This window comes from Desulfoprunum benzoelyticum (assembly GCF_014201505.1).
Classification (GTDB): Bacteria; Desulfobacterota; Desulfobulbia; order Desulfobulbales; family Desulfocapsaceae; genus Desulfoprunum; species Desulfoprunum benzoelyticum.
Genome location: NZ_JACHEO010000005.1, coordinates 56,323 through 113,993, shown reverse-complemented (window position 1 = coordinate 113,993; position 57,671 = coordinate 56,323). Strand labels below are relative to the sequence as shown.

The following is a 57,671-nucleotide window of genomic DNA, read 5'->3' as shown; positions in this document are numbered from 1 at the left end:
GAATCCGCGATTTTCCGTCACCGGCAGGGGGTTGCATCCTCGCCGATCCGATTCTCAGCCGGCGGCTCGAACGGCTCTATGGCGGGCAGCTGGCGCTGCCGATCGCCGACATCACCGTCGCCGATGTCCGTCTGCTGCTGGTCGGCCGGCAGTTTGTCCTGCCCGGCGGCGGCTGGCTGGTCGTTGGCCGGGTTGAGGCCGAGAACGACCGTCTGCTGGGGCTGGCGGCGGCGGACGATGCGGTGCTGCGGATACAGGAGCGACCGGGACCGATCGCGATCATCAGGCGGGCCGCCCGCTGTTACCCCGATCCGGCCGCCCTGACGGCGGATCTCGACCTCGCCGCTTCTCTCGTCGCCCGTTATGCCCGCAAGATCGACGGCAGGCCCCGGGCCGGCGAGATCATCATCACCCTGGCCGGCAGCGAGCGCCATGTTGCCGCCGCCCCGGCGGTCGACGAAGACTTTGCCGGCTGGATGCTCTGACGGCAGTCGAGTCCTACCCCGTTTCGCCTTCATCCCACAGCTGCTCGACGATCCGCCGGTACTGGTCCTCGCTCATCGCCTTGGTGATCTTCTTCAGCAGCTTCTCCCGGCCCGGAAAGGAGCTGATGAGGTAGGCCCAGAGCTGCTTCATCCGCCCCAGCAGGTGGCTCGGTCCGGCCAGCCGCTCGCGGTAGGCGGCGTACAGCTCATCGTGAAAGTTCCGGATCCGTCTGGTCTTTTCCGCTCTGCCGGGTGCTGCCATGCCCTTTATCACCCCCGGCAGGAAGGGGTCGGCGAGGGCGCCGCGGCCGATCATCCAGTGGTCGACCTGCGGGAACCGGTGCTGCAGGGCGACGAATCCGGCGACATCAACGATGTCGCCGTTGTAAGCCACTGGGTGCCGGGTCAAGGGCAGGCAGGCGGCAAAACCGTCGAGATCGGGCCGGCCTTCGTACAGCTGTTTTCCCAGGCGGGGGTGGATGATGATCCCGGTCAGCGGGTACTGATCGAGCCGGGGCAGCAGGGCCGCCAGTTCGCCTTTATCGTGGAGGCCCAGCCGGGTCTTGATCGACAGGCCGAGCCGCAGGCGGGGGATGACCTGGTCGAGCAGGGCGAGGATCGATTCGGGGTGGGGCAGCAGGCCGGAACCCCGCCGCTTGCGGACGATCATCGGCGCCGGGCAGCCGAGGTTCCAGTTGATCTCGCGGTAGCCGAGGTCGGCGATGCGGTTGGCCATGGCCAGGAAATTGGCGGCATCGTTGTGCAGCAGCTGCGGGGTCAACGGCAGGCCGCCATTCAGTTCGGGAAGGATGTCGCGCAGCAGCCTGTCCGGGAAGCGGGCCTGCCCCTGGGGTTTGACGAAGGGGGCCATCGCCGCGTCGAAGCCGGGGAAGTGGCGGGCGAAGAGGTTGCGGAACAGGACCTCGGTGATCCCCTGCAGCGGGGCGAGGGTCAGGTATGGCGGCGGTCCGGCGCTGACGGGGCTATGGTTGTCCGGCATCGGTTCGGATCATCCGGTCGGCCGGGAGCTGTCCATCGCTTTCCGGGTATGGTACACTGGTCGTATGGTGGTGTTGAAATACATGTGGTGGGAGTATAGTCAAAGACAATGCAAAAGGAAAGGACAGCGTATCGGCAGGTGCTGACGGACCTGCTCGACCCGTGGCCGCCGGAGATCGGCCATGCCTTGCGACGGCTGGACGCCGAGATCGGCGGGATCTACCTCTCCGGCGGCACGGTCCGCGACCGTCTGCTCGGCCGTGCCGCCGGCGATCTCGATCTGACCGTGGCCCGGGATGCCGCCGGCTGCTGCCGGGCACTGATCGGTCTTCTCGGTGGCGGCGCCTTTGTCGAGCTCGGCCGGTCCGGCGAGGATGTCGCCCGGGTTGTGTGGCGGGGGCTGACCGTCGATTTTGCCGGTTTTCGCGGCCGGGCGGAAACGATCGCCGAAGATCTGTGCCGCCGCGACTATACCGTCAACGCCATGGCGGTGCCGTTCGACTCGCTCGGTGGCGGCAAGGAGGCGGAGCTGATCGACCCGTTGCACGGTTGCGACGATCTGCGGCAGGGTATCCTGCGGGCCTGTCCCGGAGCCTATGATGACGACCCGCTGCGGATGCTGCGCGGCTTCCGCTTTATGGCGAGCCTGGACTTTGCCTTCGATGCCGCCTCTCTCGCCGAGATCGGCCGTTGCGCCGACCTGATCGCCCGGCCGGCGGTCGAGCGGATCAGTTATGAACTCGGGTTGATCATGGACTCGCCGCGGGCTTGTCCGACCTTTCGGGCTATGGACGGTGCTGGGCTGCTGCGGCACATCGCTCCTGAGCTCTACGCCGGGGTGGGGGTGGAGCAGCCGGAGTTCCATCATCTCGATGTCTTTCACCATTCCTTTGCCGCCTTTGAGCAGATGGAGGCGATCATCGCCCAACCGGGGCGGCACTATCCGCAGGCGGCGGGGCGGCTGGATGCCTATCTCGCCGCTGGGCCTTCGCGCCGCTGTCTGAAGTGGGCGGCGTTGTGCCACGATATCGGCAAGCCCGCAGCCCAGGCGGTCGCATTCGAGAATGGCCGCATCACTTTCCATAACCACGACGAGATCGGCCGCCGCATCTTTCGCCTCTTTGCAGAGCGGTTGAAATGGAGTAAGGAGGAGCGGGAGCGGACCGGGCAGCTGATCGCCATGCACATGCACCCCTTCCACCTGTGCAATGTCCGCCGCTCCGAGCCGCTCAGCAAACGGGCGGTGCTGAAACTGAGCCAGAGGGCCGGCGCCGACCTCGACGGCCTCTTCCTGCTGGCGATGGCCGACAGCCTTGCCAGCCGCGGCGAAAAGAAACCGCCGCGGATGGAGGCGGAACTGGTCGAGCTGTTCGGCCAGGTGCTGCAGATCATTGCAGAAGATATACGGCCGGTGGCGGTCGGTCCGCCGCTGCTGACCGGCGATGACCTGATCACCGAACTTGGTCTGTCGCCCGGTCCCATCTTCCGCACCATCCTGCAGGAGCTCGAGGCCCTGCGGGTCGAAGGCCGGATCACCGCCAGGGAGGAAGCGATCGCGTGGGTCACGGCGTTTATCGCCGATGGTGCCGGTGACGGTGCCGAGCTGCCGTGACAACCGCCGGAATCCGGCTGATTTCGTCTTGTCAAAGAAAACCAAATGGACTAAAACGTGCGTAAAGTTCAGGACTACTATTTCAAAAAGGCCAAAAAGGACCAATATCCGGCCAGATCGGTCTATAAGCTGGAAGAGGTTCAGGCAAAGTACCGGTTCATGCGACGGGGCGACAGCGTGCTCGATCTTGGCTGTTTTCCCGGCAGCTGGTCGCTGTTTGCCGCCGAGGTGGTCGGTCCGAAGGGCGTCGTGGTCGGGGTCGACCTGCAGCAGGCGATCGAGTCTCCCCGGCCTGGAAGCGCCCCGATCCATTGGCTCTGCCAGGATATCATGGAGCCGGAACTGGTTCCTCTGGTACGGCGGATCAGGCCGGCCTTCAAGGTGCTGATCTCCGATCTGGCACCGAAAACCACGGGCAACCGCTGGGCCGATTCCCAGCATTCGATCGATCTGGTGCGCAGGACCCTGGCCCTGGCCGAAATATTGCTGCTCGATCGCGGACACTACATCTGCAAGGTTTTCCAGGGTGAGGACTTTCCGGCCTTTGTCGACGAGGTCAAGCAGCGTTTTGCGATGGTCAAGGTGCTCAAGCCGAGGAGTTCGCGGGTGGAGAGCCGCGAGGTTTTTGTCCTGGCGATGGAATACCGGAGGCCGGAGACGGTCGCAGCCTCTGCCGCCCCGGATCAAAACGGCATGGATGGGATGAATGAAAGCGACTGAGGGGCGACCCCGGTCAGAGGATATCGCTTAACCGATAGGGAATGTATGTCAGGTCATTCGAAATGGTCAACGATCAAGAGGAAGAAAGGGGCGATTGACGCCAAACGGGGCCAGATCTTCACCCGGCTGATCAAGGAGATCACCGTGGCGGCGCGCAGCGGCGGCGGTGATCCCGAGGGCAATGCCCGGCTGCGGGCGGCGATCAACACCGCCAAGGCGGAGAACATGCCGAAGGAGAATATTGCCCGGGCGATCAAGAAGGGGACCGGCGAGATCGCCGGCGAGGTCTATGAGGAGATTCTCTACGAGGGCTATGGTCCCGGCGGGGTCGCCGTGCTGGTCGACTGCATGACCGACAACCGCAACCGTACGGTGGCTGATATCCGCCATTATTTCGCCAAGAGCGGCGGCAATCTCGGCGAGTTCGGCTGCGTGTCGTGGATGTTTGAGAAAAAAGGCCTGATCCAGGTCGACAAATCCCTGATCGCCGAAGAAAAGCTGATGGAAATGGCGCTTGAGGCGGGGGCTGAGGACGTCGTCGAGGAGGAGACCGAATACCAGGTCCTGACGGCACCGGAGGATTTCGATGCGGTCCGGACGGCGTTGGAGGAGGCAGGATTGACCTTTCTCGAGGCCTCGATCACCCGGATACCGAAGAACATGGTCGAGGTCACCGACGAGAAGAATGCCCGCAGCCTCATGAAACTGCTCGAAAATCTCGAAGATCACGATGACGTCCAGAATGTCAACGCCAACTTCGATATCGATGACGACCTCATGGAGCAGATTTCCTAGGGGACGATGGAGCCGCGCCACCTCCCGCCGCCGGCGGTGCCGCCGCGATGACCGGTCTGCCGGCAATGGAACGGATCCTCGGCATCGATCCCGGTTCCCGGATAACCGGTTACGGGGTGATTGAAGTCGATCGCGGGCAGTTGCGCTTCATCACCTGCGGCACGATCGTCACTGATCGGAAACATCCCTTTGCCCACCGACTGAACGAGATATTCGACGGCGTCAACGAGGTCATTCAATTGCACCAGCCGGCGGTGGCGGCAGTCGAGGATGTCTTTCTCGCCACCAACCCCCGTTCGGCCCTGAAACTCGGCCATGCCCGCGGCGCGGCGGTGGTGGCGGCGATGCAGAACGGTCTGGCGGTCCATGATTACAGCCCGCGCCGGGTGAAACAGGCTGTGGCCGGATATGGCCAGGCTGAAAAAAACCAGGTGCAGCACATGGTCAGGGTTCTCCTTGGCCTGTCCGCCTCCCCCAGCGTCGACGCCGCCGATGCCCTGGCCGTCGCCATCTGCCACGCCAACCAGTTCCGGGTGACCAAATGATCGCAGCGCTTTCCGGCAGAATTCTCCAGAAGTACAACGACCGGGTGGTGGTCGATGTGTCGGGTGTCGGCTACGAGGTTTATGTCACCACCGACTGCATCGCCCGTCTGCCCGACAAGGGCGATGATATCTTTCTTTACATCCATACCTATGTTCGCGAGGACACCCTGATCCTGTTCGGTTTCCTCGAAGAACAGGGGAAGGAACTGTTTCTGATGCTGAAGACGGTCGCCGGTGTCGGGCCGAAACTGGCCCTGGCGATGTTGTCCGGGATGCCGGCCGGCGAGTTGTGCCGGGCCATCGCCGAGGGCGACAGCAAGCGTCTGATCGCCCTGCCCGGCATCGGCAAAAAAACTGCGGAACGCATCTGCGTCGAACTCACCGACAAGGTCGGTCGGCTGGTGCCGGAATCGTCTCTGGCCGGCATTGTCGCGACCGCCCCGGCGCGGCCGGGATCGGCAGTCTACGATGTCCTTTCAGCCCTCGGCAATCTCGGCTATGCCGACCCGGTTGCCCGGCAGGCGCTGGCGACGGTCAAAAAACAGGTTGGTGAGGAGACCTTCAGTGAGATGAACTTTGAGGATATGATCAAAGAGGCGTTGAGGGCGCTGGCATGAACAGGGAAGAGGAGATCGCCGTCGATGGTCGCCTGGTCAATCCCCAGCCGCTCAGCCGGGAACCGGTGAACGACCACGCCCTGCGGCCGCAGCGGTTGGCCGACTATATCGGCCAGGAGCAGGTCTGCCGCAGCCTCGATATCTTTATGAAGGCTGCCAGGGGAAGGGGCGAACCCCTTGACCATGTCCTCTTTCACGGATTTCCCGGCCTCGGCAAGACGACCCTGTCGTATATCATCGCCAACGAGATGGGAGCCGGGATCAAGGTCACCTCCGGCCCGGTGATCGAAAAACAGGGCGATCTGGCGGCGATTCTGACCAGCCTGCAGGAAGGGGACATCCTGTTCATCGACGAGATCCACCGTCTCAACCATGTCGTCGAGGAGGTACTCTACCCGGCGATGGAGGATTTTCAGCTCGATCTGATCATCGGCCAGGGGCCGGGGGCCCGGTCGGTGAAGATGAACCTGCCCCGTTTCACCCTGGTCGGCGCCACCACCCGCACTGGGCTGCTGACCCCGCCGCTGCGCGACCGGTTCGGAGTCGTGTTGCGGCTCGAATTCTACTCGCCGGAAGAACTGGTCACCATCGTCCTCCGTTCGGCCGCCCTGCTGGGTATGCACGTCGATCATTCCGGGGCGCTCGAACTGGGGCGGCGGTCGCGCGGCACACCGCGGATCGCCAACCGCCTGCTGCGCCGGGTGCGGGATTTCGCCGAGGTCGGGGGCCATCAGGTGGTCGACGCCAAGGTCGCCGACGAGGCCCTCGACCTGCTCGGGGTTGACCGATTCGGTCTTGATGACATGGATCGTCGCATCCTGCTGACTGTCATCGACAAGTTCCACGGTGGCCCGATCGGCCTGGAGACCCTGGCGACCGTGGTCTGCGAGGAGAAGAACACTCTCGAGGATGTTTATGAGCCCTTTCTGATCCAGTCGGGCTTCATCAAACGGACGCCGCGGGGGCGGGTGGCGACCGTCAAGGCCTATGAGCATTTTCAGCGCAAGTCGCCGTCTCGACTGAAGAATCATCCGTCGCTGTTTGAGGAGAGGGAAGATCAGTAACTGTCGAAGACAAGGCAGCCAATACCTGGACACAGGAGAAATGATGCGCAAAACAATCAGAGATATCAGGGCAATGAAGGCCGGCGGCAGCAAGATCACGGTGCTTACTGCCTACGATGCCGCAATGGCGTCACTGTTCGCATCCTGCGAGGTCGATATCCTCCTGGTCGGGGATTCGCTCGGGATGGTCATGCTGGGATATGACTCGACGGTGCCGGTAACGATGGCGGATATGATCCATCACGCTGCCGCTGTTCGTCGGGGGGCTCCGGATGCCTTTGTGATCTGCGACATGCCCTTCGGGTCTTACCACACCGGGGTGCGGGATGCGGTGATCAACGGCCTGCGGATCATGAAGGAGGCCGGTTCCGATGCCGTCAAACTCGAAGGCGGTCTTGAGATGTGCGTGGTGGTGAAGGGGCTGGTCGAGGCCGGGGTGCCGGTCATGGGCCACATCGGTTTGACCCCCCAGACCGCCAGCCAGCTCGGCGGCTATAAGGTCCAGGGCAAGGACCTGGAGGCGGCGCGGCGGCTGGTCGCCGAGGCGAAGGCCCTGGAAGAGGCCGGGGCCTTCGCCCTGACCATCGAGTGTGTGCCGGCGGGGCTGGCCGAAATCATCACCTCGTCCCTGGCGATCCCGACGATCGGCATCGGCGCCGGGGTCCACTGTGACGGCCAGGTCCTGGTCGGCCAGGACATGCTTGGGATGTTCGAGAAGTTCCAACCGAAATTCGTCAAACAGTATGCCAGCCTCGCGCCGCAGATCAAAGCGGCGGTCGAGGAGTACAACAGCGAGGTGCGCAACGGTTCCTATCCAGGGGCGGAGCACAGTTTCGCCGACAGCCTCGATTACCGCCAGCTCCTGGCGGAATAGCCCCTCTCCTTTGGGCGATCCCGACTCTCCCGGCCGGGGTCGCCTTCCATCCCCTAGCAGTTTCGATTTGTCCGGGCCTGCCCGGTTCTACTTCCTCACCTCTCTTTTGATCAGCATCGCGTTTTCAATTCGCACCACTTTTCGCCACATCCTTTTTTGCAGGAATGTCGACGCAAGGCCCCATTATTCACGCGTTGCCTGAAATATCAGGCCCTGCTGACTGTTGCCGGCGGTCGTGAGCTGACGGTGGCAGACCGACGGTGCGAATGCCCTGCAGTCTATTGATATACCACATATGGTGTAGAGTTGCTTGATGCGCCCGCATGTAGTTATTTCCAGGATTCTCTGTCAATTTAGTTACTTGCCCGAAGTTACATGTAATTTCCCTTGACAGTCTGTCTGGTCCTGATATAAAAGATCATATAGTGGAGCAAAGTGGTAGAAAGGTGGTTGTTGGTGGTTGGAAGAGGAGAAGGGCGCTTTCATGATTCAGAGCAGATTTCGCAGCAGGTCGGAACACACGCTTGACGACAAGGGAAGGTTGAACTTTCCCAGTCGTTTTCGTGAAGTGCTTCGCCAGTATGAATCTGAGACCCTGATGATCACTGCCTGGGGCAGGCAGCACCTCCGCGCCTATCCCCTTGCCGCCTGGGATATTCTGGAAAACAAGTTACTGACGGAAGGGAAGGGACAGCAGGGCATGACCAGCTTCGTCCGTTATGTCATCGGTGGCGTCACCGAATGCCTTCTGGACAAACAGGGGCGAATCCTGTTGCCCCAGAATCTGCGGATGGATGTCGGGCTGAAGAGGGATGTTGTTCTGACCGGAATGCTTGATTGGATCGAGATCTGGGACAAGGAGGCATGGGTCCGGGAGAACGATGCGACCGGTGAGACATTCAACGATTTCGGCGAGAGCCTTGCCCGTCTCGGAATTCTCTGATGGGTGTGGAAGCGGCGATCGAAGAGATCCATCGCTCAGTCCTGGTCGATGAGATCCTTCGGTATCTCGATCCCGTGCCGGGCGGCGTTTATGTCGATGGCACGCTCGGCCTGGGCGGACACACGGAAGCACTATTGTCCCGATCTGCACCGGACGGTCGGGTGATCGCCTTTGAATGGGACGAAGCGGCGATTGAGCTGAGCCGCAAACGCCTGAGGGATTTTGGTACGCGGTTGACGATCATCAGGAGCAATTTTGCCGAGATTGTCAGCGGCCTCAAGGGGCTGGGGATCGATCGGGTGGACGGCGTGCTGATAGATATCGGACTGTCGTCGCTGCAGTTGGACAGAGGAGAAAGAGGGTTCAGTTTCCAGCGAGACGAGCCGCTCGACATGAGAATGGATATCCGCCAGGATACTACGGCTGCTTCCCTCCTGGCGTCGTGTAGCGAAGAACAACTGGCGGATATCTTTTTTTATTTTGGTGATGAATACCAGGCTCGACCGATTGCGGCAGAGATAGCCAGGGCGCGTGAAAAAGAGCCGATTCGCACTACCCGGCAACTGGCGGCTCTGGTGGCGGCAGCGGTGCCGCGGAGATTTCATCCGAAGAAGATCCATGTTGCGACCAAGGTGTTCCAGGCCCTGCGCATTGCCGTCAACACCGAACTGGAAAACCTGGCCCGGATACTTGACGAGGCCGTGCCGTTGTTGAATACCGGCGCCCGCTTCTGTGTGATTTCCTTTCACTCTCTTGAGGATCGGATAGTGAAAAGAAAATTTCGTCAAAACAAGGAACTGGAAGTACTCACGGCAAAGCCCGTCATGCCGCGGGCGGAGGAAATTGCGGAGAATCCGCGCTCTCGCAGCGCCCGGTTGAGGGCCGCCTGCAAAAGAGCGGAACAATGAGGGGGGAGGAGTCATGTTGTATCAGGGATCAACTCAAGCGTACTATCGTTCCACTGTTCCAATCAGGATACGGCATCTTCTGGGTCGGCGCCGCGGTATCGTCCTGCCGGGCGGCGTCGAGGTCTGGAAGGCCATCGGCAAAGGGCTGGTTGTCCTGTTGCCAGTCGTGTTCGCCATTCAACTCCTCTTCGGGTTCCTGGTTTCGAGTGTCGAGGAGTCTATTGCCACAACCGACGACCTCCACTATGACCTGATGATCACCAACAGTCTGTTGAAGGCTGAGAGATCACAGCTGCTGACCCCGGAACAGGTCACTTCGGTTGCCGGCGGCTCTGTCTCACTGTCAAAGCCGGATAAGGGGCAGGTGCTCAGATATAATCGCGCTTCCGGACAATTCAGGTACTTCTGAGTGGAAAAATGGCAAAATCATCCCGTCTACGTGCGAGGAAGAATACCGGGCGTAGACCGGCGATCCTGTTTGCCATCCTTCTGATCGTACTGGCCGCTGCCTCCTGGTATTACGTCGATTTCCACAAGCTGTTCGTCAAGGCACAGGATTTTTTTGAAGTCGCCCGGAAATCGATGGATTCCGGAAGTGATACTCGGGGGATAATCTATGATCGGAATTTCAAGGAACTAGCGGTATCACTCGAAAAGGTCTCAGTCTGCGCCAGGATGAGGGAAATTCCGGCTGCCGAGGAGACCGCGGCCAAGCTCTCATCCGTCCTGCTGGTCGACAGTCAGCAGATTCTTGAGCGATTACAGGGAGATGCCCTGAGGACCTGGGTCTTCCAGAACATCAGCCAGCAGCAGGAAGAATCGGTCAAAAAACTCAATATCCCCGGGATATTTCTGAGCCAGGAGAAGGCCCGCTTTTATCCCCAGGAGGAAACAGCCGCTCACCTTGTCGGATTCGCCGAAAATGACATTGGTCTTTCGGGAATCGAGTATTATTACGATTCTCTGCTCAGCCGGCACACGACGGTCAGTGAGGAAAACGCCGACCACCTCCGGGGGTTCCCCCATCTCGTTCTGACAATTGATCTGAAGATCCAGGGGATTCTCGAGACTCTGATCGAAAACATCGTTGCCCGCCAGTCGGGAGTCAAGGCCGGGGCCTATCTGATGGAAGCCGGTTCCGGGGCGATCGTGGCGTCGGTGCAGTATCCTTCCTACAATCCCAATAATTACCGGGAGTATCCGGAGGATGTGCTGACCAACCTCTTCCTTGAGCCGATCCTGCTTCCTGTCGAAATCCGCCGTTTTCTTCGTGATGCCTCCCTGTTGAACACCCAGAACGAGGTCTCCGGAGGCCAGTTGCCGTGGAGTCTGATCCCCTCCGATGAGAGTCTGGGCAGTCAGGTTCGGCTCTGGGACAGGATAGGTCTCAACGAACCTCTGCCGCCCGAGTTTATCGAAGACAGCAAACTGTTGTCCTCATCAAGCGAGATGCATGAGATAGCGTCGAAAGAGGAGGAGAGCTTCGATACGGTTCCGGGCTTCCTGACCCCGCTGCAACTGCTTACCTCGGTGACCTGTCTGCTGAACAGCGGGGAAAAAGTCAGGGCCAGGGCGGTGTCGCAGCTGGTTGATCCGGAGACCAAAAGAGAGTATCCCGTGCCGGGGCGGCAGGAATCCCTCACCGGCCGACAGACCGTTTCCGCCCAGACTTCCAGGGAAATCATGCGATTGCTGGCGGGACAGTCGCAATCAGGCCAGCTCGATTCAATCTTTTTCGAAACCGATAATCTGGTGGCGACCGGGAAAAAATCACTTTGGAATCTGAATCGTTACCGTCTGCAGTTTACCGTCGTTCCTTCCCTCCATCCCGAATTGGTTCTGCTGGTGGTGGTCAAGGAACCGGCTGTCAATGTCAAAACCAGAAAAGCGGAGGACCAGGACCTGGCCAAGGCGGTCGATTCTGTGGTGCAACGGATTGCCGTCCTGCAGCAGGTGGGAATGACGGTCTCCGATGTCGTCTCGCCCGGGGAGCGGAAGAAGGTCAATTATACCGCGGCAAAAGACGATGTCGGATTGGACCGGACGATCCGGGTCAGTTCGCTGTCTGAGGAGGACAAGATCTTTCCGATGCCGGATCTGAAGGGCATGAGCCTGCGGAAAGCCCTCAGGACCCTGGGAAAGGCGGATGTCAGGATTCGGATCGTCGGTGCCGGCAAGGTCACGGGACAGGAACCGAAGCCCGGGGAGTTGCTGGCCAAAAAAGGTGAATGTGTCATCGTGTTGCAGAAAGAAGAGGCCATCCAACTGAAAAATCTTGAGAAAAAACAGACGTTGCAAAAGGAGTCGCGGTAGCGATGGCTGAGGAACAGGAGAACAGGTCATGACCGGGACATCATTGGACGGCAACGCTATACCGCTTGTACGGCTCCTCGACGGAATGCCCCATGAGGTTCTCCGGACAGGGAAGCAGAAGCAGCTGCCTGATGTTATCGGCATCACCGCCGATTCACGCCGGGTAGTGCCCGGCAGTCTCTTTGTCGCCGTTGCCGGTACTCTGGTCGACGGTCATGCCTATATCGACGATGCGATCCGCCGCGGCTGTGCCGCCGTCGTCGTCGAGCAGGGGCGATGCGCTTCCGCTCTGCTGCTGCCCTCGGATGCCTGTGTCATTGCCGTCGATGACAGCAAGGAGGCGTATGCGGAAATGGCGGAGGCCTGGTACGGCCACCCCTCCGCGTCGCTGCAGCTCATCGGCATTACGGGAACCAACGGCAAAACGACGATCACCTATCTTCTCGAAGAAATTCTCTCCGGCCTGGGGTACGGCGTCGGCGTCATCGGCACGGTCAATTACCGATATACAGTCGATGGCCGGAAGACGGTCTTCCCTGCTACCCACACCACGCCGGATGCCATGCTCCTCCAGGAACTGCTGCGACGGATGGCCGATGCCGGGGTCAGCCATGTCATCATGGAGGTCTCCTCGCATGCCCTGGCCCAGTCGCGGATTGGCAACTTACATTTCGATGTCGCCGCCTTCACCAACCTGACACGCGATCATCTCGATTATCATGCCGATATGTATGAGTATTTTGAGACAAAAACGCGCCTCTTCACGCACCACCTGAAGGCGACGGGCAACGCGGTTATCGGCTATCCCCAGGGAACTGCCGAGGAAGGCGGCTGGTCAGGCATGCTCGCCCTGCAGTGTCGGGATCGCGAGGTACGGTCGCTGATCTGCGGCGCACATCCGGAGGCAGATCTCCGGCTGGCCGGGTTTGAGGCCGATCTCATGGGCAATCGGCTGACGATAGCGACCCCCGACGGCGAGTTCTTCCTCCACTCCCCTCTCGTCGGCCGATTCAATGCCGACAATGTCATGGTTTGTCTCGCTGTGGCCCATGCGCTCGGGATTCCGACCGGAAAAGCGGTCTCCCTGCTTTCCGGAGCGCAGGGCGCCCCGGGAAGGTTGCAGCGGGTGGCGATCGCCGGCGTCGATTCCTCCGGGCAGCCTGTCGTCCTTGTCGATTACGCCCACACGCCGGATGCCCTCGAAAAGGTGCTGGCGGCGCTGGCCGCTCTCCCGCATCGGCAACTGTTTTGCGTCTTCGGCTGCGGCGGTGACCGGGATACCGGCAAGCGACCGGTCATGGGAGGCATTGCCGCGCAGATCTGCGATGTGGTGATCGTGACCGATGACAACCCCCGCAGCGAACGGCCGGAGGCGATACGGGAGCAGGTGGCGTCAGGTGTCGCCGCCGCCGGGACGGCCTGCCGGCCGGTTGACTGGTTGGCGACGAGGAATGTCGCTGAGAAGGGCTGCGTCGTCGTAGCCGGGCGGGGCGAGGCGATTGCCCTGGCGATCCGGAACGCCGGCGGGGGGGACATCGTGCTGATCGCCGGCAAGGGCCATGAGCAATATCAGTTGGTCGGAGGAGAAAAACGATTTTTCGACGACTGCCTTCAGGCAAAGGATGTCCTGAGCGGTTGGACCGTGGCGGCCGTCGTCGCCGCGACGGGCGTTGAAGAACCGGAAATGTCGAGCTTTGAACTCCTCGGACAGGTGGCGACGGACAGCCGAGCTGTCGGGCCGGGGGATATCTTCGTCGCCATCGAGGGCGAGAGATTTGATGGCCATGACTTTATCGGCCAGGTCGTCGACAGGGGAGCGGGCTGTCTCGTCGTGGCGCGACGGATTGAGGCTCGCTACGCCGGGGCAGTGCCGCAGGTCGTGGTGAACGATACTCAGCATGCCCTCGGGGATCTCGCCAACTACCGGCGGCGGTTGATCCGCAGATTGAGTGCGCCGGTGGTGATCGGACTGACCGGCAGCTGCGGCAAGACGACGGTCAAGGAGATGACGGCGGCGATCCTTGCCCGGCACTGGCCGCCCGGACCTGACAACCCGTCAGACTGTGTGTTGAAAACGGCCGGCAACTTCAACAACCTGATCGGCATGCCGGTATCGTTGCTGCCGCTGTCGGTGAAGCACCGGGCCGCAGTCATCGAAATGGGGATGAACCGTCCCGGCGAGATCGAACGCCTGGCAGCGATCGCCGAGCCGGATATCAGTTGTATCACCAATATTCACGCCGCCCACCTCGAAGGTCTGCAATCCATCGAGGGGGTTGCCCGGGCCAAGGAGGAGCTGTTTGCCGGGACAGCACCGGACGGGGTCCTGGTCGTCAATGCCGACGATCCGCTGGTGCGCCGCTGTGCCGGGAAATACCGGCAGCGGCAGATCACCTTCGGCCTGCATCCGGGGATGGGAGCCGCCCCTCCTGATTTTTGGGCGACAGGTATCGCGGTCGGCGACGACGGTCGGTCCTCATTCACCCTGCACTTTCCCGGTGGTTCGGTCGATGTCCGCCTTCGCGTCGCCGGGCAGCACAACGTCACCAACGCCCTTGCCGCCGCCGCCCTGGCCTGGTCGGCAGGTGCCGATGGCGGTGCGATCGCGGCCGGTCTGGGCGATTTCCGGGCGGCAACGAAACGGATGGAAACGATAATGGCTCCCGCCGGCTACGGCATTCTCAACGACACCTACAACGCCAACCCGGCCTCGATGGCGGCGGCCCTGCGGACCCTCGCCCAGATGCGGGCGCGGGTGACGGCGGCGATTCTCGGCGACATGCTCGAACTCGGCGACAGCAGCGAGGCGGCGCATCGCGAGGTCGGCAGACTGGCGGCCGAATGCCGGGTTCGTTATCTTGGTCTGGTCGGCGACTTTGCCGGGTTTACGGCGGAGGCGGCCGGAATGGCCGGTATGGGGGAAGACCAGGTCAGGGTGTTTGCGGACAAGGAGCAGGCGGCGGCGTGGATAAAGGAACTGGAGCGGGATGGGAAACTCGGCAAAGGGGACTGGCTTCTGGTCAAGGCCTCGCGGGGGTTGAAATTGGAGACCGTTGTCGCCAGCCTGACAGGAAAGGCTTGAGGAATGTCGGCGTTCAATGTACAACGCTGTTTTCTGTTTTTTGAGTACAGAATGATTGCAAATTGAACATGTGAGAATGACCCGATGCTGTATCATCTATTGTATCCCCTCCATACAACCTTTATCGGTTTCAATGTCTTTCGCTACATCACCTTCCGGTGTATCTGCGGGGCCATCACCGCGTTTCTGATCATGTACGTCTTCGGCCCGGCCTTCATCCGGGCGATGAAACGCCTGCAGATCGGGCAGGTGGTCCGGGATGACGGTCCCGAAACCCATCTTGTCAAGCAGGGCGTGCCGACGATGGGCGGTCTGCTGATCCTGATTGCGATCTCCCTCTCGACCCTGCTCTGGGCCCGGCTGGATTCGGATCTGGTCTGGCTGCTCCAGTTTACTTTGCTGTTCTACGGGTTGATCGGCGCCATCGATGACTACCGGAAGATCAGCAGGAAGAACAGCAAGGGACTCAGTGCCCGCTGGAAGATGGTCCTGCAGATCGTCGGCGCCTCGGTTGTCGGCCTGTATATTCTGCTCCACCCCGGTTTCGACGGCCATCTCAGCCTTCCTTTCCTGAAAAATATCAACCCCGATCTCGGCTGGTTTTATGTCATTTTCGCCATCATCGTCATTGTCGGCGCCTCGAACGCGGTCAATCTCACCGACGGGCTCGACGGTCTGGCGGCCGGCCCGACGATCATCGCCGCCGCAGTCTATCTGGTTTTCTCCTATCTCGCCGGCCACCTGGTCCTCGCCCAGTATCTGCAGATTCCCTATGTTCCCGGCAGCGGCGAGCTGGCGATCTTCTGCGGCGCCATCGTCGGTGCCTGTCTCGGCTTTCTCTGGTATAATGCCTACCCGGCGCAGATGTTCATGGGCGATGTCGGATCACTGGCTCTGGGCGGCGCCCTGGGGGCCGTCGCGATCATCATCAAGCAGGAATTCCTGCTCGCTATCGTCGGTGGCATCTTCGTCCTGGAGGCTCTTTCGGTCATCATGCAGGTCGGTTATTTCAAGATGACCCATGGCCGGAGGATCTTCCTGATGGCCCCGTTTCACCATCATTTCGAGAAAAAAGGCTGGCATGAGTCGAAGGTCGTGGTCCGCTTCTGGATCGTCTCGATCCTCCTCGGACTCCTGGCCATAGCGACATTGAAGCTGCGATGACAAAGAACACCTTGATCAAACCGGGAATGCGCATCGCCGTCATCGGCCTGGGACTGTCCGGTCGGGCGGCGGTCCGTTACCTGTTGGCCTGCGGTGCCGAAGTCATCGTTTCCGACAATCGCCGTGAGCCGGAGTTTGTTGCCGGAGAAGGCGGCTTTTTGCGGGAGACAGGGGTTGCCTGGGAGGCCGGCGGCCACCGTTCCGCCTTTTTTGCCGGAGTCGACATGGTCTTCGTCAGTCCCGGGGTCCCGCTTCATCTGCCCCTGCTTCAAGAGCTGCGCGGGCGCGGGGTGGCCATCGTCGGGGAGCTGGCGGTCGCCGCCCCGGTCCTCTCCGATCCGGTCATCGCCATTACCGGCACCAACGGCAAGACGACCGTGACGACCCTGATCGGCCAGCTGCTGCAGGGTGCCGGCAAGAACGCCTTTGTCGGCGGCAACATCGGGACGCCGCTCTTCCATCATCTCCTCGACGAGACCGGGGCCGACGCCGTGGTCCTCGAGGTGTCGAGTTTCCAGCTCGACACGGCCGGGAGTTTCCGGCCCGATATCGCCCTGCTGCTCAACATCACCCCCGACCATATCGACCGCCATGGCAGTCTTGCCGGCTACAGTCGGGCCAAGCTGAAGATCTTTGCCAACCAGGGGGCGGCCGACACGGCCATTGTCAACGGTGATGACCCTCTCTGCCGCCAGGCACTGGCGGCGATCGCCGGCCGGGTCCTGCTGTTCGGCCACACCGCCGACTGCCAGGCCAGGATAAAGGGCGACAGGATCCTGCTGGCCTGGCCGGAGGTGGAGAGCTACGATCTCGCCGGCAGCAGGCTGGCCAACGCCATCGGCCTGATGAACGCGGCGGCGGCGATCCTCGCGGCCAGAGCGGCCGGTTGCAGCCGAGACGACATCCTGGCGGGCCTGTTAGCGTTTCAGCCGCTGCGTCACCGGGTTGAGGAGGTGGCGCAGATCGATGGCATCACCTACTACGACGATTCCAAGGCGACCAACACCGGCGCCGTCCTGGCCGCCCTGGCCCAGGTTGCAGGCAAGGTGGTGCTGATCGCCGGCGGCAGGGACAAGGGCGAGGATTACGCACTGCTGCAGGAAGGGGTCCGAAACAAGGCCCGACGCGTCATCCTGATCGGCGAGGCCGCCGACCAGATCGCGGCGGCGCTGGTCGGGACGGCGCCGCTCGACCGGGCCGCGACGATGGAGGAGGCCGTCGGCAAGGCGCAGGCCGCGGCACGGCCGGGAGATGCCGTGCTGTTGTCGCCGGCCTGTGCCAGTTTCGATATGTTCACCAGCTATGCCCACCGGGGTGATGTGTTTGCCGCGGCGGTGCGGGGGCTGAAAGGAGCGGCCGCTCCGGTCGGAAGCGGCGGGGAAGTATGAGTGGAAGACGGCCGATCCATCTGATGCTGACCGGTGGCGGCACCGGCGGCCATCTCTTTCCGGCGATCGCCGCCGCTGAGGCCTTCTGCGCCGAGTATCCGGGGACGCAGGTGCTCTTTGTCGGCACGAAACGGAAGATGGATGCGGTCAGCCTCGGCAATCATGGTTTCACCGGTTGCAGTGTCGACTGTTATGGGCTCAAGGGCAAGAACCCGATCGAGCTGGTCAGGGCGTTGCTCGTGCTGCCGCTTTCGTTTCTGCAGGCCATCGGCCATATCCGCCGGTTCAGGCCCGATGTGGTCCTCGGGGTCGGCGGATATGTCACCGGGCCGGTCGTGGCCGCCGCCCGGGCCCTCGGCATCCCGACCGTCATTCACGAGCAGAATTCGGTGCCGGGCCTGGCCAACCGCAAACTGGCGGCGATCGTCGACCGGATCTGCCTGTCGCTGCCGGACAGCGACGGGTTTTTCCCGGGACGGAAATGCGTCCTGACCGGCAACCCGGTGCGCCAGGGGATCGCCGATCTGGCCGGGAACCTGCGTTCGGAGTCGGCAACCGGACTGACGGTTGCGGTGCTGGGCGGCAGCCAGGGGGCCCATGCCCTGAACATGCTGGTCAGGGACGCCTTCTGTGGTGCGGCGGGATCGTCGCGGTTGCACGGCATCCGTCTGATCCACCAGACCGGGGAAAAAGACGAAGCCGAGATAACGGCCTCCTACCGGCAGGCTGGGGTCCCGGCTGAAGTGGCGGCTTTTTTTCGCGACATGACGAGCGTCTACGGGCGCGCCGATCTGGTGGTATCGAGGGCGGGCGCCACAACCCTGAGCGAACTGGCGGTCCTCGGTCTGCCGGCGATTCTGGTGCCCTACCCCTATGCTGCCGACAACCACCAGGAAAAAAACGCCGGCTATTATGTTGCCAAAGGCGGGGCACTGATGTTTCGGGAAAAAGATCTCACCGTCGCTCTGCTGGCCGAACAGATCGGGCAGGTGGCGGGCGATCAGGGTTTGCGGGAAAAGATGGGGGCGGCGATGCGGCAGGCCGCTATGCCGGAGGCGGCGCAGGCGATTGTTGCCGTCTGTCGGCAGCTGATCGGTGGGAAAATGGCAGGATCCGGCCTCTGAAAGGCAAGTATGTACAGAAAAACCAAACATATCCATTTCGTCGGCATCGGTGGCATCGGCATGAGCGGCATTGCCGAGCTGCTGCTCAATCTGGGCTACACGGTCTCCGGTTCCGATCTCCATAGTTCGGCAATTACCGTTAACCTCAGTAATCTCGGCGGAACGGTCTACCAGGGGCACCGGAGCGAATGGATCGTCGGGGCCGACGTCGTCGTCACCTCTTCGGCCATCTCCGCCACCAATCCCGAGGTTGTGGCGGCGCGGGAGCAGTTCATCCCGGTGATCCAGCGGGCCGAGATGCTGGCCGAGCTGATGCGGCTGAAAAAATTCGGTATCGCCATTGCCGGCAGTCACGGCAAGACCTCGACGACCTCGATGGTCGCCTGGCTCCTGGCCAGGGCTGGACTCGATCCGACGATCGTCGTCGGCGGCAAGGTCGACAGTCTCGGCGGCAACGCCAAGCTGGGGCAGGGCGATTTCCTCGTCGCCGAGGCCGACGAGAGCGACGGCTCGTTCCTCAAGCTGTCGCCGGTGGTCGAAGTCGTGACCAACATCGACCTCGAACATCTCGACTACTATCGCGATCTTGCTCATATCAAGGAGATCTTTCTCCAGTTCATCAACAAGATCCCGTTCTACGGCGCCGCGGTCCTCTGTCTCGACGATCAGAACATCGCCGACCTGCTGCCGTTCATCGGGCGGCGGATCATCACCTACGGCCTGACTCCGCAGGCCGATATCTACGCCGAGAATATCTTTTTCCGCGACGGCAGGGTCCATTTCACCGTCAAGAAGGGCGGTGCCGAACTTGGCAACCTCGATCTCGCCCCTCCCGGCAGGCACAATGTCTATAACGCCCTGGCGGTCGTCTGCGTCGGGCTTGAACTGGAGATACCGTTTGCTGTCATCGCCGGCACCCTGCGCACCTTTGCCGGGGTCCAGCGGCGGATGCAGAGGAAGGGCGAGGTCGCCGAGATCACCGTTGTCGACGATTACGGTCATCATCCCACCGAGATCAGGGCGACGCTGGCGGCGATCAAGGAGGCGTGGCCGGAGAAGCGGCTGGTGGTGCTTTTTCAGCCGCATCGCTACAGCAGGACCCAGGCGCTGTTCAAGGAATTTCTGACCTGTTTTCACCTGGCCGACGTTCTGGTCATGACGGAGGTCTATGCCGCCAGCGAGGAGCCCATCGAAGGGGTCAACAGCAGAGTACTGCTCGAAGAAATCAAGCGTCACGGCCAGCGCAACACCCTCTATATCGCCGATGTCGGCACGATGGCGGCGGAGATGCCGCCGATGCTGCAGGACAATGATCTGGTGCTGACCCTTGGCGCCGGCAATATCGTCAAGGTGGGGGAAGAGCTGCTGCTTCTCCTGGAACAACGGCAACGGTGAACAGGCGTGGACCCCGTGATCAGAGAGGAGCTCAGCAGGATCATGGCCGAACCGGTGCAATGGGACTGCCCTCTTGCCGGGTACACCTCCTTTGCGATCGGCGGTCCGGCCGAGGCTCTGGTGAAGGTGCAGGACCGCCGTGAACTGGCGACGCTGCTGGAGTTCCTTCGTCGAACCGGGGTGCCGTGGCGGATCATCGGCAAGGGGACGAATATCCTGGTCCGGGATGAGGGTTTTGCCGGAGTGATCATTTTGTTGGGAGACGGTTTCCGGCAGCTTGAATTCGGGCCCTGTCGCTCCGGGAGATGTGTTGTCGCGATCGGTTCCGGCTGCAGCCTGGCAAAGGCTGCGATGGTCTGTATGGACCGAGGGCTGACCGGCCTGGAGTTCGCCGGCGGCATCCCCGGTACCGTGGGCGGGGCGGTGATCATGAATGCCGGGGCCTGGGGTGGGGAGATGGCGGCTGTCATCAGGACGGTGACGGTTCTCGACCCGGACGGTGAACAGATTCTGAGTAGGGATCGCCTTCATTTCGGCTATCGTTGCTGGCGGGACTTTCCGGAGCTCTGTGGCCGGGCGGTCGTGGTCGCTGTCGAGTTGGGCCTGATGGAGGACGATCCGGAGGAAATTCGCCGGCGGCATGCGGCGCTTCAGGCCAGGAGACGCGCCGGCCAGCCGTCGGGGCAGGGCAACGCCGGTTCCTTCTTCAAGAACCCGGCCCATGCCGGCGCCGGCCGGTTGATCGAGGCCGCGGGGCTGAAAGGGGCCAGGATCGGCGGGGCGATGGTGTCGGAACGGCATGCCAACTTTCTGGTCAACACCGGCGGCGCCACGGCAGCGGATGTGCTGGCCCTGATGCGCCTGGTTCAGGAAAAGGTGCGGCAGGACAGCGGTGTTGAACTGGAACCCGAGGTTCACTTCCTGTGAGAGCTATGAAGAAGTGGATTCAGGAGAGCCTGGGGAAGGTCGAGAAACTTTTTTCGCGACGGAAGAAAAAAACCGGCTACCGCTCGTTCGATCCCCCGTTCCGGACCGCCTATGGCGACAAGAGGGCAGAAAAAAACAAGAAGCGACGCCTTTCACTGTCCTCGCTCGTCCAGTTTTTTTCCAGGAAAAAGGCAGTCAGGGATCAAGGCTATCGGCGAAAGGAACCGACAAAGATCCCGATAATGAAGATCGCTGTCGGTCTGATCCTGGTTGTGGTTGTCGTCGTCGGTTACCGGATCGGGCAGGGGTGGCAGGGGTGGCGGGATGTCATGCCGGTTCTGCCGATGTTTCAACTGCACAAGGTAACCGTTGACGGCGGTTCGACCATCGGCGAGAGCACCCTGCGCAGTCAGGGCGGGCTGGTCCTCTACCGGTCCAACCTGCTGCGGCTCGACACCGCCGAAGTCGAGAGGAAAATCGCCGAAAACCCATGGGTCAGCTCCGTCAAGGTCGAGCGCGACTGGCCGTCGACGGTCATTGTCAGGGTCACCGAACATGAACCGTTCGCCCTGGTGTATCGCCAGGGACAGGAGGAGGATCCCGGCCTGTTCTATATGAACAGGGATGGCAAGGTCTTCATCAAGGTTGGTGCCGGGATGGATATCGATCACCCCGTCATTACCGGGCTTGAACGGGTCAAGGAGGATGAGCGGAGACGGGAGGTGCTGGCCGACATTCTCGGGTTTCTGCGGCAGACCCAGAAGAACAATCCAAACCTGCCGAAGCAGGCGGTTTCCGAAATGCATGTCAATCATATCGGTGAACTGGTTATTTTTCTTGTGGAATATCCTTTTCCGATTTTTTTTGGCCGAGGGAAGGCGGAAACCAAATATAATCGACTGGTGAAGGTGCTCGAAGTTCTGTATAAGAAACAAGAGAAGGAAATGCAGATTTCTCGGGTTGAATATATCCGGATGGATTATCTGGAAGACAAGGTGCTGGTGGCACAGAGCGGATCAGGTTGAACACAATGGACGAAATGCAGGAAATTGAGAAAGAAGAGACTTTCGAGCAGGTAGAGAAAGAACGGGAGCCGGGAGAACTTGTTGTCGGCCTTGATATCGGGACGACAAAAATCTGCTGCGTTGTCGGTGAGGTGACGGATGAGTCCACCGATATCATCGGTGTCGGCATCGTTCCCTCACAGGGTCTGAAAAAGGGGATCGTCGTCAATATCGAAAGCACGGTCAATTCCATCAAGCAGGCCGTGCGGGCCGCGGAAGAGGCCGCCGGCTGTGATCTGCGTGCGGTCGACGTCTATGTCGGGATTGCCGGCAACCATATCAAGGGCTTCAACAGCCCGGGCATCCTGGCGATCAACAACCGCGAAATCAAGAAGGTCGATATCGATGAGGTGATCAGCGCCGCCCGCACGGTCAAAATTTCTGAAAACCAGCAAGTTATTCATGTAATGCCGCAGGAATACATGGTCGATGATCACACCGGCATCCAGAATCCGATCGGGATGACCGGGGTGCGGCTGGTGACCAATGTCCATATGGTGACCGCCGATATCGGCGCGGTGCATAACCTGGTCACCTGCTGCAACAAGGCTGGATTGGAGGTGGCCGATATCGTACTGGAATCGATTGCCGCCGCCAATGCCGTGCTCAGTCGGGACGAGATGGAACTCGGTGTCGCCCTGGTCGATATCGGCGGCGGAACCACGGATGTGGCGGTGTTCTGCGACGGCACCATCCGTCACACCTGCGAGATCGGACTCGGCGGCCATAACCTGACCAACGATCTTTCGGTCGGATTGCGGACGCCGCTGCAGGAGGCCGAACGGTTGAAGGAGGATTTCGGCGGGGCGATCGCCTCGATCATCAAGCCGAACCTGGTCGTCGACGTGCCGACAGTCGGCGACCGCGAGCCGCGAAAGGTCACCCAGAAGGTTCTTGTCGATATCCTCGAGGCCCGAATGATCGAGATCCTCGAAATGGTCGATCGGGAACTGGTCGCCTCCGGGCAGAAAAACCGGATCAACGGCGGCGTGGTCATTACCGGCGGCACCGCCCTTCTGGCCAATGTGGTCGACCTGGCGGAGCAGATCTTTGACATGCAGGTCCGCATCGGCTATCCGTCAAGGATCTCCGGGCGAGTCGAAGAAGTGTATTCGCCTCGATGCACGACAGCGGTGGGATTGGTGATGTATGGTCGTGAAAAGGGGAGAGAAAATCGTCACAATGATCTGTCGGTCATAGGAAGGATGAAGGGGTGGTTTAAAAAAATAATGTAGCGCCGAGTTTTTCGTTGAGGGAATGGTCGCAAGTGCTATATTTCGTAAATTAAAAAGAATTATTGATCTTGTTGCCTAAAGGTCAAGTCAATATTGGAGAGAGATTATGCCGTTCAGAATGGCAGAGCAGGAAGGTGTTGCGACTGTGAAGGTCATCGGTGTCGGCGGCGGTGGGGGCAACGCCATCAACACCATGGTGACCAATCGCCTCCAGGGAGTCGAATTCATCGTTGCCAATACGGACAAGCAGGCCCTCAACTTTTCTAAGGCGGACATCTGTCTCCAGATCGGACCTGGCATTACCAAGGGATTGGGAGCCGGTGCCGACCCGGATACCGGGGCTCAGGCCGCGCTCGAGTCCCTGGAAGACCTGAAGTCGGCCCTGAAGGGCAGCGACATGGTCTTTGTCACCGCCGGTCTCGGCGGCGGTACCGGCACCGGCGCCGCGCCGGTAGTGGCCAGGGCCAGCAAGGAACTCGGCGCTCTGACCGTTGCCGTGGTGACCAAGCCGTTCAGCTTCGAAGGCCGACACCGCGCCAGCAATGCCGAAGCGGGGTGGAAGGAACTGCAGAAATATGCCGACACGATCATCACGGTTCCCAACGACCGTCTGCTGTCGCTGATGCAGAAAACGAGCAAGCTCTCCGATATGTTGAGTATGGCGGACACGGTGCTGTTGCAGGCGGTGAAAGGGATCACCGACCTGATCAACATGCCGGGTCTGATCAACGCCGATTTTGCCGATCTCCGCACGGTCATGCGGGAGGTAGGCCCTGCCGTGATGGGTTCCGGTCGGGCGGTCGGAGAGAACAGGGCTATCGAGGCTGCAAAACGGGCGATCGACAACCAGCTCCTCGAGGATGTCGGCATCGATGGCGCCCGGGGCCTGATCATCAACATCTCGGCATCAGAGGAGACGTTCACTCTTGCCGAATTCATGGAGGCCTCCGCCCTGATTCAGGAGAAGGTCGACGAGGATGCCAAGATCGTGGTTGGCGCCCTCTACGACGACTCGCTCGATGACGCCCTGCAGGTGACAGTCATTGCCACCGGCATCGGCGATGTCCTCAAAAAGAAGGAGACGATCGCCCAGGTCGATGATCTGGTGAAGAAAAAACAGGTTCGCGAGCCGGAGGTCCAGTCGACGGCAGTTCCCGCCCAGGCCAATCGTCATCCCAGGGTGGCGCCGCTTCCCGGTTCCAACTTCGATTCCTTTGAAAATCTCGGGGTGTCCAATATCAACGAAGGCGAAAGGGCGCGCCGGAGCAACAGCTGGAACGAGGACTATCTGGAGACTCCGACCTATCTCCGGAAAAAGGCCAATTAAGGCGGAGTGACTGGAATCGGCAGACGGAAACCGGGCAAAACAGGGATTAGTCCGCGTCAGGCCCTCCTCGACAAGGAACGGGGGGGATACCTGAAAAAATGGACCGGCCGGCTGCCGGCAGCCTTGGTCTATCCCAACACCTACCAGGTCGGCATGTCGAGTCTCGGCTTCCAACTGGTGTACAGCCTTCTCAACGAGGAAGAGGCAGTCGTCTGTGAGCGCTTCTTCCTGCCATCCCCGGGCAAACCTCTCCGCTCGATCGAGTCGGACAGGCCGCTGAACCATTTTTCCCTGGTCTTCATCTCTATAAGCTTCGAGCACGACTACCGGCACCTGGTGGAGATGCTTCTTGCCGCCGGCATCGAACCCTGGGCTGAAAAGCGGAATCCTGCGATCTCGGCAGATTCCCCGCTGCTTGTCTGCGGCGGCGTGGTCGCCTTCATGAACCCCGAACCCATCGCGCCGTTTGTCGATCTGTTTGTGGTGGGCGAGGCCGAACCTGTCCTGCCGCAACTGATGCGAGCGATTGTTGCAGGTCTGTCCGGCTCCGGCTCGCGCCGGGATCTGCTGTGGTCGATCAACCGCGACCTGCCCGGTTGCTACGCGCCCATGCTGTACCCTCCGCGATATGACGAACGGGGGCAGTTCGCGGGATACGACCATCCGGCCGGGCTGCCGCCGCGGATCACCAAGACCAGTCTGTCATCCTGTGCCGTCGCCGGGCACTCGCAGTTGCTGACCCCCGAGGCCGAGTTTGCCGACCTCTATCTGACCGAACTCGGACGGGGGTGTTCGCGTGGCTGCCGGTTCTGTACCGCCGGTTTTGTCTATCGGCCTCCACGGCTGTGGGATATGGCGGCGGTGATCAAGGGACTCGAGGCCCGAGACGCCTCGGTCAGCCGAATAGGGCTGCTCGGCATGGAGATGGCCGATCCGGACGGGCTCGACCGGATTGCCGACCATATCGGACTGAATGGGTGCGCCCTGTCTTTTTCCTCGCTGCGGGCCGACCGGATCAGCCAGCCTTTACTGGAACTGCTCGGCAAGAGCGGGCTGAAGAGCGTGGCCATTGCCCCGGACGGCAGTTCCGAAAGACTGCGTCGGGTCATCAACAAGAACATCAGCGAAGACGATCTTCTCCAGGCCGCCGTAAAGCTGGTGGCGGCTGGTCTGTTCAAATTAAAGCTCTATCTGATGATCGGTCTGCCGACCGAGACCGATGCCGACCTGCGGGAATTCCTGCTCCTCGTCGCCAGGATCAAGGAGGCAATCGATCCGATCGGCAGGGCCAGGGGCCGGTTGTGCGAGATCCGGATCTCGGTCAACTGTTTCGCCCCGAAGCCCTGGACCCCCTTTCAGTACCATCCCTTCGGCATGAGCGCGGCTTTGCCGCCCGGTGCGCATGGCGATCTCCTTCAGGTCGTGGCCGAACTCCGGCGCCGCCAGGAACTGCTGCGCTCCGGAATAACCGGACTGGCCAATGTCCACCTCACCCATGACCGGCCGGAGCAGGTCCTTTTTCAGGCGCTGCTGGCGAAGGGGGACCGCCGCCTGGCCGCCGTCCTGCTGGATATGGTCGCCCACCGGTTGCCGTGGAAGAAGGCGATGGCGCGACAGCAGCTGGATGTCGAGCGATTTGTGATCTGCGGCCATGATGAGAACAGTGTCTTCCCCTGGGATATCCTCGATCATGGCATCAGTCGCGGCTACCTGTGGCAGGAATACCAGCGGGCCTTCGCCGAAAAGACCACGGTGCCGTGCGATACCGCGGTCTGCCGCCGTTGCGGGGTGTGCCATGGAAACTAGGCAGGACCCGCAGGAGATCTTCGATTCCATCCGCCGGCAGAAATTCGACACCGGTCTGCAGCCGTTCAAGCTGGTCAAGTATTTTTCCTTTACCAGTCTTGGGGTGATCCTCGTCTTCACCCTGATTCTTTCGTGGATCATCTCGAACCATGCCCGTCGGGTCATGCTCGAGCAGAGCCAGGAATATGTGCTGCTCCTCGCTGAAAACATCAACCAGCAGGTCTTTCGCCGTTTTGTCCTCCCCGCCGTCGTCCGCTACGGCGGCATCGCCCTCAGCAACCCCGAACAGTTCGAGAATCTCGACCGGATCGTGCGCGGCCTGATCCAGGGCCTGAAGATCGACTCCGTGACGATCTATGACTCACGGGTCAATATCATCTCCTATTCGACCGTCAGCGAACTGGTCGGGGTAAAGGACAAGGGAGGCGTGGAGTACGAGCAGGCCCTGAAGGGGAAGGCCAATTCGCGGTTCATCTACCGCGGCTCGGTCTTCAGCCTGCTGTCGGTGGCCCCGGCGGTGAGTTGCCAGCTCCGGGCCTATATCCCCTTCCGCCAGGTTCGTGAAGACGGGGAGAGCGGCGAGGTCATCATGGGGGTCATCGAGATCGTCAAGGACCTGTCGAACAACTATGCCTCCATCATCAACCTGCAGGGCCGGATCATCCTGGTGTCGGCAGCCGTCATGGGGGTACTGTTCCTTGTCCTGCGGACCATCGTCTCCCGCGCCGGCCGGATCATGGAAAGCAAGGCCCTGGAGCGATTGCGGCTCGAGGAGAAGCTGAACCAGACCGAACGGCTGGCGCACCTGGGAACGATGGTCGCCACCGTCTCCCATGAGATCAAGAGTCCGCTCGGCATCGTCCGCAGCACCGCCGAGATCCTCGAAAAAAGGATCCAGAAGGTGGCGCCGGGCAACGAACATCTGGCCAGGATCATTGTCGATGAAACGATGCGGCTGAACAACATCGTCGTCGAGTTCCTGGATTTCGCCCGGCCGCAGCAGATGAAGATGGAGAGAGGGCAGGTCAACGTCATCATCGACAAGGTTCTGGCCTTCCTCGCCCCGATGTTCAAGGAGCAGCAGGTGAATGTGCTCGCCGATCTGGCCCCCGACCTCCCGGAAACAGCGGTCGATATCGACCAGGTCTACCGCGCCCTGCTCAATATACTGCTCAATTCCATCCAGGCCATGGACCACGGCGGCCGCCTCCGGATCAGCACCGGCAGCAGTGACGAAGGGCGACGGATAAAGGTCGTGGTCCACGACAGCGGTTGCGGAATGGATGAAGAGAAGCTGGCCCAGATCTTCAAACCGTTTTTTACCGACAAGAGCAAGGGAACGGGCCTTGGTCTCGCGATTACCAAAAACATCATCGAGGGGCATTTGGGGGAAATTTTCGTCGACAGCCGTCTCGGCGAAGGAACGACCTTTACGATCCACCTGCCGGTAGTCTGATCCAGCCGCCGTCGCTGCCGATCTCTGCCGGTTGTCCGGCCGCGAGACGGCTCTTCGGTTTTGATGCAGGAACGGCGTGGCTGCCGGTTGTCGCCGGCCGGGAGCAACGACCCGATCAGGCTGGGAAAATCGCTTGTCTTTTCGTTTTGATAGTGTTCATATGTTAATATCTGGCTCCGATGGAGGAGCGCATATCAAGTGTAACGGAGGGGAGTAATGGGAAAACGAATTGTCATTATTGGCGGGGTTGCGGCCGGACCGAAGGCGGCCAGCCGGATCAAGAGGGTGCTGCCGGAGGCCGACGTGACTCTGATAGATCAGGATAATCTTATTTCCTATGGCGGTTGCGGCATTCCATATTATGTGTCAGGCGATGTTTCCGACGAACAGGAACTGCGCTCCACCAGTTTTCACATGGTGCGGGATGCCAATTTCTTTAACCAGGCGAAGGGGGTCAGGACCATGACGTCGACCCGCGCCCTGGCGATCGACCGTCGGGCCAAGACCGTCGAGGTCGAGGATCTTGCAACCGGTGCCAGGAGTGCCATTGCCTATGACAACCTGATGCTCGCCACCGGCAGCGAACCGTTCGTCCTGCCGATACCCGGCGTTGATGCCGACGGTGTGTTCACCATCAGCGATCTCCACAAGGCGATCGAGATCAAGAGGAGAATCGCCCAGGGAATGGTGGGTAAGGCGGTGGTCATCGGCGGTGGCGCGATCGGGGTCGAGATGGCCGAAGCCCTTACCGACCTGTGGGGGATCGAGACCGTCATCGTCGAGTTCATGGACCAGCTGTTGCCGAAGATCGTCGACTGGCCGATGGCCGCCGCTCTTGCCAATCATCTGCGGCAGCACAATGTCGAGGTGTATCTTGGCGAGGCGGCGACCGAGATCGTCGTCGAAGATGGCAAAGCTGTGGGAGTCCGGACCGGGAAGAGGACGATCGACGCCGATATGGTGATCATGGCGGTCGGGGTCCGGCCCCGGTCGCAGCTGGCCAGGGAGGCCGGCCTCAATGTGGCTGCGAACGGCGGGATCGTCGTCAACGAACGGATGCAGACGTCGGATCCGGCGATCTACGCGGCTGGTGACTGCGTCGAAATCCGTCACCTGGTCTCCGGCCGGGGCCTCTACGCTCCGCTTGGCAGTCTGGCCAACAAGGAGGGCCGCGTCGCCGCCGACAATATGGCCGGGATCCCTGCCGTCTTCAAGGGCGGGATCGGCAGTTTCGTGATGAAGGCCTTCGATATGGCGATCGGCGCCACCGGTCTCAGTCTTGAAATGGCGAAGGCGCAGGGATTCCAGGCGGATTCTTCGCTGACCGCCTCCGCCGATCGGGCCCATTTCTTTCCCGGCAGCGAGATCATCTGTCTCGAGCTGGTGTTCGACCGCCGGACTAGGAAAGTTCTCGGTTTCCAGGGGATTGGGCCGATGAACGATTCGCTGTCGGTACGGATCGATGCGGCGGCGGTGGCGATCACCGCCGGGGCGACGATCGAAGACTTCGCCACCATCGAGATGGCCTATGCACCACCATTCTCGACCGCCATCGATGCGATCAACAGTGCCGCCTACGCGGCGGAAAATCTTTGTGATGACCGGATGCGGCAGATCGACATCCAGTCGTTTCTGGCCTGGATCGCCGATCCTTCCAGCCATCCGGACTGGGTCGCCCTCGACGTCCGCCATCCCAAGCAGGCCCAGCCGAACGTCGACAAATTCGGCGCGGCACTGTGGCTGTCGCTCCCCTACGACAAGGTCCGCAGCGGCTATCAGGTGCTGCCGACGGACAAGATCATGATCATCGTCTGCAATGCCGGCTCCCGTTCCTATGAAAGCCAGCTCGCCCTCGATGCCGCAGGCCTGCGCAACACCGTTGTCCTGCCCGGAGGGTATAACCTGATCAAACGGATCGATGCCGACATCCTTCTCTGATCCCGCCGGCGCACCACCCAGGTCGCGTCGATAACCTCTTTCGCCTCGCCGGTCGTGTTGAACCCGGCGAGACGAAACAGGGGTGCGGTTGTGCGTCCTTCCCGATTCCGCCAGGGTACAGCATCTTCACAACCCAACAGTCACGGTAATCGTCAGAGGGAAACCGCCTTCCCGAGATGGTCTTTGATCCCGTCGAAATGGCGGCCGACGTCTTCCGGCCTGTGGGCGTCGGAGCCGGCAACGAGGGGAATGCCGAGGTTGATCGCCTTGCGCAGGATCAGCGACGAGGGGAAGGGCTCGCCGCGGATCGGCAGGCCGGAGGTGTTGATTTCGAGGCGCAACCTGTTGCCCTTCACCAGGGAGAGCAGGATGTCGATCTGCTCCAGATGGTCCGGCGTCCAGGTCAGTTCGGGAAGATAGCGCAGTGCGGCGTCGAGGTGACAGAGCACGTCCGCCGGCAGCCGGGTGACGGCCTCGATGAGGGTGTCGAGATAGCGGCTCAGAAGCGTTTCGGCCCCGAACTCCCGGGCCCGGCTGATATTTTCGGATCTGCGGCTGAGCAGGTTGAGATGCGGCTCATTGGCGGACAGGCGGGCATAATGGAAGGACAGCCCGATCCGGTCCCAGGGTCTTCGGGCCAGCCGGTCGCGGAGTTGGTCGACGTGTTCCGGATTATACCCCACCTCCACGCCCAGCCCGATATCGATCCGGTCGTGATAGATCCGCTGCAGTCGTTGCCCCTCGGCGAAATATGCATCGAAATCATCCTCGTTCAGCCAGGTCACTTCCGTGTAGTTGACACCATCCTCCATGTGCTCGAGAAAAAAAATCTTTCTCAGGCCCTTGGCGATCGCCGAGCGGACGTAGTCTTCCATTTCGCCGCTGGCGTGATGGCACAATCGGGTATGGATGTGGCCGTCGCAGGAAATGTCGATGGCGGGGGTGGGAACGGGCATGGTTCCTTCACCAGGGGAAACGCGGGGGGATTCGGGAGGCGGGCTTGGACGATCGGTCCCCGGTCAGGCATTTCCTCTTGGAAAGAAATGCACGACTCCGTCGATTGCCGAGGTATCGCAGATATGTCCCATTTCCAACCCCAGGTCGATATAGTCTTCGATGCCATCCACCTTCAGGGAGAGAACCGGACCGTCGGGAAGATGGTAATACAGGGTGCTGACTGCGGAAAGATCGATCGGGGAAACGAACAGCTTCATTCAGGATATCCTTTTCAACAACAATGCAGGGGAATCGTACGGACTACGGACAACAACAGGAAACACGACATATACGGCGTTTTCCGGAAAACTGCAAGGATTAACGGACACCCCGCCGGTTCTTCCTGCTGCCGGTTGGGGCGATGCCCGTTGCTCCCGATAGAGTTTGACACACTGGCCGGCCTTGTTTAATATAGAAGATTCGCGAAGTCCCGTAATGTTCCGCTGCGGCGGTCTGCAATCATAATCGACAAGGTGATGGAATGAGTCAAGACGATTTGAATGTCAAAGGAAAGCCTCTCTTTGGCAAGGACAATAACCCCTCCAGTATCCTCCCCCAGAAATTGACCCTCAAGAGCAGGATCAAGTTTCGCTGCCATCCCGGAGTGCGCTGCTTCACCGCCTGCTGCGGCGGGATCAAGATCATCCTGACCCCGTACGACATTCTCCAATTGACCAGGCGCCTGAATATCCCGGCCCATGAATTCCTGCAGCAGTACACCCTCCCCACCTACCTTGAAAAAACCGATATGCCGGGGGTGATGATCAAACTGCGTGAAGACGACAACAAATGTCCCTTCGTCACCCCCCAGGGGTGCACGGTCTATACCGACCGGCCTACCGCCTGCCGTTACTATCCGGTAGGGATGGCCGATTTTCATGAAGGCGGCAGCCGGGATGAGAAGGGTCAGGAACTGCCCAGTGCCGAGGATAAATTCTTCTTCATCGTCAAGGAAGACCACTGCAAGGGGTTCGAAGAGGACAAGGAGTGGACGATCGAGGAGTGGCGGAAGGACCAGGGAGTCGACGTCCGTGACGAGATGAACAAGGAATGGCTGCGGCTGGTCATGCGCCGCAAATCGTTCGGGCTGCAGGCGACCTTGTCCGAGCAGGCGAAGCGCATGTTTTTTATGGCCTCCACCGATCTTTCCCATTTCCGTCGTTTCATCTTCGAGAGTTCCTTTCTCAATACCTATGAAATCGATGCCGAGACCATTGACAGGATCAGAAACGATGACGTCGAATTGATGCTGTTTTCGTTCAAGTATCTCGCCTCTACCCTCTTCGGTGTCCAGAACATGAAGATCAGAGAGGAGAAGATCCGCGAAAAAGTCAAGGAGATCAAGAAGCGGCAGGATGAGTCGGTGCTTCAGTCGATCCGGGAGTACGAGGAGATGATGGCCGAGCGGGAAAAACAGAAGAGCGCTTGATTGTAGAACCGTTGAAAGGAGTCGGCGTCACGGTATCCGGTGCCGGCGGGTGCAGGCAGGGAAATGAAAAGGGGGGCCCGGTCATCTGACCGGGCCCCCCTTTTCATTTATAACGGCCTTCGTCCTGTCGAGAGGCGCAGCGGAGGATTATTTCTCCGTCTCCGGTTCCATTGCCTGGGCCCGGCCCTTGAGGAACTTCCAACTGCGGAGGACATCCTTCTGGGACTGGGCCATCAGGGCGTCGGCCTCCGTCGGGTTGACCATCTTCAGGGCGCGATAGCGGTTCTCGCCGAGGGCATACTCCTCGAAGGTGATCGACGGGTCCTTACTGTCGATGATCAGAGGATTCTTGCCCTGATCCTCGAGGTCAGGATTGTAGCGATACAACGGCCAATGCCCACAGGCCACTGCTTTTTTCTGTTGTTCCAGTCCTTTGGCCATATTGATGCCGTGGTTGATGCAGTGAGCGTAGGCGATGATCAGTGACGGCCCGTCGTAGGCCTCGGCCTCGGCGATGGCCTTGATCGCCTGGCTGGGATTGGCGCCGAGGCTGATCCGGCCGATATAGACATTGCCGTAGGTCGAGAAGATCATGCCGATATCCTTCTTCGGTAGTCTCTTGCCGCCGGCGGCGAACTGGGCGGTGGCGGCGCGCGGTGTCGATTTCGACATCTGACCGCCGGTGTTGGAGTAGACCTCGGTGTCGAGCAGCAGGACGTTGACATTCTCGCCGGAGGCGAGCACATGGTCAAGGCCGCCATAGCCGATGTCGTAGGCCCAGCCGTCGCCGCCGATGATCCAGACCGATTTCTTCACCAGGTAGTCGGCGACGTTGTACAGCTGTACGGCGATGGGGTTGGTGTTGCCTTCGAGTTTGGCCTTGAGCTCCGCTACCCGTCCGCGCTGCTCTTCGATGGCGGTCTGGGTCGGCTGATCGGCCTGGAGGAGACCGTCGGCCATCTTTCTGGTGATCAACTTGCCGCTCACCGCCTCTTCCAGCAGTTCGGCGGCCTGGGAGGCGAGCTTGTTGACCGAGAAGCGCATGCCCAGCCCGAACTCGGCGTTGTCCTCAAAGAGCGAGTTGGACCAGGCCGGTCCGCGTCCGTCGACGCGCTTGGCATAGGGGGTGGTGGGGAGGTTGCCGCCATAGATCGAGGAGCAGCCGGTGGCATTGGCCACCAGCATCCGGTCGCCGAACAGCTGGGAGACCAGTTTGACGTAGGGGGTCTCGCCGCAGCCGGCGCAGGCGCCGGAGAACTCGAACAGCGGCCGCAGGAGCTGGCTGCCCTTTATCGACGCCGGGTTGATCCTGGCCGGATCAATTTCCGGCAGGTCGAGGAAGTACTTGACATTTCCCCGCTCCGTCGACCGGAGCTCGTCGCTGTTGGGGATCATCTGCAGGGCCTTGGTTTTGGCCGGACAGACGCTGACACAGAGGGTGCAGCTGCAGCAATCCTCGGTGAAGACCTGAACGATGAATTTCGAGCCCTTGAACTCCTTGCCCACGGCATCGGTGGACTTGAAGGTCTTGGGCGGGTTCTTCAATTCCGATACGACCTTGGTGCGGATAGCGGCGTGTGGGCAGACCAGCGCACACTGGCCGCACTGGATGCAGTTGTCCGGCAGCCATTCCGGGGTGTGGACGGCGATGTTGCGTTTTTCGTACTGGGTGGTTGCCGTCGGCCAGGTGCCGTCATCCGGGATCTGCGAGACCTTCAGCAGCTCGCCCTTGCCCTCGATGATCTTGGCCGTCACTTCCTTGACAAAGTCCGGGGCGTCGGTGGGAACGGTCGGCGGCAGTTCATGGCCGGTGGCGGTCTTGCCGAGCTTGACCTCGACGATATTCTTGATCGCCTCGTCGACCGCGCTGTAGTTCATGTTGACGACCTTGTCGCCCTTGTTGCCGTAGGTTTTCTTGATCGCCTTCTTGATCGCGGCGATCGCCTCTTCCTGGGTCAGAATGCCGGAGATCATGAAGAAGGCGGTCTGCATGATCATGTTGATCCGGGCTCCAAGGCCGAGCGCCAGGCCGAGGGAAACGGCGTCGATGATGTAGAATTTGGCCTTCTTGTCGATCAGATCGCGCTGCACGTTCTTCGGCAGCTTCTTCCAGATCTCCTTCGCCCCGTAGCTGGTGGTGAGAAGAAAGGTCCCGCCGTCCTCGAGGTTGCGGAGCATGTCGTACTGGTCGAGGAAGGTGAAGTTGTGGCAGGCGATGAAGTTGGCCTTGTTGATCAGATAGGGGGCGACGACCGGATTCTTGCCGAACCGCAGGTGGCTGGTGGTGATCGAGCCTGACTTCTTCGAGTCGTAGACGAAATAGCCCTGGGCGGAGTTGTCGGTCTCGGTGCCGATGATCTTGATCGTGTTCTTGTTGGCGCCGACGGTGCCGTCCGAGCCGAGGCCGTAGAACATCGCCCGGTACACGTCCTTGCCCTCGATATTGAAGGAGCGGTCGTAGTCGAGACTGGAGAAGGTCACATCGTCATTGGGGCCGACGCAGAATTTGTTCTTCGGCGCCATCGTCACCATGTTGTCGAACACCGCCTTGACCATCGCCGGGGTGAACTCGGCCGAGCCGAGACCGTAGCGGCCGGACAGGATGATCGGCGGGATGATGGTGCCGTTGGCCTCAACGGCCTCGCCGACCGCGGCGCGGACATCGAGGTACAGCGGCTCGCCGATCGCGCCCGGCTCCTTGGTGCGGTCGAGAACGGTGATGCGCTCGACGGTCGGCGGCAGGGCATTGACCATGGCGCGGCCGTCGAAGGGGCGATAGAGGCGGACGATGACCAGGCCGACTTTCCGGCCCTGGGCGACGAGGTAATCGACGGTCGAGGCGACGGTCTCGCAGCCCGAACCCATCATGACGACGACGTTCTCGGCGTCCGGGGCGCCGTGATAGTCGAACAGGTGGTACTGGCGGCCGGTGATTGCGGCCAGCTTGTCCATCGTTTCCTGCATGATCGCCGGCACGGCGTTGTAGTATTTGTTGACGGTCTCACGGCCGGTGAAGTAGACATCGGGATTCTGGGCGGTGCCGCGGATCATCGGCCGGTCAGGGCTGAGGGCCCGCCGGCGGTGGGCGATGACCAGGTCGTCGTCGATGACGGCGCGCATGTCGTCGTAGGTCAGCTCTTCGACCTTCTGGATCTCGTGCGAGGTCCGGAAGCCGTCGAAGAAGTGCATGAAGGGGATGCGCGATTTGAGCGAGGCCTGGGTCGAGATCAGGGCCATGTCCATAGATTCCTGGACGTTCTGGGCGCAGAGCATGCCCCAGCCCGTCTGCCGGGCGGCGTATACGTCAGCATGGTCGCCGAAGATCGACAGCCCCTGGGCGGCCAGCGAACGGGCGGTGATGTGGAAGACGGTCGGGGTCAGTTCGCCGGCGATCTTGTACATGTTGGGGATCATCAGCAGGAGCCCCTGGGAGGCGGTGAAGGTCGTGCAGAGGGAACCGGTGGTCAGCGAGCCGTGCAGTGCGCCGGCGACACCGGCCTCGGACTGCATCTGGGTGACGACCGGAATGGAGTTCCAGATGTTCTTCTGCTTGACGGCCGCTTTCGCGTCCGCTTCGGCCGCCATCGGCGAGGATGGCGTGATGGGGTAGATGGTGATGACTTCGCTGGTGGCATAGGCGACATGGGTGCAGGCCTGGTTGCCGTCGATGGTGACCATTCTTCTCGACATGAGTTGTTCTCCTCTGTGGGGACTGGATGCGCTGCAGGTGCAGCGTGGTTGGAATGACTGATGCTGTCGATGTACAACAAACGGAAAGGCCTTTCCCGTTTACAGAATTTCCCGCCGTGCAAGGGCGGGATTCGGGATCCGGCAGTGAACGATAGATCGCATAGTTTTCGTCAAATGGTATATTATAGAGCCTGTCATGGGCAATTACAATAACTGCTTTATTGAAGATAAAGCCAAATATAGTAGATCATTTTCCGATGGCCTGCAAGTATTAACGTCAATGATGATGTGCATAAATAAATTAAATGGATTGTTCCCGATTGCCGCCCGTCTCGACAAACGCTGGCGACCGCCGAGCCGGGCGATCTGAGCCGGGGCGAAGGACCGTCGCTATGAAACGTCTTGCCTGGGAAGATCTCGAGGGGATGTTTGGCTTTCTTGCAGACCATAAGGATTTCGTCTTTCTCGATACCTCCCGTCCGGACCGGGAAAACCGCACATCCCTGCTGTTCACCGAGCCGGTGGCCCGTCTGCGCTGCCATCCGGGGGCGGATGCAGGGCAATTTCTGGGGATCGCCGAAGACTGGCTCAAGCAGGGGTTCTGGCTGGCCGGCTGGTTCGACTACGATTTCGGCGGCCTGCTCGAGGAAAAGCTCGCCTTCGACCGGGGGGCGGCCGCCGCGCCCGCCGCCCTGGCCGACCTTGGCGTGTATCGCAAACCGTACATCTACGATCACGCCGCCGGCAGGGGCGATCTGCCCGACGGCCCGCGGCCGGCCACCGTCCCGGGCTGGCGGGTCGACGGCCTGCAGCCGAATGTCGACCACGCCGAATACCTTCAGGCCATCCGCCGGCTGCGCGGCTACATCGCCGCCGGCGACACCTACCAGGTCAATTACACCCTGAAGCTCCTGTTCGCCTGGAGCGGTTCGGTGGAGGCGCTGTACCGCGATCTGCGCCATAGCCAGACCGTCCCCTTCGGGGCCTGTATCCGACGGGACGAGGAAAGAATCCTGTCGTTTTCGCCGGAGCTTTTTTTCCGCCGTGACGGCCGGGAACTGACGGTCCGGCCGATGAAGGGGACCTCCCGCCGGGGACGGACCGCGGCCGAAGACCGGGATCTCTGCCTCGGTCTGGCCCGGGATCCGAAAAACCGGAGTGAAAACGTGATGATCGTCGATCTGCTGCGCAACGATCTGGCCCGGCTGATGCATCGCCTCGGCGGCGGGGATGTCTGGGTTTCTTCCCTGTTCGATGTCGAAACCTACGAAAGCCTGCTGCAGATGACTTCGACCGTCAAGGCCTGTCCCGGCGGCGACCGAACCGGCGACGGGTTCGGCCTCTACAATCTTTTCCATGCCCTTTTTCCCTGCGGCTCGGTGACCGGGGCGCCGAAGATCCGGACCATGGAGATCATCAACGAACTGGAAAAGGAGCGGCGGGGCGTCTACACCGGGGCCATCGGCTATCTCGCCCCCGACGGCGCCGCGGTCTTCAGCGTCCCGATCCGGACGGTGGTCCTGCGTGGTACTCGCGGCGAGATGGGGATCGGCTCGGGGATCATCATCGATTCCGATCCCGAGCAGGAATGGCAGGAATGTCTGCTCAAGGGGCGCTTTCTCAGCCACTGCCGACCGGGATTCGAGCTTTTGACGACGATGCTGTGGCAGCCCGGGGCGGGATACCGGCGCCTTGATCGCCATCTGGCGCGACTGGAAAGATCGGCGGCGGAGCTGTGCTTTTCCTGGTCGGAGACCGAGATCAGGCAGCGGCTGGAGCGGCAGGCCGCCGCCTTTGCCGGCCACTGCATGCGGGTGCGTCTGACCCTGGCCAAGGATGGAACGATTGGAATCGCCGCCCAGCCCTGTGAGGCCCCGGAGCTGCTGCGTCTGCCGGCCAGCCCGGAACAGCCCGGCCCCGGTCTCCCCGAGATCGATTTCTCTGTGCACGTGATCGATGGCGATTCGCCCTGGCTGCGGCACAAGACGACCAACCGGGAGCTGTACGACCGGGAATTCCGGGCGGGGCAGGAGGAGGGACTGTACGACCGGCTGTTCGTCAACCGCCGGGGCGAGGTCACGGAGGGCTGCATCAGCAACGTCGTGGTCTATGCCGACGGCCGCTACCGGACCCCGCCTTTGGCCAGCGGCCTGCTGCCGGGGGTGATGCGCGAGCAGCTGCTCGACGATCGGGAGCGGCCGACCGTCGAGGCGAGGCTGACGCCGGCGGATGTGATGGCCGCCGAGGCGATCTACCTCTGCAACGCGGTGCGCGGACTGGTGCGGGTGACCCTGCGGCGGGGGGTGGGGAAAGCGGTCGGATCGTCGTCCTGACCGCAGCTCCTGCTAATGCACCACACCTGGTCCGGGATTGGCATCCATCGGCATCGGGGGGATGATGAGGTTGTGCTGACGGCCCAGTTCGCGCACCATCGTCATGAACGTCGAAGGCAGGGGAATGTCGCGGTCGCGGACCAGGATGCCGAGGGCATCGGCTCTGGCCAGGGCCGAGGCATCGTCGCCGAGACCTTCCTGGCTGTCGCACAGGGCCTGGACCCGCAGGGCATCGGTGATCGGGGCGCGGAGCCCGGGGTTGTCGGTCCCGAGGCTGAGGAGTTCCTGTTCGATGGTGCCCCAGTGTTCCCGGCGGAAGCGGACGAATTGCTCCTCCGGGTTGGGGGTGCCGAACAGCTCGTTGGTGATGGTCCCCGCCAGTCGCGACAAGTGGGTGGCGTCGCCATCCGGCTGTTTGCGGACGAGCTGGGCGCGGATCTCCTTGAAGACGATCATCTGGATGAGGCCGAGCCCCTCGCGGAGGGCCGGGATGAGCTGGGACTTGATGGCGGCTGTGTTCTCGGTCATGGCGTTACAGGAGGATCTTGACTGCGGGATGGTTTTTCAGGCGTTCAAAGATTGTCAGACGGGTCTGTTCGTCTCCGATCTCGATCGTGGCCTCGAGGCTGTGGTACCTTCCCCCTCGGCTCGACCGGCCGACCGTGATCTTCACCGGGTGCGGGGCGCAGGCCTGGAGGATGGCCTGCCGCAGGAGATCGGCTTCCTCGCCGATGACCTTGTAGCTCCAGATGCAGGGGTAGACGATATGCGGCCGGTGATCTTGAAGGTTCATGAACAGATGTCGGGGTTGGAGACGGTGGTTGTTGGAATCGGCCTCAAGTAATACCGATTTGTATGGCAGGAGTCAAGGGAAAGGGGGCGGAAACGCCCTGCTGCCGGGAGCCGCTGGAGAGCTGAAACGGCGGATTGCTCTTGTTATCGCCGTGACGGCACGATATCGTTGTAACAACACGCGGTGACCGGTGCGAGTGTCCCGGAAACGGCGCGGTTCAGCAGAGGAAAACGGCATATGGCCGGCAGGGCAGGAAGGTGCAGAGGATGACGAGCGACGAATGCAACCGGCGGGTATCGTCCGACAATGACTACTCTCCCGCTGCCGCTGAGCTGCAGCTGGAGGCGATCAAACAGGGTTTTCCCGGACTTCTCGGCTATTTCGACCGCAATCTGCAGGCGGCCTGGGTCAACGACCGGGGCCGCAGGCTCTGCGCCGAGCCGGTCGGCCGCAGCTGCCGGGAGATCTTCTGCCGCCGCCAGGCCGCCTGCGATGATTCCTGCGCCGCCTGGCGGGCGATGCAGTCGGGAAAGATCGAGACCAGTGTCAGAGGCGTCCAGCTTTCAGTCGAGGACGGCGAGGAACTGGTGTATGACGTCACCGCTATCCCGGTGCGGCGGGCGTCCGGGGAGATTGACGGTGTCGTGATCATGGCCTCGGATGTCTCTGAGCGCCATATGCTGGAGAAACAGCTTCGCCACACCCAGAAAATGGAGGCGATCGGGACCCTGGCGGGAGGAATCGCCCATGATTTCAACAATGTCCTCACTCCGATCATGGGGTATTCCGAAATCGTCCGCATGAAGATGCGCCGGGACGGTTCTTTCGACCAGACCGTCAGCGACTATGTCGATGAGATCCTCAAGGCGGCGAGGAGGGCCAAGAGCCTCGTCGAACAGATCCTGACCTTTTCTCGCAGCCACGAGAAAAAGGAGCTGCTGCAGCACATCCATCCGATCGTCAAGGAGGTGATGAAGCTGATGCGCGTCACGCTGCCGGCCACCATCCAGATCATAGAGGAGATCGACGACCACTGCGGTCTCGTCTCGGTCGATCCGGTGCAGATCCACCAGGTCCTGATCAATCTCTGCACCAACAGCGCCCACGCCATGGCCGGCCGGCGCGGCACACTGACGGTGCGGCTGGCGAAGACCGGCCGGGACGAGGAGGGGAAGGAGTGGGTTGAACTGAGTGTCGCCGATACCGGCTGCGGCATAGAGGCCGAGATGGTGGAGCGGATCTTCGAGCCGTATTTCACGACCAAGGAGAAGAGCCGGGGCACCGGCATGGGACTGGCGATGGTGCACGGCATCATCACCCGCCAGGGCGGGCGGATCAGCGTGCAGAGCCAGGTCGGCGTTGGCTCTGTCTTCCGGGTCCTGCTGCCGATCGCGCGTGAGTTGACCCAGTTGGAACAGATCATCTCCATGACGGAGATCATGCAGGGGGAGGGACGCATCCTGCTGGTCGACGATGAGGAACAGGTCGTCAACGTCACCGGGCAGATGCTGCGCAGCCTCGGCTACGAGGTCGTCGGGATGACCTCGGCCAGCGAGGCGCTGGCGCTGTTCTCCGAGGTGGACCGGGAGTTTGACCTGCTGATCACCGACCTGACCATGCCCGATCTGACCGGGATCGAGTTGAGCTCCCTGTTCAGGACGATCCGCCCCGATCTCCCGGTCGTCCTCTTCTCCGGGTATGCAGAGCAATTTTCGCGGGAAGCGGCGGAGCAGGCCGGGGTCCGCGAGTACTGCACCAAACCGCTGACGCTGCGGCAGCTGGCGTCGGTCGTCCATCGCGTCCTCCACCGGACCGAGCCCGGCGGCAGGGGTTGAGGCCGCTGTCGGCCCGCCTCACCGTTCCCATTTCATTCGCGACGGCCGTTGATCAGGCTGATCTGGTCGTTCAGCGTCCACAGGTCATAGATCCAGCCGACACCGAGCAGACCGGCGGTACACAGATACAGCAGGCCCGTCAGCCACTTGCCCATGTACATCCGGTGGATGCCGAGCAGCCCGACGAAGGCGAGCAGCAGCCAGGCGATATTGAAGTCGATCCTGCCTTCGTTGAAGCGGATATCGGCCTCCCTGTTCATCTTCGGGATCAGGAAGAGATCGACGATCCAGCCGATGAACAGCAGGCCGAGGGTGAAGAAGTAGATCGTGCCGGAGATCTGGCGGCCGTAGTAGAACCGATGGGCGCCGAGAAAACCGACGAGCCAGAGAAGATACCCGACGACGATCGAATGGGTGGGGGGATTGTCCGTCCGCATGTTCCTTACCTGTGGATGAAGTTTTGCAGTTTTCTGACCCGCTGCCAGGCCGCGTGTATCCGTTCCTCGGCCAACCGGCCCTGCCGCACCGCCTCGACGATTGCGGCGGTGATCCTGCCGACGATCAGCGGATCATACTGAAGGTTATTCCCAATGATGAGGATGTCCGCCCCCGCTGTCAAGGCCATGATGCAGGCCTCGGCCAGGCCGTAGCGGTCGGTGATGGCCCGCATCTGCAGATCGTCGGTGATGACCGCGCCGTCGAAGCCGAGATCGCGGCGCAGCAGACCGTCGATCGCCGCCGGCGACAGGGTGGCCGGCAACAGGGGGTCGATCCGGCTGTTAAAGAGATGACCGACCATCACCAGATCGGCCTTGTTCCCGGTGATCAGGGTGCGGAAAGGCTCCAGCTCCTCCTCCCGCCAGGCGGCGCTGATATCGACGAAGCCGAGATGGGAGTCGGCCAGCGCCGAGCCGTGGCCGGGAAAATGTTTCAGGCAGGTGAGGATGCGGCGCCGGCGGTGGGCGGTGATCCACGCCGTCGCATGGCGGCCGACGACGGCCGGGTCGGCGGCGAAGCTGCGTTGATAGCGGCCGATGATCGGGTTGTCGGTTTCGACATCGAGGTCGACGACCGGGGCGAGATTGAGGTTGATGCCGAGAGTGCTGAGCATCGCGGCGGTGCAGGCGGCGTTGATGGCGGTCAGGCCGACATCGCCGCACCGGCCCAGGCGCCCGGCCGAGGCCGTGGTCGGGAAGCCGCGCTCGGCCTTGAACCGGCTGACCATGCCGCCCTCCTGATCGACGGCGATCAGCAGCCGGCCGCCGGCGCAGTCCTGCAGCTCGGCGCAGAGCCGGGCGGTCTGGGCCGCCGAGACGATATTGTTGTCCGCTCGTTTTTCGGCGAGGAGGCGGTCGAAGAGGATGACTCCGCCCAGGGCCCGCTCGTGCAGGTCGGCGGCGAGGGTGCTGTTCGGGAGAAGCCTGTCGCCTTGGAAGCCGACGATCAGGAGTTGGGCGATCTGCTGGGGTAGGTCCATGGGGTGGTGGCGGTCCTGTCAGGGGGGAAGGATGCAGACCTGCCGGGACGGCCTCCTGCTGACGGCGAAGACCCGGCTCGGATCAGACCGTTTCGAGACGGATCTTCAACGGCACGACATGGAGCGACCGGCTCTGCTGCTCGGTGGAGCCCAGCGACCATCCGCTGCACCGGGCCCGACCCCGGAGCAATTCGCCGATGTCCTCGACCAGGCTGTTGAGGTTGATGACCGGATGGCGGGAGAAGACCTGGGGCAGGCCCTGGGTCAGATTGCAGGCGAGACAGCGGCCCGGTCGTTCGTGCAGCCGCAGTTCCATGACCAGCTCGCTGCCCTGCAGGCCGCGGTATCCCAGCTCGATATCGTAGGCGCCCTCGTCGGCGTCGCCGAACAGGGCCTCGAAGAACTCGTTCGCGCGTTCCCGGGGAAAGAGGCGGAGCAGGGTGTCGGGGGTGAACAGGGTCGGCAGGGTCGTTGCATCCATGGCGGTTCGTGTCGTGGGGGAATTGGCGGTTTCAGGGACACCGGCCGGCGGGCGGCGGTGCCGATTTCGGCTGGTAAGCCGTTGTACAGCAATAACCATGATATTGCAGCGTCGTTACCGGCTCAAGGGGCCGTAACGAAATGGGTGAACATGCAATGGTTATTTCGTAACGGCCCATAACTATAACGGCGAAGAGCATTTTGTCAACCGACGTTGCGGGGCTGTGGGGCCTGTGTTAGAGTAGCGGCCATGAACAACGAGGGACCATTTTCAGGGGCCGGAGGCGTCGCCGCCGTCGATCTGAGCGAACTCAACGATGCCCAGTACGAGGCGGTGACGACGGTCGACGGCCCGGTCCTCGTCATTGCCGGGGCCGGCAGCGGCAAGACCCGGACCCTGGTCTACCGGGTGGCCTATCTGATGCAGCACGGCATCCCGCCGGAGAAGATCCTGCTGCTGACCTTCACCCGCAAGGCCGCCCAGGAGATGCTGTGGCGCTCCGGCCGCCTTCTCAACGACAGCTGCGGCCGGGTGGTCGGCGGCACATTCCACGGCACCGCCAACATGCTGCTGCGCCGCTACGGCGCCTGTCTCGGCTTCGCCTCGAACTTCACCATCATCGACCGGGCCGACGCCGAGGGGATCATCAACCTCCTCAAGTCATCGCTCGGCTTCGGCGGGGCGTCGAAACAGTTCCCCTCCAAACGGGTCCTGATCTCGATGATCAGCGGCGCCGTCAACAAGTCGATGGAACTGGAGGACCTGGTCTTCGAGCAGTACGCCCACCTCAGCGAGCATCTCGACGACATCCTCCGGCTGCAGCGGCACTACGGCGAATTCAAGCGCGACAACGGCCTGATGGATTACGACGACCTGCTCGTCAACTGGAAGCGGATGCTGCAGGAGTCGGAGGAGGTGCGGCGGCTGATTTCCGAGCGCTTCTCCCACATCATGGTCGACGAGTACCAGGACACCAACCTGATCCAGGCCGATATCGTCCGCCTGGCCGCCTCCACCCATGACAACGTCATGGCGGTCGGCGACGACGCCCAGTCGATCTACTCGTTCCGCGGCGCCGATTTCTACAACATCATGCGGTTCCCGAAGGTCTACCCCGACACCCGGATCATCAAGCTCGAGGAGAATTACCGCTCGACCCAGCCGATCCTGGCGCTGACCAACGACATCATCAAAAATGCCGCCGAGAAATACACCAAGACCCTGTTTTCCCGGACCGAAGGCGGGGTCCGCCCGGCGCTCTTCGCCGGCCGCGATGAGCGGGAAGAGGCGCTGTTCGTGGTCCGCCGGGTGCGCGAGCTGCTGGCCCTGGGCACCCCGATACAGGAGATCGCGGTGCTGTTCCGCTCCGGTTTCCACTCGTACAAGCTCGAGCTCGAACTGGGGGCGACGGGCATCGATTTCGAGAAACGGGGCGGCCTGAAACTGACCGAATCGGCCCACATGAAGGATTTTCTCTCTTTTCTGCGGGTCGTCGCCAATCCCCGCGATTCCCTGAGCTGGAACCGGATCCTGCTCCAGCTCGACAAGGTCGGGCCGAAGACGGCGCAGAAGATCACCGCGACCGTCATGACGGCCGGCGACCCGTTCCAGGCCCTGGCCGGGTACCCGGCCGGGAGAAGCTGGCAGCAGGGTTTCGCCCGTCTCAACGAGCTCTTTGCCGACCTGCGGGGCAGGGAGCGCAGCCTGCCGGAGTTGTACGAGGTCGTCCTCGCCTATTACCAGCCGATCTTCGAGCAGCTGTTCGCCGATGACTACCCGAAGCGGCAGAAGGATCTCGACCAGTTGAAGGGCGTCATGGCCGGCTACCAGGACCTGCAATCGTTCATCGACGATACCGCCCTCGATCCGCCGGAGCCCGACCAGCACGGCCACCGGCGAGCCGAGGAGCGGCTGGTGCTGTCGACCATCCATTCCGCCAAGGGGCTGGAGTTCGATGCGGTGTTCGTCATCGGCCTGGCCGAGGGCCGCTTCCCCCATGCCGCGGCGATGATCGGCGAGCAGTGGGAGGAGGAGCGGCGGCTGCTCTATGTCGCCGCCACCCGGGCCCGCAAATTTCTCTACCTCTGCTACCCGCGGGAGTTGATGACCCCGGATCGGCAGTTCCGCCGGGCCGGCATGTCGCCGTTTCTGACCGAACTCGGCCCCGGGCTCTACGAGCGGATATCGGCGGAGGCCGGCAGCACCGGGGAATGGTCGGGATCAACGAGTATTCCGGACCCGGCCGCCCCCCGGCTTCCCGCCGCCCCGGCCCGGCGGCAACCGCCGGCGATCTCGGAATTCGCGAAGGGATGCAAGGTCAGCCACCCCTTCTTCGGCGAGGGCAAGGTCACCAAACTGTCCGGGCCGCGGACGCTCGACGTCCTGTTTGACCGGCATGGGATGAAGACCCTGCATCTCGATTATGCCAAGCTGACCATTCTCTGACCCCGGCCCCGGCGCCGCCTCGGCCCTCTCCTTCCCTCAACCCCCGAAACCGATATGGACTACCAGGAAGCCGTTGACTATCTCTATAGTCTGCAGATGCACAAGATCAAACTCGGACTCGAGGCGATGCGGAGGTTTCTCGACCAGGTCGGCAGTCCGGAGCGGGGCCTGCGCTGCGTCCATGTCGCCGGGACCAACGGCAAGGGCTCGGTCAGCGCCAACCTCGTTGCGATCCTCGGCCGCGCCGGCTACCGGGCCGGGCTCTACACCTCGCCGCATCTGAGCGACGTGCGCGAGCGGTTCCGGCTGGGCGACCGCTATATCGACCGCGAGACCTTCGCCCGCCTGGCGACGCGGATTCGGAAGGTCCTCGGGCCGGAGCAGATCACCTTCTTCGAGTTCTGCACCGCCCTGGCCCTGCTGTGGTTCGCCGAGAGACAGGTCGACGTCGTCGTCCTCGAGACCGGGATGGGCGGCCGGCTCGACGCCACCAACGTAGTGACGCCGATGGTCGCGATCATCACCAGCATCAGTATGGACCACGAGGCCTACCTCGGCGCCAATCTGACCGAGGTGGCGGGGGAGAAGGCCGGCATCATCAAGGCCGGGGTGCCGGTGATCTCCAGCGCCACAGTGCCGGAGGCGGCGGCGGTGGTCGAGCGGACCTGCCGGGAGCGGGGGGCGGCCCTCTACGTGCTCGGGCGGGATTTCGACTACCGCGACGACCCCGACGGCCGCTGGACCTGGAACGGGCTGATCCCGCCGCTGCAGCGCACGATCGGCGGCCTGCGTTGTGCCCTGCGGGGCGGCTACCAGCGGCAGAACAGCTCGGTCGCGATCGCCGCGGCGCTGCTGCTCGGGCAATTCGGCTATCCGCTCGAGCCGGCGGCGATCGCCGCCGGGGTGGCGGCGGTCTCGTGGCCGGGGCGAATGGAGTATTTTCAGGCCGATATCGTGTCGGAGCCGGGGGAACTCGGCGACGCCGGCCCGGACCAGCGCTGGTACCTGCTCGACGGGGCCCACAACCCCGACGGGGTGCAGCGCCTGGTCGAGGCCCTGGTCGCCGAATTCGGTGACCGGCGCCTGGTCTGTGTCTGGGGGGCGATGGGCGACAAGGACCTCACCACCGCCCTCGCCGCGATCTCTCCGGTCGTTCACCGGCTGATCCTGACCAGCGCCCCCGGGGAACGGGCCGCCACGCCGGAGCGGCTGCTGGCCTGCCTGCCGCCGGACGGGCAGGCCAAGGCCGACTGCGTCGCCGACATCCGGGCCGCCCTCGCCCGGGCCGGGGCGGTCTCGGGTCCGGAGGACTGCATCGTCGTCGCCGGCTCGCTCTATCTGCTCGGCGAGGTGCGCAAGATCCTGCGCGGCGAGGTTGTCGACGGATGAGCGATTATTTCGGCTTCGACGGGGTCGACGAGGCGGATCTGCGCCGGGAGAAGGCCAAGGCGCGTGAGCTGCGGCGGACGCGGTGGTGGCAGCACAAGATCGCCCGCGGGGTCTGCCACTATTGCGGCGGCCGGTTCACGCCGACCGAACTGACCATGGACCACCTCGTGCCGCTGGCCCGGGGTGGGCGGAGCACCAAGGCCAACCTGGTGCCGGCGTGCAAGGACTGCAACAACCGCAAGAAGGTCATGCTGCCCCTCGAATGGGAGGAATACCTGCTCCACGGCCCCAAACCCCCGCCGTCGCACCACGATTGACGGCCGCCGGCCTGGTTCCGGCCGGCAGCGGCGACGATAATTGTATTGCCAACACCGTTTTTTGTGGTACTATGGGCCTCGTTTTCAGAGGGTATGCCCACAGCATCCTCTACCTCGAACGACCACAGGGACGGGTAGCTCAGCTGGATAGAGTGTCGGCCTCCGAAGCCGAAGGTCGCGGGTCCGAATCCCGCCTCGTCCACCAACGATAGCAGCCGCTTGGATATATGTCCAAGCGGCTGTTTCTATTTGTGCGCCCGGCCTTTTCGTCACCCAACCTGTCAGGCGAGCATCCGATCGACGAAGGCACGAGGTTTCAGAACCTTCATCCCTCGGTATCCCGATATTCCCAACAAGTGCTTATCGCCACTGACAATGATCCTGGCCCCACAGGCAAGAAACCGGCCTGCCACGCTTGCAGAATCCGATTCCGAGGGCCTGCGAAGAAGATCCCTGAGATAAAGACGTTGGTGTCGATAACGATCTTCACTTACGGCCCCGTACTTTTGCAGTTGCCGCAGTGATATCGGATTGCTTCAGGCCTGCTTTCCTCCCATGTCTTCTTGCCTCGGCGATCAAATCCTCAAATTCGTTGAATGGAGGAGGGGTGATCACCTTGAAAATGACAACGTCACCCTCAGCAACAACGATGAATTATGCGTCGGGTTTGAATTTCAATCTATCCCTGACAGATTCCGGGATGACGACCTCGCCCTTTGAAGACATTCTGGAAGTGGTGACATCTGAAATGGCGTTCTCCTGTTCCGGTTTGTTATCTTACTGGTAAGATTACAAGGCGGTCCCGGCAAGAAGACAAGGAGCACAGCAGGATGTCATGTCAGAAGTGGACCGTTGGATCTCCATTCGATTGTTTGGGAGATGGCGACGCGTTGACTGTTTGCCTTACCCTTTCAACATGTGGATCGATCGCTTGGCGCCAAACAAAATTGGCCCAGTGAGGTTGACTCAACATAATAGCGGCATTTGTCCAGAAAGGCGAACGTCAATTCCTAAGCCGTTGTATAAAATAACCGTAACGGTGGAGTCTCGATACCGGCATAAGGGGCCGTAACGAAATGGGTGAAGATGTAATGGTTATTTCGTAACGGCCCCTAACCATTCTCGCTTGTCAATTGTCAGGTTCTGGTCTATGTTAAGTGAAAATTCTGATATTTCTATTACATGGGAAGTACTAGGCAGAAACTTTGCGGAAGGATGTGTAAATTTGCGACGGCGCGGAGTAGCGAGAGCGGGGGATGAGACGGAAGCGGTCTCGCACTTTCTTCCCCAAAAAGCTAACGCCGTATATTAAACGTTATGAACGTACTACCAAAAATAACAAATGCATTCAGATATATATAAAGACATAGCAATCAAATACCATGTTGAAGATCTAGCTGGTGCTTTGATCCCTGGGAGTCGTCTGTCAAATATACTCAAGGAATTGGAGAACGGTAGATCTATTTCTAACTACGCCCATGATTTTTTATTCAAAAATGCGCTTTACGCGCTACTCAGATATACAAAAAATGAAACCAACTTCGCTGAGTTTTTGAAATCTGCAGAACCAGAGCAATCTGCACGAAAGAGGGATGCAAAAGAAAGGTTTCTCAAAGAACAATCTGAACAAAATCTACAAAGAGAAGCTCTTCAAGCCAGAATGAAGGTCACGCAAGAACGAATTGCAGCAGAAAAGCGATCTTTCGATAAAAGCCCTAAAAACAAAGCAAAAGCTAAGCAATTTGAACTTAGGGATAAATATAACCTTTCTCTATTTATAGATAAGGATGATTATCCAAAATTAATGGATATTCTTCGTACGGTGGACAAAGGTGTACGTTTGCCTGAAGAAGATTTTATTTGGCTTTGGAAAAACGGCAATAATAACTATCGGACATATTTTACAATAGAACTGAGAGAAAGGTATCATAAAAATGAAGCTAAATTCTATGCTATCGAATTCGAAAATGACAAAAACCCTTGGTCTGCGGTTAATGCAAGTAAGCATTTTAGAAAATGCAACAGTGCAAATAAGGCCGTTTCTTTGTTAAGCTCAATCGACGTATCTCGAATAAAAGACAAGAGACTAAAATCTGCGATATACACAACCTATGGTGGAGCAAAAAGGGATTTAATGGAATGGGCTGAAGCACTGAGTCTTGGTGAACAAGCGCACTTATTGAATCCAAAAAGTTTTCATCCTTGTACGTTACTTGGTGCAGTTAACATTCAGACAGGTAATGTTGGGTCTGGTCTCGAATGGTATAGAAAGGCTGAAGAATTAGGTTATAATCAAGAGGCAATTGATGATGAGTTGCGAGGAATTTTCAATCACCTTGAGATTTCGATACAAAGAGAACTAAAAGAACATCTGCTCAATATTGATTATGAGCGATACGATTGGACTAATGACTGGTAACCAACTAAAAGAAAAAAAATTTCATAACTGCCTACACTCGGACCCCGCAAACAGCGCTGGTCCGGTGGGCTTTCGCGTTACGCCCTGACCGAACCTCTTCACACCCCTAAGGAAATTTCCCACGATGGACATCCCACGGATATTCAACATCACCGAAAGTGCTCACCGCATCCACAACCCGTTCACCCCCGAAAAGCTCGTTACTCTCGGCGCGGCGCTGCGTCTGGAACCGGGTGTCCGGGTGCTCGACCTCGGCAGCGGTTCGGGGGAGATGCTGTGCACCTGGGCCCGCGATCACGGCGTCAGCGGCATCGGCATCGACATGAGCCGGTTGTTCACCGAGCAGGCGAAACTCCGGGCTGAAGAACTCGGCGTCAATCATCACGTCACGTTCATCCATGGCGATGCCGCCGGCTACGTCGCCGACGAAAAGGTCGATGTGGCCGCCTGTGTCGGCGCTACCTGGATCGGCGGGGGATTCGCCGGCACCATCGAGCTGCTGGCGCGGAGCCTGCGCCCCGGAGGGATCATCCTCATCGGCGAGCCCTACTGGCGGCAGTTGCCGCCGACGGAGGATGTGGCTAGGGGATGTCTTGCCGGTTCGATCTCCGACTTTCTCCTGCTTCCGGAACTTCTCGTGTTTTTCGGCCGCCTCGGCTACGACGTCGTGGAAATGGTTGTGGCCGACCAGGACAGCTGGGACAGATATGAGGCGGCCAAGTGGCTCACCATGCGCCGCTGGCTTGACGCCAATCCCGACGACGAGTTCGCCAAAGAGGTGCGAGCCCAGCTGACCGCGGAACCCGCGCGCTACGCCGCGTACACGCGTGAATACCTGGGCTGGGGCGTGTTCGCGCTGATGGGGCGGTGAATAGGTCGGCGCGGCGGAATGTGGCGTTGGCAACGCAAACTCTTTGACAAGGATCACAGGTGAACAGACCACTCTGCCCCATGAATCTCCCCGAGTATATGAAAATGCGCCTGCGCGGGCCTGCCGTGGCGAGAATTTCGGAGCTTCCACGCGCGTTCCTGTACGGGCATGATGCCGCGTCCCATCTCGCCGAGGATTTCAGGACTCACTCCCATATGTCGTCGGTCCTGGTGTTCTTCGACCAACGCACACGGGCCGTTGCCGGGGAGACCTGTCTCGACGCCCTGCAAGCCTCGGGCTGGACGGTACTGGAATATCTGATCCCCGACGGTCCTGACGGATCGCCGCCGGTATGCGACGATGTCACCATGAGCCGGCTCCGTTCCGCGCTGCCGACCGTCGATGCCTACCTGGCCGTCGGCAGCGGGGTGATCAACGATCTCGTCAAATGGCTGGCCGCCGAGGCCCGCAAGCCCTATGCCGTGTTCGCTACGGCGGCCTCGATGAACGGGTTTGCGGCCGCCAACGTCGCCCCCGCGATCAACGGCATCAAGAGTCTGTTCAGGGCCAAGGCCCCGATTGTCATCGCTGCCGACCCGGCCGTCATCGCCTCGGCGCCCAGCCGGCTCACCACGGCCGGATTGGGCGATGTCTTGGCCAAACCTGTCAGCACCTCCGACTGGGTCATGAACCACCAGCTCTTTGCCGAGCCCTACTCCGAAGAGGTGGCGGCCATCATCACTGAGGTGGAACCGACCTATCTCGATCATCCCGCGGGCATCAAGGCAAAGGATCCCGCAACTCTTCGGGGGCTCCTGGAAGCGCTCGTGCTTTCCGGCTGCGCCATGACCCTGCAGGGCTCCTCGCTCCCGGCCTCAGGCGGCGAGCACCTGATCAGTCATACGCTGGACATGCAGGCCTATATCACGGGACGTGGCCATGATCTGCACGGGCGCCAGGTCGGGGTCGCGACGATCTTCGCCGCTGCCCTGTACGACAGGCTTCTCCGTCTGGAGACACCCGATTTCACCAGGGCGGCCCTCCACTTCGATGCCGCCTACTGGGGCCCTCTTGCCGCCCGTGTACGCGAGCAGCATGATCTCGCCGCAACCCGTATGGCCGCGGCCGTCGCGATCCTTCGCCGGCCTGGGGCATGGGATGAACTGAGGGCGAACCTGAGGCCATGCCTGCGCTCCCCGGCGGTGTTCAAGCGCTGTCTCGCGTCGGCCGGTGGTGCGCATCGGCTGGAGGATATCGGATCGACACGGGAAGATTTTTTCCACGCCGTGTGCAATGCCGCCTCGATCCGCGAACGTTTCACTTCTCTCAGTCTCGGCCTTGCCGCAGGGTTGCTGCCTGCCGCCATCGATGAGATCATCGATGAGTGGCTGATGTAGCGCGGCAATTAACAGCGCCCCTGTTCCGGCGACGCGAAAGGAACAACGATAGGGTATAGTCCAGAGCAGTACTCGGGGTGTCACAACGGTGTCCACCATAAACCAAGGAGCACATATGTCTCTCGGTCTCATTCTCATTGACATTCAAAACGACTATTTTCAAGACGGCAGAATGGAGCTGGAAGGCAGTGACCAGGCTGCCATCAACGCGGCGAAACTTTTGGAATATTTCCGGACCAGGCAGTTGCCGATATTCCATATTCAACATCTTGCCAGACAAGCAGGCGCCACCTTCTTTCTGCCCAACACTGCGGGAGCTGAAATTCATCGGAGCGTCAAGCCGGTTGGCGATGAAAAGATCGTTCAGAAACAGTACCCCAACAGCTTTCGGGAAACCGGCTTGCTGCAGCAACTGCAGGCAGCAAACATTCAGCGGTTGATCGTCGCCGGCATGATGACCCATATGTGTGTCGACGCCACCGTGCGGGCAGCTTGCGACTATGGCTACGATTGCCTTATCGCGTCGGATGCCTGTGCCACGCGCAGTCTGCAGCTTGGCGACCGTATCGTTGCCGCCCAGGACGTCCATACCGCCTTTCTTGCCGCTCTGAACGGGGTGTACGGCAAGGTGCTCCCATCGAATGAAATAATGTATGAAATGGATAGGATGCCGGCGGAGTAGCCGTCGCCGGAGGCGAAAGGTACGCCGTACCCACGCTGGATGCCCCGAGACCCGGCATTCCGGTTTATCGCATCGTTATACAGGTAGAAAACAGAGATGAAAAAGATATTGCTTGTGGTGTTGGGGCTGCTGACCGGATGTGTAAAAATCCCTGCGAATGTGCAACCGGTCGATGGTTTCAACGTTAACAAATATTTGGGCACATGGTACGAGATCGCCAGACTCGATCATTCCTTTGAACGCGGACTGACCCAGGTAAGCGCCGAGTACAGTCTGCAGGATGACGGGGGTGTACGGGTAGTCAACAGAGGGTACTCCGAGAAGAAAAAGGCCTGGAAAGAAGCTCAGGGCAAGGCCTATTTTGTCGGCCGACCGGATCAAGGTTACCTGAAGGTATCGTTCTTCGGTCCGTTTTACGGTTCCTATGTCATCTTCGACCTTGATCATCAGAATTATCAGTATTCTCTGGTATGTGGACCGAATACATCGTATTTGTGGCTTCTGGCGCGAAGTCCGCAGATGGACCAGGAGTTGAGGGACATCCTGATCGCGAAGGCCGCCGCCTTGAATTTCGACACCGATAAATTGATATTCGTCGATCATCACTGATCGCCCGGCTGTATCTTCAACTCCATGCGTCAGGATGGCAGCTTCCATTCGGTTGGCTGCTGCCTGGCGCAGGAAATCCCTGTGACGAAGGATCTGGTATCAGATCCCGTAATCAACGCCGATCAATCGCAGAGCAGCTGCCGCAGCCGTTCGCTGAGAAAAACGATCGATTCGATGTCGAGGTGTTCGAGCACCGTCTCATCGAACATCAGTTTTGCCTGGGCCTCGACGTCATCGCCGGGGGCGGCATCCCAGAACAGCAGGGCCACCGGAACCCGCGGCAGCGGCGTGAAGACGACGGCGACATCGGCCGAGCCTGCGGACGCCGGCAGCGGCTGGGCCCCGAGATCCAGGGCGCGCCGGCGCAGTTCATCGGTCCGGCCGGAAAATCGTGCGATCAGAGGCTCTTCGACCGCGCTCTTCATGCTGACCATTTTGGAGACGGTGTTCGGAAACTCGACAAAGCCCTTCCATTTCCCGGTCGGCGGGCGACTGCCGCCCTGGGCAAGGTGGTTGAGGATGAACACCTGCTCGTACCTGGTCAATTCGCTGCCGTCGGCTCCGGTGATGGTCGTGCCGAGGATGTGGAGATACTGCTTGAAGTAGGGCAACCGGAGGACGGTGTCGCTGCCGATTTGCGTCAATTCCCCGCCGATCCGCGCCGGCAGGTCCTCGACCGCCAGCGAGGCGGCTCGGCTCCTGGCCCACTGCAGGGCGTCCTCGGCCAGGTCCCGCTTCAGCCACTTGCCCTGGCTGTACTGCTCGGCCAGTTCGGACTCGCAGCGTGCCAGGAGGTCGGCGGCGAGATGGGGACAGTCCCGGAGAGGGTGTTTTTCCGACACGACCTTGGAGGCGAAGGCCAGGCAGGTCGGAAAGCCGCAGTCCCGGCAATTGGTTTTGGGCAGAACATCGCGGTACAGGTCGACCACTGAAAGCGCCATGGCTCTCTCCGTTTTCAAAGCGTTGATTGATCGGGCAGGCACGAGTGCGACCCGCATCCTGAGAGGGGCAGTCGGATCCGATCTGCCGAAGTCATCGTCCCAGCGGCAGGGCATCGAGGCGATCTCGATCCGGCGGTGATCGAAGAGCTGCGCCCCTCACGAACCGGCCGCCGGTTCGGACGCCTGTGATTCGGCGGCCAATGCGATAATTCTTACCAATCTTTTCCCTTTGGAGAAAGAACAAACAGCTCTGCCTGCTCTGAGATCACACCACAACCTTTTCGCCCTTTCATAGTTTGCGCCGAAAACTTCATCCCCCGGTGCTGCCGCCTACGATCCTCCTCCTATCGTCTATGGTATGGAAAACTGTACCTGTCTCAGCAAAAGAAAGACGTGCCAGCCACCACGATGTCAGCAGAATGAAAGTCTCTGCTGGTATTCTGGTGTCGGTGGGTGCCAAAAGACTGTTTGGTAGTCGCATGTCGGCGCCGGTGGCAGCTGCAGTCAGAAGTATGCGCCTCACACAAGTCGTCACATTGCCGGAAAAAGGCAGAGCCCCGGTATTGGAAAGGGGATCTTGAGCTGATTGGCGGAAGCGGTGCAGCAGTTTCAATCCAATTTTTCTGATCAGTTAAAGACAAAAATGTCTGACATCAACGCAATGTATCGGACGTGCTTCAACCTGATTTTTCGGAAATCTGTGCTGTGGCGCGCCTTGGTGATTGCCAATGTTACCTCACTCAAACGACCAGAAGAAAATGATCAATACACAGGAAACAATTAAAAAAACATCAAATTATATCAGAAATTCAGCAACGTTTAAAATATTTTCTATTGGTATCCTGGTCTTGGTGCTGCTGATACCGACCTCGATGATAAGATCACTGATAAATGAAAGAGAACATCGAAAAAATTCTGTTGTCGATGAGATCAGCAGTAAATGGGGAAACAGTCAGACAATTACAGGTCCATTCATCACCATTCCGTATAAAAATTTCTATAAAGATTATAAGGATAAAACAAAATACGACTTGCATTACCTGCATATTCTGCCCGAAGAGCTGAGTATTTCAGGAAAGATAAGGCCAGAGATACGATACCGAAGCTTATACGAGGCAGTAATGTATAATGTCAATCTCGATATTCATGGAAAGTTAAAAATTCCAGAATTATCTCAATTAAATATAGAAGACAAAAACATACTGTGGGATAAGGCTTTTTTTTCGATTGGGATTAGTGATCTTCGAGGAATTCAGGAAAGAATAGAGATAAAATTCAACGGATCAGTTTATAACTGCAACCCGGGACTGACAACGACAGATTTGGCCTCATCTGGAGTCGGTACCTTGGTACGTTCATTGCGTCCTGAAGGGAGCAATACTTTTTCATTTAAAATCAACATAAACGGCAGCGAACAGCTGAATTTTATCCCGGTCGGTGAATCCAGCAATGTAACGCTTCGTTCTCCTTGGCCTTCTCCGAGTTTTAACGGCGCGTTTCTTCCGACATCAAGAGCGGTAAACAATCATGGTTTTACAGCGAGTTGGAAGGTGTTGCACCTGAACAGAAATTACCCCCAATACTGGGTTGATAACCAATATAAAATTGAGCCGTCAGCATTTGGCCTTAAGCTGATATTAACGACTGATGTGTATCAAAAGACGACGAGAATATTGAAATATGCAAGTATGTTTATCATCTTTACGTTCGCAGCTTTTTTCATTTCAGAAATAATCAAAAAGCGTAAGTTGCATCCTATCCAGTACATTTTGATCGGTCTGGCAATATTAGTGTTTTACACTTTGTTGATTTCGTTGTCGGAATATATAAAATTCAATCATGCATATATAGTTTCCGCTCTATCTATCACCATCATGATTACAGGATACGCGTATGGGATATTAAGAAATAAAAGATTTGCATATACTGTTTCAGGAATACTTGCAATTATGTACTTGTATTTGTTCATTGTGCTGCAACTCGAAGATTATGCGCTGATCATGGGAAGTGTGGGGCTTTTTGTTATTCTCAGCAGTGTAATGTACATCACCAGAAAAATTGATTGGTATGCAATAGAAACCAATTGATAGCCTGGTAGTCAAAGTATTGACATGTGGTTGCGGGCGGTATGACGCTTCGTTTCATGCTGCCCCGGGAATAAACCTGGTCATGGTTCGCGGCAATACGGCCAGCGGCATTTCATCTTGTAAAGGGATCATGAAGAAAGTCTATGTATTTAAAAGCGTTTCTGGTTTAATCTTTCTGATTCTGATGGCGAGTGTCATAGGAGCGAATATGATGGTCAACACCTACAGCCGATTCACCTACGACACTGTCGATGAGATTGCGCCGGTCTATTCAGCAATCGTTCTGGGGACCTCGAAAAAATTGAAAAATGGCCGGGAAAACCAGTATTACAAAAATCGGATCCTGGCCGCAGTGCAGCTGTATCAGGCTAATAAATGCAAGAAAATCATTGTCTCGGGCGACAACCGGACAATGGGGTATAACGAGCCCCGGGACATGAAAAGCGATCTCATCCTCCTGGGGGTGCCGGCAGAGGTTATTGTCTGTGATTACGCCGGCAGACGAACCCTGGATTCGATCATCAGGTTCAAGGAAATTTTCGGCCAGACCGCCGGCATCGTCGTGTCGCAACAATTCCACAACAATCGAGCGGTCTTTATCGGCAGACACAAAGGTATCAGGCTGAATGGCTTCAACGCCGAAGATGTCAACGTCCACAATGGCTTGAAGACCCGAGTTAGGGAACTGGTTTCAAAGCTTTTCTGTGTCCTCGATGTCAAGATTTTCAATACCCGTCCACGTCATTTAGGCGACAAGATCGTAATTTGAGGCGGAAGGCTGCCTCCATGCCGGGAATTCACGCCGATTTCAGTCAATTGTAAAACTATTAGTTTCTGGTTGACAATATTGAAGGGGAGCTTGTTTCCTGTCATCCTGGGCGAGGGTTGAAAATCTTGTCCTCTTCCGTGGAGAATTCTCCCGGCAGGCGAAACGGCAGGGTGAGCAGACCTGAATCCTACCTTGATTTAAATTGATTGCAGGAAGATACGATGCCCTCGCTTCGCTCTCCATTGCTGTCGATGTAGTACTACGCAGCCGCGAGCCTTGACGGTTTCATCGCAACGGAGGATGACTCGGAGGACCGGCTTTTACCCGCCGGGTGCCGAGCCCGGTATTGCGCCGGGTGTCGGTCCGTCGGATGGGCCCCGGCATGGCAGAGATCAGTGCTTCAATCCCGAAGCCGGGATTGATGTTGCCGGAGCCGATGGCCTGGCGCTTGCATGGGGATCGTGTTGCATATATCGCATATTGCATCTATAAAGATGGCCTGAGGTTGAAAGTGGGTGCGTGAAATAGTTTGTTTGAACGATCAATCGTTGCGGTGGAGCTGGCGATGGAACTGGTCCCGGAGATGCTACCCACAGCACGATCCCGTCGATGCGACGGTCTAAGAAAATGTCAGGTGAGTATATGGTGAATGTATCCGAGTTCGTCGAGAGAATACAAGCGAACGAGCTCTTGAACAAAAATGAAATACTGCCACTGATTACCGCCCCTCTGGATGTAATCTGCAGTGGCGCCGATAGGATCAGGCGGCATTTCAACAAGGACAGATTCGATATCTGTTCCATAGTGAACGCCAAAAGCGGCGTGTGTTCCGAAGACTGTAAATTTTGTGCCCAGTCGCGCAGGTATGCGACGAACACCACGTATTACGAGCTGGTCGACAACGATGTCCTGATTCAAACGGCGATTTAT

At 60.0% G+C, this 57,671-nt stretch carries 49 protein-coding genes and 1 tRNA gene (2 of these 50 only partly in view); 40 read left to right on the top strand and 10 right to left on the bottom strand.

The features are described 5' to 3' along the window. Positions 1-485 carry the end of a thiamine biosynthesis protein gene (locus tag HNQ81_RS06595; RefSeq protein ID WP_183349548.1) on the top strand. It extends 556 nt beyond the left edge of the window, so 485 of the gene's 1,041 nt are visible here — the last part of the coding sequence; the start codon falls outside the window, past its left edge; it ends in the stop codon at positions 483-485. Between the two features lie 13 nt (positions 486-498). Here the strand turns inward: HNQ81_RS06595 and HNQ81_RS06590 are convergent, their stop codons facing one another. Beyond that, complete coding sequence (locus HNQ81_RS06590; protein ID WP_183349546.1) at positions 499-1,485, bottom strand: tRNA dihydrouridine synthase; 987 nt, start codon at positions 1,483-1,485, stop codon at positions 499-501. Positions 1,486-1,593: 108 nt separating this feature from the next. Between HNQ81_RS06590 and HNQ81_RS06585 the strand changes: the two genes are divergently transcribed. The 23 genes from HNQ81_RS06585 (at position 1,594) to HNQ81_RS06475 (ending at position 29,781) form a co-directional block, all read left to right on the top strand. Beyond that, complete coding sequence (locus HNQ81_RS06585) at positions 1,594-3,096, top strand: CCA tRNA nucleotidyltransferase (protein WP_183349544.1); 1,503 nt, start codon at positions 1,594-1,596, stop codon at positions 3,094-3,096. Positions 3,097-3,153: 57 nt separating this feature from the next. Next, positions 3,154-3,816 (top strand): SAM-dependent methyltransferase, encoded by a 663-nt coding sequence (locus HNQ81_RS06580; RefSeq protein ID WP_183349542.1) that lies wholly within the window; start codon positions 3,154-3,156, stop codon positions 3,814-3,816. Between the two features lie 45 nt (positions 3,817-3,861). Then, on the top strand, positions 3,862-4,611 hold the full coding sequence (locus HNQ81_RS06575; RefSeq protein WP_183349540.1) for a YebC/PmpR family DNA-binding transcriptional regulator: 750 nt from the start codon (positions 3,862-3,864) through the stop codon (positions 4,609-4,611). Positions 4,612-4,658: 47 nt separating this feature from the next. Beyond that, positions 4,659-5,156 (top strand): crossover junction endodeoxyribonuclease RuvC, encoded by a 498-nt coding sequence (ruvC, locus tag HNQ81_RS06570; protein WP_183349539.1) that lies wholly within the window; start codon positions 4,659-4,661, stop codon positions 5,154-5,156. Continuing rightward, the gene (gene ruvA, locus HNQ81_RS06565; protein WP_183349536.1) at positions 5,153-5,773 is read left to right on the top strand and encodes a Holliday junction branch migration protein RuvA; all 621 of its coding nucleotides are present in this window, start codon (positions 5,153-5,155) and stop codon (positions 5,771-5,773) included. The genes ruvC and ruvA overlap by 4 nt, the downstream gene beginning before the upstream one ends. Beyond that, a complete protein-coding gene (gene ruvB / locus HNQ81_RS06560) occupies positions 5,770-6,837 on the top strand; it encodes a Holliday junction branch migration DNA helicase RuvB (protein ID WP_183349534.1) in 1,068 nt (355 codons plus the stop codon). The genes ruvA and ruvB overlap by 4 nt, the downstream gene beginning before the upstream one ends. 43 nt (positions 6,838-6,880) lie before the next feature. Further along, a complete protein-coding gene (gene panB, locus HNQ81_RS06555) occupies positions 6,881-7,711 on the top strand; it encodes a 3-methyl-2-oxobutanoate hydroxymethyltransferase (RefSeq protein ID WP_205240156.1) in 831 nt (276 codons plus the stop codon). Between the two features lie 484 nt (positions 7,712-8,195). Further along, on the top strand, positions 8,196-8,654 hold the full coding sequence (locus HNQ81_RS06550) for a division/cell wall cluster transcriptional repressor MraZ (protein WP_183349530.1): 459 nt from the start codon (positions 8,196-8,198) through the stop codon (positions 8,652-8,654). Continuing rightward, complete coding sequence (gene rsmH / locus HNQ81_RS06545; protein ID WP_205240157.1) at positions 8,654-9,562, top strand: 16S rRNA (cytosine(1402)-N(4))-methyltransferase RsmH; 909 nt, start codon at positions 8,654-8,656, stop codon at positions 9,560-9,562. The genes HNQ81_RS06550 and rsmH overlap by 1 nt, the downstream gene beginning before the upstream one ends. Before the next feature lie 13 nt (positions 9,563-9,575). Beyond that, the gene (locus tag HNQ81_RS06540) at positions 9,576-9,971 is read left to right on the top strand and encodes a hypothetical protein (RefSeq protein WP_183349528.1); all 396 of its coding nucleotides are present in this window, start codon (positions 9,576-9,578) and stop codon (positions 9,969-9,971) included. Between the two features lie 8 nt (positions 9,972-9,979). Next, positions 9,980-11,875 carry a PASTA domain-containing protein gene (locus HNQ81_RS06535; RefSeq protein WP_183349526.1) on the top strand — a complete coding sequence of 632 codons (1,896 nt, stop codon included), beginning with the start codon at positions 9,980-9,982 and terminating at the stop codon, positions 11,873-11,875. Positions 11,876-11,903: 28 nt separating this feature from the next. Continuing rightward, positions 11,904-14,957 (top strand): bifunctional UDP-N-acetylmuramoyl-L-alanyl-D-glutamate--2,6-diaminopimelate ligase MurE/UDP-N-acetylmuramoyl-tripeptide--D-alanyl-D-alanine ligase MurF, encoded by a 3,054-nt coding sequence (gene murF, locus HNQ81_RS06530; protein WP_183349523.1) that lies wholly within the window; start codon positions 11,904-11,906, stop codon positions 14,955-14,957. Positions 14,958-15,041: 84 nt separating this feature from the next. Beyond that, positions 15,042-16,121, top strand: coding sequence for a phospho-N-acetylmuramoyl-pentapeptide-transferase (mraY, locus tag HNQ81_RS06525; RefSeq protein WP_183349521.1), 1,080 nt, complete (start codon positions 15,042-15,044; stop codon positions 16,119-16,121). After that, entirely contained in the window at positions 16,118-17,509 is a 1,392-nt protein-coding gene (gene murD, locus HNQ81_RS06520) for a UDP-N-acetylmuramoyl-L-alanine--D-glutamate ligase (RefSeq protein ID WP_183349519.1), read from the top strand. Before mraY ends, murD begins: the two co-directional genes overlap by 4 nt. Next, positions 17,506-18,633: an undecaprenyldiphospho-muramoylpentapeptide beta-N-acetylglucosaminyltransferase gene (gene murG, locus HNQ81_RS06515; protein ID WP_183349517.1), complete on the top strand. Its 1,128-nt coding sequence runs from the start codon at positions 17,506-17,508 to the stop codon at positions 18,631-18,633. Before murD ends, murG begins: the two co-directional genes overlap by 4 nt. A 9-nt stretch (positions 18,634-18,642) precedes the next feature. Then, positions 18,643-20,028: a UDP-N-acetylmuramate--L-alanine ligase gene (gene murC, locus HNQ81_RS06510; protein WP_183349515.1), complete on the top strand. Its 1,386-nt coding sequence runs from the start codon at positions 18,643-18,645 to the stop codon at positions 20,026-20,028. A 6-nt stretch (positions 20,029-20,034) separates the two neighbouring features. Then, positions 20,035-20,955 (top strand): UDP-N-acetylmuramate dehydrogenase, encoded by a 921-nt coding sequence (gene murB, locus HNQ81_RS06505; protein ID WP_183349512.1) that lies wholly within the window; start codon positions 20,035-20,037, stop codon positions 20,953-20,955. Between the two features lie 5 nt (positions 20,956-20,960). Then, positions 20,961-21,980: a cell division protein FtsQ/DivIB gene (locus tag HNQ81_RS06500; RefSeq protein ID WP_183349510.1), complete on the top strand. Its 1,020-nt coding sequence runs from the start codon at positions 20,961-20,963 to the stop codon at positions 21,978-21,980. A 14-nt stretch (positions 21,981-21,994) separates the two neighbouring features. Further along, the gene (gene ftsA / locus HNQ81_RS06495; protein ID WP_420842277.1) at positions 21,995-23,254 is read left to right on the top strand and encodes a cell division protein FtsA; all 1,260 of its coding nucleotides are present in this window, start codon (positions 21,995-21,997) and stop codon (positions 23,252-23,254) included. Positions 23,255-23,360: 106 nt separating this feature from the next. Next, entirely contained in the window at positions 23,361-24,581 is a 1,221-nt protein-coding gene (gene ftsZ / locus HNQ81_RS06490) for a cell division protein FtsZ (RefSeq protein ID WP_183349506.1), read from the top strand. A gap of 6 nt (positions 24,582-24,587) precedes the next feature. Continuing rightward, positions 24,588-26,387 (top strand): radical SAM protein, encoded by a 1,800-nt coding sequence (locus HNQ81_RS06485; protein WP_337833427.1) that lies wholly within the window; start codon positions 24,588-24,590, stop codon positions 26,385-26,387. Further along, a complete protein-coding gene (locus HNQ81_RS06480; RefSeq protein WP_183349504.1) occupies positions 26,377-27,843 on the top strand; it encodes a two-component system sensor histidine kinase NtrB in 1,467 nt (488 codons plus the stop codon). Before HNQ81_RS06485 ends, HNQ81_RS06480 begins: the two co-directional genes overlap by 11 nt. A gap of 216 nt (positions 27,844-28,059) precedes the next feature. Beyond that, complete coding sequence (locus tag HNQ81_RS06475) at positions 28,060-29,781, top strand: FAD-dependent oxidoreductase (protein ID WP_183349502.1); 1,722 nt, start codon at positions 28,060-28,062, stop codon at positions 29,779-29,781. Between the two features lie 152 nt (positions 29,782-29,933). Here the strand turns inward: HNQ81_RS06475 and HNQ81_RS06470 are convergent, their stop codons facing one another. Next, entirely contained in the window at positions 29,934-30,737 is an 804-nt protein-coding gene (locus HNQ81_RS06470) for a histidinol-phosphatase (RefSeq protein WP_183349500.1), read from the bottom strand. Positions 30,738-30,800: 63 nt separating this feature from the next. Continuing rightward, the gene (locus tag HNQ81_RS06465) at positions 30,801-30,995 is read right to left on the bottom strand and encodes a hypothetical protein (RefSeq protein ID WP_183349497.1); all 195 of its coding nucleotides are present in this window, start codon (positions 30,993-30,995) and stop codon (positions 30,801-30,803) included. A 263-nt stretch (positions 30,996-31,258) separates the two neighbouring features. On the opposite strand from HNQ81_RS06465, the gene HNQ81_RS06460 reads away from it, so the two are divergent. Beyond that, the gene (locus tag HNQ81_RS06460; RefSeq protein WP_183349495.1) at positions 31,259-32,206 is read left to right on the top strand and encodes a YkgJ family cysteine cluster protein; all 948 of its coding nucleotides are present in this window, start codon (positions 31,259-31,261) and stop codon (positions 32,204-32,206) included. A gap of 147 nt (positions 32,207-32,353) precedes the next feature. Here the strand turns inward: HNQ81_RS06460 and nifJ are convergent, their stop codons facing one another. Further along, positions 32,354-35,896, bottom strand: coding sequence for a pyruvate:ferredoxin (flavodoxin) oxidoreductase (gene nifJ / locus HNQ81_RS06455; protein ID WP_183349494.1), 3,543 nt, complete (start codon positions 35,894-35,896; stop codon positions 32,354-32,356). A gap of 196 nt (positions 35,897-36,092) precedes the next feature. On the opposite strand from nifJ, the gene HNQ81_RS06450 reads away from it, so the two are divergent. Together HNQ81_RS06450 and HNQ81_RS06445 are read left to right on the top strand one after the other, a co-directional pair. After that, positions 36,093-36,266, top strand: coding sequence for a hypothetical protein (locus tag HNQ81_RS06450; protein WP_183349493.1), 174 nt, complete (start codon positions 36,093-36,095; stop codon positions 36,264-36,266). Between the two features lie 22 nt (positions 36,267-36,288). Beyond that, positions 36,289-38,229, top strand: coding sequence for a chorismate-binding protein (locus HNQ81_RS06445; protein WP_183349492.1), 1,941 nt, complete (start codon positions 36,289-36,291; stop codon positions 38,227-38,229). 12 nt (positions 38,230-38,241) lie between these two features. Here HNQ81_RS06445 and HNQ81_RS06440 read toward each other — a convergent pair whose 3' ends face one another. Together HNQ81_RS06440 and HNQ81_RS06435 are read right to left on the bottom strand one after the other, a co-directional pair. Then, positions 38,242-38,757 (bottom strand): hypothetical protein, encoded by a 516-nt coding sequence (locus HNQ81_RS06440; protein ID WP_183349491.1) that lies wholly within the window; start codon positions 38,755-38,757, stop codon positions 38,242-38,244. A 4-nt stretch (positions 38,758-38,761) separates the two neighbouring features. Further along, entirely contained in the window at positions 38,762-39,022 is a 261-nt protein-coding gene (locus HNQ81_RS06435) for an HP0495 family protein (RefSeq protein WP_183349490.1), read from the bottom strand. 266 nt (positions 39,023-39,288) lie between these two features. Here HNQ81_RS06435 and HNQ81_RS06430 point away from each other — a divergent pair, with 266 nt between their 5' ends. Further along, on the top strand, positions 39,289-40,857 hold the full coding sequence (locus HNQ81_RS06430) for a hybrid sensor histidine kinase/response regulator (protein ID WP_183349489.1): 1,569 nt from the start codon (positions 39,289-39,291) through the stop codon (positions 40,855-40,857). 32 nt (positions 40,858-40,889) lie between these two features. Here the strand turns inward: HNQ81_RS06430 and HNQ81_RS06425 are convergent, their stop codons facing one another. The 3 genes from HNQ81_RS06425 to HNQ81_RS06415 all read right to left on the bottom strand — a co-directional run bounded on the left by HNQ81_RS06425 (position 40,890) and on the right by HNQ81_RS06415 (position 42,815). Beyond that, complete coding sequence (locus HNQ81_RS06425; RefSeq protein WP_183349487.1) at positions 40,890-41,294, bottom strand: NINE protein; 405 nt, start codon at positions 41,292-41,294, stop codon at positions 40,890-40,892. Positions 41,295-41,299: 5 nt separating this feature from the next. After that, positions 41,300-42,334, bottom strand: a complete 1,035-nt coding sequence (locus tag HNQ81_RS06420; RefSeq protein ID WP_183349485.1) for a glycoside hydrolase family 3 protein — start codon at positions 42,332-42,334, stop codon at positions 41,300-41,302. 82 nt (positions 42,335-42,416) lie between these two features. Continuing rightward, entirely contained in the window at positions 42,417-42,815 is a 399-nt protein-coding gene (locus tag HNQ81_RS06415) for a pancreas/duodenum homeobox protein 1 (RefSeq protein WP_183349482.1), read from the bottom strand. Positions 42,816-43,064: 249 nt separating this feature from the next. Between HNQ81_RS06415 and HNQ81_RS06410 the strand changes: the two genes are divergently transcribed. From HNQ81_RS06410 to HNQ81_RS06370, 9 genes are all read left to right on the top strand, one after another. Further along, positions 43,065-45,260 (top strand): ATP-dependent helicase, encoded by a 2,196-nt coding sequence (locus HNQ81_RS06410; RefSeq protein WP_183349480.1) that lies wholly within the window; start codon positions 43,065-43,067, stop codon positions 45,258-45,260. A gap of 54 nt (positions 45,261-45,314) precedes the next feature. Beyond that, positions 45,315-46,649, top strand: coding sequence for a bifunctional folylpolyglutamate synthase/dihydrofolate synthase (locus HNQ81_RS06405; RefSeq protein WP_183349479.1), 1,335 nt, complete (start codon positions 45,315-45,317; stop codon positions 46,647-46,649). Continuing rightward, positions 46,646-46,966 carry an HNH endonuclease gene (locus HNQ81_RS06400; protein WP_183349477.1) on the top strand — a complete coding sequence of 107 codons (321 nt, stop codon included), beginning with the start codon at positions 46,646-46,648 and terminating at the stop codon, positions 46,964-46,966. The genes HNQ81_RS06405 and HNQ81_RS06400 overlap by 4 nt, the downstream gene beginning before the upstream one ends. A gap of 128 nt (positions 46,967-47,094) precedes the next feature. Continuing rightward, positions 47,095-47,171 (top strand) — tRNA-Arg (locus HNQ81_RS06395). Positions 47,172-48,308: 1,137 nt separating this feature from the next. Continuing rightward, the gene (locus tag HNQ81_RS06390; RefSeq protein WP_183349475.1) at positions 48,309-49,385 is read left to right on the top strand and encodes a hypothetical protein; all 1,077 of its coding nucleotides are present in this window, start codon (positions 48,309-48,311) and stop codon (positions 49,383-49,385) included. Between the two features lie 124 nt (positions 49,386-49,509). Beyond that, positions 49,510-50,256 (top strand): SAM-dependent methyltransferase, encoded by a 747-nt coding sequence (locus tag HNQ81_RS06385; protein WP_183349473.1) that lies wholly within the window; start codon positions 49,510-49,512, stop codon positions 50,254-50,256. 59 nt (positions 50,257-50,315) lie between these two features. After that, positions 50,316-51,653 (top strand): iron-containing alcohol dehydrogenase, encoded by a 1,338-nt coding sequence (locus HNQ81_RS06380; RefSeq protein WP_183349471.1) that lies wholly within the window; start codon positions 50,316-50,318, stop codon positions 51,651-51,653. A gap of 115 nt (positions 51,654-51,768) precedes the next feature. Continuing rightward, a complete protein-coding gene (locus HNQ81_RS06375) occupies positions 51,769-52,335 on the top strand; it encodes a cysteine hydrolase family protein (protein WP_183349639.1) in 567 nt (188 codons plus the stop codon). Between the two features lie 96 nt (positions 52,336-52,431). Next, entirely contained in the window at positions 52,432-52,944 is a 513-nt protein-coding gene (locus HNQ81_RS06370; protein ID WP_183349469.1) for a lipocalin family protein, read from the top strand. A gap of 122 nt (positions 52,945-53,066) precedes the next feature. Here HNQ81_RS06370 and HNQ81_RS06365 read toward each other — a convergent pair whose 3' ends face one another. After that, positions 53,067-53,885: a DUF3786 domain-containing protein gene (locus HNQ81_RS06365; protein ID WP_183349467.1), complete on the bottom strand. Its 819-nt coding sequence runs from the start codon at positions 53,883-53,885 to the stop codon at positions 53,067-53,069. A 758-nt stretch (positions 53,886-54,643) separates the two neighbouring features. Here HNQ81_RS06365 and creD point away from each other — a divergent pair. From creD to bioB, 3 genes are all read left to right on the top strand, one after another. Continuing rightward, a complete protein-coding gene (gene creD, locus HNQ81_RS06360; RefSeq protein ID WP_221270835.1) occupies positions 54,644-55,972 on the top strand; it encodes a cell envelope integrity protein CreD in 1,329 nt (442 codons plus the stop codon). Positions 55,973-56,180: 208 nt separating this feature from the next. Continuing rightward, on the top strand, positions 56,181-56,741 hold the full coding sequence (locus tag HNQ81_RS06355) for a SanA/YdcF family protein (RefSeq protein WP_240191780.1): 561 nt from the start codon (positions 56,181-56,183) through the stop codon (positions 56,739-56,741). Positions 56,742-57,383: 642 nt separating this feature from the next. Next, positions 57,384-57,671, top strand: partial view of a biotin synthase BioB gene (gene bioB / locus HNQ81_RS06350; RefSeq protein WP_183349463.1) — the 5' portion only. It continues 687 nt past the right edge of the window; only the first 288 of its 975 coding nucleotides appear in the window; it begins with the start codon at positions 57,384-57,386; its stop codon lies beyond the right edge, outside the window.

Bases quoted from the DNA above. Each gene is read 5' to 3' on its own strand.
- HNQ81_RS06475 (WP_183349502.1), top strand. From the start codon at position 28,060: ATGGGAAAACGAATTGTCATTATTGGCGGGGTTGCGGCCGGACCGAAG.
- HNQ81_RS06355 (WP_240191780.1), top strand. From the start codon at position 56,181: ATGATGGTCAACACCTACAGCCGATTCACCTACGACACTGTCGATGAG.
- HNQ81_RS06465 (WP_183349497.1), bottom strand. From the start codon at position 30,995: ATGAAGCTGTTCGTTTCCCCGATCGATCTTTCCGCAGTCAGCACCCTG.
- ruvC (WP_183349539.1), top strand. From the start codon at position 4,659: ATGACCGGTCTGCCGGCAATGGAACGGATCCTCGGCATCGATCCCGGT.
- HNQ81_RS06365 (WP_183349467.1), bottom strand. From the start codon at position 53,885: ATGGCGCTTTCAGTGGTCGACCTGTACCGCGATGTTCTGCCCAAAACC.
- murF (WP_183349523.1), top strand. From the start codon at position 11,904: ATGACCGGGACATCATTGGACGGCAACGCTATACCGCTTGTACGGCTC.
- murG (WP_183349517.1), top strand. From the start codon at position 17,506: ATGAGTGGAAGACGGCCGATCCATCTGATGCTGACCGGTGGCGGCACC.
- HNQ81_RS06550 (WP_183349530.1), top strand. From the start codon at position 8,196: ATGATTCAGAGCAGATTTCGCAGCAGGTCGGAACACACGCTTGACGAC.
- creD (WP_221270835.1), top strand. From the start codon at position 54,644: ATGATCAATACACAGGAAACAATTAAAAAAACATCAAATTATATCAGA.
- ruvB (WP_183349534.1), top strand. From the start codon at position 5,770: ATGAACAGGGAAGAGGAGATCGCCGTCGATGGTCGCCTGGTCAATCCC.
- HNQ81_RS06430 (WP_183349489.1), top strand. From the start codon at position 39,289: ATGACGAGCGACGAATGCAACCGGCGGGTATCGTCCGACAATGACTAC.
- HNQ81_RS06425 (WP_183349487.1), bottom strand. From the start codon at position 41,294: ATGCGGACGGACAATCCCCCCACCCATTCGATCGTCGTCGGGTATCTT.
- murC (WP_183349515.1), top strand. From the start codon at position 18,643: ATGTACAGAAAAACCAAACATATCCATTTCGTCGGCATCGGTGGCATC.
- mraY (WP_183349521.1), top strand. From the start codon at position 15,042: ATGCTGTATCATCTATTGTATCCCCTCCATACAACCTTTATCGGTTTC.
- HNQ81_RS06585 (WP_183349544.1), top strand. From the start codon at position 1,594: ATGCAAAAGGAAAGGACAGCGTATCGGCAGGTGCTGACGGACCTGCTC.
- HNQ81_RS06575 (WP_183349540.1), top strand. From the start codon at position 3,862: ATGTCAGGTCATTCGAAATGGTCAACGATCAAGAGGAAGAAAGGGGCG.
- HNQ81_RS06450 (WP_183349493.1), top strand. From the start codon at position 36,093: ATGGGCAATTACAATAACTGCTTTATTGAAGATAAAGCCAAATATAGT.
- HNQ81_RS06435 (WP_183349490.1), bottom strand. From the start codon at position 39,022: ATGAACCTTCAAGATCACCGGCCGCATATCGTCTACCCCTGCATCTGG.
- HNQ81_RS06590 (WP_183349546.1), bottom strand. From the start codon at position 1,485: ATGCCGGACAACCATAGCCCCGTCAGCGCCGGACCGCCGCCATACCTG.
- rsmH (WP_205240157.1), top strand. From the start codon at position 8,654: ATGGGTGTGGAAGCGGCGATCGAAGAGATCCATCGCTCAGTCCTGGTC.
- HNQ81_RS06440 (WP_183349491.1), bottom strand. From the start codon at position 38,757: ATGACCGAGAACACAGCCGCCATCAAGTCCCAGCTCATCCCGGCCCTC.
- HNQ81_RS06375 (WP_183349639.1), top strand. From the start codon at position 51,769: ATGTCTCTCGGTCTCATTCTCATTGACATTCAAAACGACTATTTTCAA.
- ftsA (WP_420842277.1), top strand. From the start codon at position 21,995: ATGCAGGAAATTGAGAAAGAAGAGACTTTCGAGCAGGTAGAGAAAGAA.
- HNQ81_RS06420 (WP_183349485.1), bottom strand. From the start codon at position 42,334: ATGGACCTACCCCAGCAGATCGCCCAACTCCTGATCGTCGGCTTCCAA.
- ruvA (WP_183349536.1), top strand. From the start codon at position 5,153: ATGATCGCAGCGCTTTCCGGCAGAATTCTCCAGAAGTACAACGACCGG.
- HNQ81_RS06370 (WP_183349469.1), top strand. From the start codon at position 52,432: ATGAAAAAGATATTGCTTGTGGTGTTGGGGCTGCTGACCGGATGTGTA.
- HNQ81_RS06415 (WP_183349482.1), bottom strand. From the start codon at position 42,815: ATGGATGCAACGACCCTGCCGACCCTGTTCACCCCCGACACCCTGCTC.
- HNQ81_RS06500 (WP_183349510.1), top strand. From the start codon at position 20,961: ATGAAGAAGTGGATTCAGGAGAGCCTGGGGAAGGTCGAGAAACTTTTT.
- ftsZ (WP_183349506.1), top strand. From the start codon at position 23,361: ATGCCGTTCAGAATGGCAGAGCAGGAAGGTGTTGCGACTGTGAAGGTC.
- HNQ81_RS06460 (WP_183349495.1), top strand. From the start codon at position 31,259: ATGAGTCAAGACGATTTGAATGTCAAAGGAAAGCCTCTCTTTGGCAAG.
- HNQ81_RS06390 (WP_183349475.1), top strand. From the start codon at position 48,309: ATGCATTCAGATATATATAAAGACATAGCAATCAAATACCATGTTGAA.
- panB (WP_205240156.1), top strand. From the start codon at position 6,881: ATGCGCAAAACAATCAGAGATATCAGGGCAATGAAGGCCGGCGGCAGC.
- HNQ81_RS06405 (WP_183349479.1), top strand. From the start codon at position 45,315: ATGGACTACCAGGAAGCCGTTGACTATCTCTATAGTCTGCAGATGCAC.
- HNQ81_RS06400 (WP_183349477.1), top strand. From the start codon at position 46,646: ATGAGCGATTATTTCGGCTTCGACGGGGTCGACGAGGCGGATCTGCGC.
- HNQ81_RS06385 (WP_183349473.1), top strand. From the start codon at position 49,510: ATGGACATCCCACGGATATTCAACATCACCGAAAGTGCTCACCGCATC.
- HNQ81_RS06540 (WP_183349528.1), top strand. From the start codon at position 9,576: ATGTTGTATCAGGGATCAACTCAAGCGTACTATCGTTCCACTGTTCCA.
- nifJ (WP_183349494.1), bottom strand. From the start codon at position 35,896: ATGTCGAGAAGAATGGTCACCATCGACGGCAACCAGGCCTGCACCCAT.
- HNQ81_RS06410 (WP_183349480.1), top strand. From the start codon at position 43,065: ATGAACAACGAGGGACCATTTTCAGGGGCCGGAGGCGTCGCCGCCGTC.
- HNQ81_RS06480 (WP_183349504.1), top strand. From the start codon at position 26,377: ATGGAAACTAGGCAGGACCCGCAGGAGATCTTCGATTCCATCCGCCGG.
- HNQ81_RS06470 (WP_183349500.1), bottom strand. From the start codon at position 30,737: ATGCCCGTTCCCACCCCCGCCATCGACATTTCCTGCGACGGCCACATC.
- murD (WP_183349519.1), top strand. From the start codon at position 16,118: ATGACAAAGAACACCTTGATCAAACCGGGAATGCGCATCGCCGTCATC.
- HNQ81_RS06445 (WP_183349492.1), top strand. From the start codon at position 36,289: ATGAAACGTCTTGCCTGGGAAGATCTCGAGGGGATGTTTGGCTTTCTT.
- HNQ81_RS06535 (WP_183349526.1), top strand. From the start codon at position 9,980: ATGGCAAAATCATCCCGTCTACGTGCGAGGAAGAATACCGGGCGTAGA.